The sequence below is a fragment of the Mesorhizobium sp. YL-MeA3-2017 genome, assembly GCF_030814575.1.
Classification (GTDB): Bacteria; Pseudomonadota; Alphaproteobacteria; order Rhizobiales; family Rhizobiaceae; genus Mesorhizobium; species Mesorhizobium terrae.
On sequence record NZ_JAUSVH010000001.1, the window covers coordinates 1,995,212 to 2,049,025 of the forward strand.

57 protein-coding genes (2 of these 57 only partly in view) are annotated in these 53,814 nt (G+C 63.3%); 20 read left to right on the plus strand and 37 right to left on the minus strand.

The features are described from left to right. Together QFZ88_RS09270 and QFZ88_RS09275 are read left to right on the plus strand one after the other, a co-directional pair. A protein-coding gene (locus QFZ88_RS09270; protein ID WP_024927101.1) for a GMC family oxidoreductase crosses the window boundary here: on the plus strand, positions 1 to 1,161 show its 3' portion. 468 nt of this gene lie to the left of the window's left edge; 1,161 of the gene's 1,629 nt are visible here — the last part of the coding sequence; its start codon lies off the left edge, out of view; its stop codon occupies positions 1,159 to 1,161. A 13-nt stretch (positions 1,162 to 1,174) separates the two neighbouring features. Next, complete coding sequence (locus QFZ88_RS09275) at positions 1,175 to 1,492, plus strand: Dabb family protein (RefSeq protein ID WP_024927102.1); 318 nt, start codon at positions 1,175 to 1,177, stop codon at positions 1,490 to 1,492. A gap of 35 nt (positions 1,493 to 1,527) precedes the next feature. Here QFZ88_RS09275 and QFZ88_RS09280 read toward each other — a convergent pair whose 3' ends face one another. The 10 genes from QFZ88_RS09280 to QFZ88_RS09325 all read right to left on the minus strand — a co-directional run bounded on the left by QFZ88_RS09280 (position 1,528) and on the right by QFZ88_RS09325 (position 13,547). Next, on the minus strand, positions 1,528 to 2,373 hold the full coding sequence (locus QFZ88_RS09280) for an EamA family transporter (protein ID WP_024927103.1): 846 nt from the start codon (positions 2,371 to 2,373) through the stop codon (positions 1,528 to 1,530). 332 nt (positions 2,374 to 2,705) lie between these two features. Then, positions 2,706 to 3,770, minus strand: a complete 1,065-nt coding sequence (locus tag QFZ88_RS09285; protein WP_024927255.1) for an ABC transporter ATP-binding protein — start codon at positions 3,768 to 3,770, stop codon at positions 2,706 to 2,708. Between the two features lie 21 nt (positions 3,771 to 3,791). Continuing rightward, positions 3,792 to 4,583, minus strand: coding sequence for an ABC transporter permease (locus tag QFZ88_RS09290; RefSeq protein WP_024926897.1), 792 nt, complete (start codon positions 4,581 to 4,583; stop codon positions 3,792 to 3,794). Further along, a complete protein-coding gene (locus tag QFZ88_RS09295) occupies positions 4,580 to 5,491 on the minus strand; it encodes an ABC transporter permease (protein WP_024926898.1) in 912 nt (303 codons plus the stop codon). Before QFZ88_RS09295 ends, QFZ88_RS09290 begins: the two co-directional genes overlap by 4 nt. Positions 5,492 to 5,555: 64 nt before the next feature. Next, the gene (locus QFZ88_RS09300; protein ID WP_024926899.1) at positions 5,556 to 6,662 is read right to left on the minus strand and encodes an ABC transporter substrate-binding protein; all 1,107 of its coding nucleotides are present in this window, start codon (positions 6,660 to 6,662) and stop codon (positions 5,556 to 5,558) included. Between the two features lie 256 nt (positions 6,663 to 6,918). Next, the gene (locus tag QFZ88_RS09305; RefSeq protein WP_024926900.1) at positions 6,919 to 8,091 is read right to left on the minus strand and encodes an iron-containing alcohol dehydrogenase; all 1,173 of its coding nucleotides are present in this window, start codon (positions 8,089 to 8,091) and stop codon (positions 6,919 to 6,921) included. A 27-nt stretch (positions 8,092 to 8,118) separates the two neighbouring features. Next, positions 8,119 to 9,507 (minus strand): aldehyde dehydrogenase family protein, encoded by a 1,389-nt coding sequence (locus QFZ88_RS09310; protein ID WP_024926901.1) that lies wholly within the window; start codon positions 9,505 to 9,507, stop codon positions 8,119 to 8,121. Between the two features lie 184 nt (positions 9,508 to 9,691). Beyond that, positions 9,692 to 11,062 (minus strand): glutamine synthetase family protein, encoded by a 1,371-nt coding sequence (locus QFZ88_RS09315; RefSeq protein WP_024926902.1) that lies wholly within the window; start codon positions 11,060 to 11,062, stop codon positions 9,692 to 9,694. Between the two features lie 94 nt (positions 11,063 to 11,156). Next, positions 11,157 to 12,704: an amino acid permease gene (locus QFZ88_RS09320; RefSeq protein ID WP_024926903.1), complete on the minus strand. Its 1,548-nt coding sequence runs from the start codon at positions 12,702 to 12,704 to the stop codon at positions 11,157 to 11,159. Between the two features lie 24 nt (positions 12,705 to 12,728). Next, positions 12,729 to 13,547, minus strand: a complete 819-nt coding sequence (locus QFZ88_RS09325; RefSeq protein ID WP_024926904.1) for an N-formylglutamate amidohydrolase — start codon at positions 13,545 to 13,547, stop codon at positions 12,729 to 12,731. A 109-nt stretch (positions 13,548 to 13,656) separates the two neighbouring features. On the opposite strand from QFZ88_RS09325, the gene QFZ88_RS09330 reads away from it, so the two are divergent. Beyond that, entirely contained in the window at positions 13,657 to 14,514 is an 858-nt protein-coding gene (locus QFZ88_RS09330; RefSeq protein WP_051504803.1) for a MurR/RpiR family transcriptional regulator, read from the plus strand. Positions 14,515 to 14,524: 10 nt separating this feature from the next. On the opposite strand, the gene QFZ88_RS09335 is transcribed toward QFZ88_RS09330, so the two are convergent. The 8 genes from QFZ88_RS09335 to QFZ88_RS09370 form a co-directional block, all read right to left on the minus strand. Next, positions 14,525 to 14,929 (minus strand): GtrA family protein, encoded by a 405-nt coding sequence (locus tag QFZ88_RS09335; RefSeq protein ID WP_024926906.1) that lies wholly within the window; start codon positions 14,927 to 14,929, stop codon positions 14,525 to 14,527. After that, positions 14,926 to 15,747 carry a ChbG/HpnK family deacetylase gene (locus tag QFZ88_RS09340; protein ID WP_024926907.1) on the minus strand — a complete coding sequence of 274 codons (822 nt, stop codon included), beginning with the start codon at positions 15,745 to 15,747 and terminating at the stop codon, positions 14,926 to 14,928. Before QFZ88_RS09340 ends, QFZ88_RS09335 begins: the two co-directional genes overlap by 4 nt. Beyond that, complete coding sequence (locus QFZ88_RS09345; protein ID WP_024926908.1) at positions 15,744 to 16,715, minus strand: glycosyltransferase family 2 protein; 972 nt, start codon at positions 16,713 to 16,715, stop codon at positions 15,744 to 15,746. The genes QFZ88_RS09340 and QFZ88_RS09345 overlap by 4 nt, the downstream gene beginning before the upstream one ends. Next, positions 16,708 to 17,874, minus strand: coding sequence for a glycosyltransferase family 87 protein (locus QFZ88_RS09350; protein WP_024926909.1), 1,167 nt, complete (start codon positions 17,872 to 17,874; stop codon positions 16,708 to 16,710). The genes QFZ88_RS09345 and QFZ88_RS09350 overlap by 8 nt, the downstream gene beginning before the upstream one ends. 174 nt (positions 17,875 to 18,048) lie before the next feature. Beyond that, positions 18,049 to 19,086: a zinc-binding dehydrogenase gene (locus QFZ88_RS09355; protein WP_024926910.1), complete on the minus strand. Its 1,038-nt coding sequence runs from the start codon at positions 19,084 to 19,086 to the stop codon at positions 18,049 to 18,051. Between the two features lie 25 nt (positions 19,087 to 19,111). Continuing rightward, positions 19,112 to 20,080: an NADPH:quinone oxidoreductase family protein gene (locus QFZ88_RS09360; RefSeq protein WP_024926911.1), complete on the minus strand. Its 969-nt coding sequence runs from the start codon at positions 20,078 to 20,080 to the stop codon at positions 19,112 to 19,114. Between the two features lie 40 nt (positions 20,081 to 20,120). Then, positions 20,121 to 21,362: an acyl-CoA dehydrogenase family protein gene (locus tag QFZ88_RS09365; protein WP_024926912.1), complete on the minus strand. Its 1,242-nt coding sequence runs from the start codon at positions 21,360 to 21,362 to the stop codon at positions 20,121 to 20,123. After that, positions 21,362 to 22,042: a TetR/AcrR family transcriptional regulator gene (locus QFZ88_RS09370; RefSeq protein WP_081766981.1), complete on the minus strand. Its 681-nt coding sequence runs from the start codon at positions 22,040 to 22,042 to the stop codon at positions 21,362 to 21,364. The genes QFZ88_RS09365 and QFZ88_RS09370 overlap by 1 nt, the downstream gene beginning before the upstream one ends. A gap of 130 nt (positions 22,043 to 22,172) precedes the next feature. Between QFZ88_RS09370 and QFZ88_RS09375 the strand changes: the two genes are divergently transcribed. From QFZ88_RS09375 to QFZ88_RS09400, 6 genes are all read left to right on the plus strand, one after another. After that, positions 22,173 to 22,988, plus strand: a complete 816-nt coding sequence (locus QFZ88_RS09375; RefSeq protein ID WP_024926914.1) for an SDR family oxidoreductase — start codon at positions 22,173 to 22,175, stop codon at positions 22,986 to 22,988. A gap of 21 nt (positions 22,989 to 23,009) precedes the next feature. Then, on the plus strand, positions 23,010 to 23,495 hold the full coding sequence (locus tag QFZ88_RS09380) for a MaoC family dehydratase (RefSeq protein ID WP_210270980.1): 486 nt from the start codon (positions 23,010 to 23,012) through the stop codon (positions 23,493 to 23,495). Further along, a complete protein-coding gene (locus QFZ88_RS09385; RefSeq protein WP_024926916.1) occupies positions 23,492 to 24,523 on the plus strand; it encodes a phosphotransferase family protein in 1,032 nt (343 codons plus the stop codon). Before QFZ88_RS09380 ends, QFZ88_RS09385 begins: the two co-directional genes overlap by 4 nt. Positions 24,524 to 24,525: 2 nt before the next feature. Further along, a complete protein-coding gene (locus QFZ88_RS09390; RefSeq protein ID WP_024926917.1) occupies positions 24,526 to 25,302 on the plus strand; it encodes an SDR family NAD(P)-dependent oxidoreductase in 777 nt (258 codons plus the stop codon). Between the two features lie 100 nt (positions 25,303 to 25,402). Beyond that, complete coding sequence (locus QFZ88_RS09395) at positions 25,403 to 26,050, plus strand: TetR/AcrR family transcriptional regulator (RefSeq protein WP_024926918.1); 648 nt, start codon at positions 25,403 to 25,405, stop codon at positions 26,048 to 26,050. A 344-nt stretch (positions 26,051 to 26,394) separates the two neighbouring features. Continuing rightward, positions 26,395 to 26,631 (plus strand): hypothetical protein, encoded by a 237-nt coding sequence (locus QFZ88_RS09400; protein ID WP_024926919.1) that lies wholly within the window; start codon positions 26,395 to 26,397, stop codon positions 26,629 to 26,631. 142 nt (positions 26,632 to 26,773) lie between these two features. Here the strand turns inward: QFZ88_RS09400 and QFZ88_RS09405 are convergent, their stop codons facing one another. The 7 genes from QFZ88_RS09405 to QFZ88_RS09435 all read right to left on the minus strand — a co-directional run bounded on the left by QFZ88_RS09405 (position 26,774) and on the right by QFZ88_RS09435 (position 33,442). Beyond that, positions 26,774 to 26,974 (minus strand): hypothetical protein, encoded by a 201-nt coding sequence (locus QFZ88_RS09405; RefSeq protein ID WP_024926920.1) that lies wholly within the window; start codon positions 26,972 to 26,974, stop codon positions 26,774 to 26,776. Between the two features lie 69 nt (positions 26,975 to 27,043). Continuing rightward, positions 27,044 to 27,616, minus strand: coding sequence for a sarcosine oxidase subunit gamma (locus tag QFZ88_RS09410; protein ID WP_024926921.1), 573 nt, complete (start codon positions 27,614 to 27,616; stop codon positions 27,044 to 27,046). Continuing rightward, the gene (locus QFZ88_RS09415) at positions 27,609 to 30,599 is read right to left on the minus strand and encodes a sarcosine oxidase subunit alpha (protein ID WP_024927254.1); all 2,991 of its coding nucleotides are present in this window, start codon (positions 30,597 to 30,599) and stop codon (positions 27,609 to 27,611) included. The genes QFZ88_RS09410 and QFZ88_RS09415 overlap by 8 nt, the downstream gene beginning before the upstream one ends. Continuing rightward, a complete protein-coding gene (locus QFZ88_RS09420; RefSeq protein ID WP_024926217.1) occupies positions 30,596 to 30,892 on the minus strand; it encodes a sarcosine oxidase subunit delta in 297 nt (98 codons plus the stop codon). Before QFZ88_RS09420 ends, QFZ88_RS09415 begins: the two co-directional genes overlap by 4 nt. 10 nt (positions 30,893 to 30,902) lie before the next feature. Further along, positions 30,903 to 31,328 (minus strand): hypothetical protein, encoded by a 426-nt coding sequence (locus QFZ88_RS09425; RefSeq protein WP_036255084.1) that lies wholly within the window; start codon positions 31,326 to 31,328, stop codon positions 30,903 to 30,905. Further along, complete coding sequence (locus QFZ88_RS09430) at positions 31,328 to 32,581, minus strand: sarcosine oxidase subunit beta (protein WP_024926219.1); 1,254 nt, start codon at positions 32,579 to 32,581, stop codon at positions 31,328 to 31,330. The genes QFZ88_RS09425 and QFZ88_RS09430 overlap by 1 nt, the downstream gene beginning before the upstream one ends. Positions 32,582 to 32,743: 162 nt before the next feature. Next, the gene (locus QFZ88_RS09435; protein ID WP_036265094.1) at positions 32,744 to 33,442 is read right to left on the minus strand and encodes a hypothetical protein; all 699 of its coding nucleotides are present in this window, start codon (positions 33,440 to 33,442) and stop codon (positions 32,744 to 32,746) included. 173 nt (positions 33,443 to 33,615) lie between these two features. Here QFZ88_RS09435 and QFZ88_RS09440 point away from each other — a divergent pair, with 173 nt between their 5' ends. The 6 genes from QFZ88_RS09440 (at position 33,616) to QFZ88_RS09465 (ending at position 38,478) form a co-directional block, all read left to right on the plus strand. Then, complete coding sequence (locus QFZ88_RS09440; RefSeq protein WP_024926221.1) at positions 33,616 to 34,374, plus strand: SDR family oxidoreductase; 759 nt, start codon at positions 33,616 to 33,618, stop codon at positions 34,372 to 34,374. 179 nt (positions 34,375 to 34,553) lie between these two features. Further along, positions 34,554 to 34,943, plus strand: a complete 390-nt coding sequence (locus QFZ88_RS09445; RefSeq protein ID WP_024926222.1) for a hypothetical protein — start codon at positions 34,554 to 34,556, stop codon at positions 34,941 to 34,943. Between the two features lie 89 nt (positions 34,944 to 35,032). Continuing rightward, complete coding sequence (locus QFZ88_RS09450; protein WP_024926223.1) at positions 35,033 to 36,388, plus strand: PepSY-associated TM helix domain-containing protein; 1,356 nt, start codon at positions 35,033 to 35,035, stop codon at positions 36,386 to 36,388. Positions 36,389 to 36,580: 192 nt separating this feature from the next. Then, entirely contained in the window at positions 36,581 to 36,841 is a 261-nt protein-coding gene (rpsU, locus tag QFZ88_RS09455) for a 30S ribosomal protein S21 (protein WP_024926224.1), read from the plus strand. A 169-nt stretch (positions 36,842 to 37,010) separates the two neighbouring features. Next, positions 37,011 to 37,859, plus strand: a complete 849-nt coding sequence (locus tag QFZ88_RS09460) for a tetratricopeptide repeat protein (RefSeq protein WP_024926225.1) — start codon at positions 37,011 to 37,013, stop codon at positions 37,857 to 37,859. Positions 37,860 to 38,007: 148 nt separating this feature from the next. Next, entirely contained in the window at positions 38,008 to 38,478 is a 471-nt protein-coding gene (locus tag QFZ88_RS09465; protein ID WP_024926226.1) for a DUF992 domain-containing protein, read from the plus strand. Positions 38,479 to 38,576: 98 nt separating this feature from the next. Here the strand turns inward: QFZ88_RS09465 and coaBC are convergent, their stop codons facing one another. The 3 genes from coaBC to ubiE are packed head-to-tail and all read right to left on the minus strand — an operon-like array spanning position 38,577 to position 42,198. Further along, complete coding sequence (gene coaBC / locus QFZ88_RS09470) at positions 38,577 to 39,809, minus strand: bifunctional phosphopantothenoylcysteine decarboxylase/phosphopantothenate--cysteine ligase CoaBC (protein ID WP_024926227.1); 1,233 nt, start codon at positions 39,807 to 39,809, stop codon at positions 38,577 to 38,579. Positions 39,810 to 39,833: 24 nt separating this feature from the next. Continuing rightward, positions 39,834 to 41,408, minus strand: coding sequence for a 2-polyprenylphenol 6-hydroxylase (ubiB, locus tag QFZ88_RS09475; RefSeq protein WP_024926228.1), 1,575 nt, complete (start codon positions 41,406 to 41,408; stop codon positions 39,834 to 39,836). Between the two features lie 13 nt (positions 41,409 to 41,421). Next, complete coding sequence (gene ubiE / locus QFZ88_RS09480; RefSeq protein ID WP_036255092.1) at positions 41,422 to 42,198, minus strand: bifunctional demethylmenaquinone methyltransferase/2-methoxy-6-polyprenyl-1,4-benzoquinol methylase UbiE; 777 nt, start codon at positions 42,196 to 42,198, stop codon at positions 41,422 to 41,424. Between the two features lie 112 nt (positions 42,199 to 42,310). Between ubiE and QFZ88_RS09485 the strand changes: the two genes are divergently transcribed. The 3 genes from QFZ88_RS09485 to QFZ88_RS09495 all read left to right on the plus strand — a co-directional run bounded on the left by QFZ88_RS09485 (position 42,311) and on the right by QFZ88_RS09495 (position 44,687). Further along, a complete protein-coding gene (locus QFZ88_RS09485) occupies positions 42,311 to 43,288 on the plus strand; it encodes an adenosine deaminase (RefSeq protein WP_024926230.1) in 978 nt (325 codons plus the stop codon). Between the two features lie 92 nt (positions 43,289 to 43,380). Next, on the plus strand, positions 43,381 to 44,010 hold the full coding sequence (upp, locus tag QFZ88_RS09490; RefSeq protein ID WP_024926231.1) for a uracil phosphoribosyltransferase: 630 nt from the start codon (positions 43,381 to 43,383) through the stop codon (positions 44,008 to 44,010). 122 nt (positions 44,011 to 44,132) lie between these two features. Next, a complete protein-coding gene (locus QFZ88_RS09495; RefSeq protein WP_024926232.1) occupies positions 44,133 to 44,687 on the plus strand; it encodes a retropepsin-like aspartic protease family protein in 555 nt (184 codons plus the stop codon). 11 nt (positions 44,688 to 44,698) lie between these two features. On the opposite strand, the gene deoA is transcribed toward QFZ88_RS09495, so the two are convergent. From deoA to QFZ88_RS09525, 6 genes are read right to left on the minus strand one after another with little or no spacing between them, the layout of a single operon-like run. Beyond that, positions 44,699 to 46,018 (minus strand): thymidine phosphorylase, encoded by a 1,320-nt coding sequence (deoA, locus tag QFZ88_RS09500; protein ID WP_024926233.1) that lies wholly within the window; start codon positions 46,016 to 46,018, stop codon positions 44,699 to 44,701. 6 nt (positions 46,019 to 46,024) lie between these two features. After that, positions 46,025 to 46,831: a purine-nucleoside phosphorylase gene (locus tag QFZ88_RS09505; RefSeq protein WP_024926234.1), complete on the minus strand. Its 807-nt coding sequence runs from the start codon at positions 46,829 to 46,831 to the stop codon at positions 46,025 to 46,027. Continuing rightward, entirely contained in the window at positions 46,828 to 47,220 is a 393-nt protein-coding gene (gene cdd, locus QFZ88_RS09510; RefSeq protein WP_024926235.1) for a cytidine deaminase, read from the minus strand. The genes QFZ88_RS09505 and cdd overlap by 4 nt, the downstream gene beginning before the upstream one ends. Before the next feature lie 3 nt (positions 47,221 to 47,223). Next, positions 47,224 to 48,195, minus strand: a complete 972-nt coding sequence (locus QFZ88_RS09515; RefSeq protein WP_024926236.1) for an ABC transporter permease — start codon at positions 48,193 to 48,195, stop codon at positions 47,224 to 47,226. Position 48,196: 1 nt separating this feature from the next. Further along, positions 48,197 to 49,336: an ABC transporter permease gene (locus QFZ88_RS09520; RefSeq protein WP_024926237.1), complete on the minus strand. Its 1,140-nt coding sequence runs from the start codon at positions 49,334 to 49,336 to the stop codon at positions 48,197 to 48,199. Next, the gene (locus QFZ88_RS09525) at positions 49,333 to 50,865 is read right to left on the minus strand and encodes an ABC transporter ATP-binding protein (RefSeq protein ID WP_024927253.1); all 1,533 of its coding nucleotides are present in this window, start codon (positions 50,863 to 50,865) and stop codon (positions 49,333 to 49,335) included. The genes QFZ88_RS09520 and QFZ88_RS09525 overlap by 4 nt, the downstream gene beginning before the upstream one ends. 200 nt (positions 50,866 to 51,065) lie before the next feature. Between QFZ88_RS09525 and QFZ88_RS09530 the strand changes: the two genes are divergently transcribed. Beyond that, on the plus strand, positions 51,066 to 51,269 hold the full coding sequence (locus tag QFZ88_RS09530; protein WP_024927252.1) for a SlyX family protein: 204 nt from the start codon (positions 51,066 to 51,068) through the stop codon (positions 51,267 to 51,269). Between the two features lie 32 nt (positions 51,270 to 51,301). Beyond that, the gene (locus QFZ88_RS09535) at positions 51,302 to 51,706 is read left to right on the plus strand and encodes a hypothetical protein (RefSeq protein ID WP_024926653.1); all 405 of its coding nucleotides are present in this window, start codon (positions 51,302 to 51,304) and stop codon (positions 51,704 to 51,706) included. Positions 51,707 to 51,723: 17 nt separating this feature from the next. Here the strand turns inward: QFZ88_RS09535 and QFZ88_RS09540 are convergent, their stop codons facing one another. The 3 genes from QFZ88_RS09540 to QFZ88_RS09550 form a co-directional block, all read right to left on the minus strand. Next, a complete protein-coding gene (locus QFZ88_RS09540; RefSeq protein ID WP_024926652.1) occupies positions 51,724 to 52,116 on the minus strand; it encodes a VOC family protein in 393 nt (130 codons plus the stop codon). Between the two features lie 94 nt (positions 52,117 to 52,210). After that, entirely contained in the window at positions 52,211 to 52,666 is a 456-nt protein-coding gene (locus QFZ88_RS09545; RefSeq protein ID WP_024926651.1) for a GNAT family N-acetyltransferase, read from the minus strand. Positions 52,667 to 52,847: 181 nt separating this feature from the next. Then, positions 52,848 to 53,814: the 3' portion of a BMP family lipoprotein gene (locus tag QFZ88_RS09550; protein WP_024926650.1), read on the minus strand. The gene runs 23 nt beyond the window's last position; only the last 967 of its 990 coding nucleotides appear in the window; the start codon falls outside the window, past its right edge; the stop codon is at positions 52,848 to 52,850.

Sequence of the window (53,814 nt, forward strand, 5' to 3'; positions counted from 1 at the left end):
TTCCGCGCCGCGCAGGAAATGGGCATCCCGTTCAATCCCGACTTCAACGGCGCCGCGCAGGATGGTGTCGGCTACTACCAGCTGACCCAGAAGGATGCGCGCCGCTCCTCCGCCTCGGTCGCCTATCTGAAGCCGATCCGCGACCGCAAGAACCTCACCGTGCGCACCGACGTTTTGGTGACGCGCATCGTTCTGGAAGGCAGCCGCGCCGTTGGCGTCGAGGTGGTCGACAAGCCCGGCGGCCAACCGCAGATCCTGCGGGCTGAGCGCGAGGTGATCGTGTCTTCTGGCGCCATCGGTTCGCCGAAACTGCTGATGCAATCGGGCATCGGCCCGGCCGACCATCTGAAATCGGTCGGCGTCACGCCGCTACACGACCTGCCCGGCGTCGGCTCCAACATGCAGGACCACCTCGATCTCTTCGTGATCGCCGAATGTACCGGCGATCACACCTATGACAATTACGCCAAATTCCACCGCACCCTCTGGGCCGGATTGCAATATGTGCTGTTGAAGAAGGGACCCGTCGCCTCCAGCCTCTTCGAGACAGGCGGCTTCTGGTATGCCGACCCGACCGCGTCCCATCCCGACATCCAGTTCCATCTCGGCCTGGGATCCGGCATCGAGGCCGGCGTGGAGAAGCTGAACAATCCGGGTGTGACGCTGAATTCCGCTTTCCTGCGCCCACGCTCGCGCGGCACGGTGAGACTGGGCAGCGCCGACCCGGCCGCCATGCCGCTGATCGACCCCAACTATTGGGCCGACCCGTACGATCGCGAGATGTCGATCAAGGGCCTGCGGCTTGCCCGCGAAATCATGCGCCAGAACGCGCTGAAGCCCTATGTGCTGCGGGAGGTTCTGCCAGGCCCATCACTCGCCAGCGACGACGAACTTGCCGACTATGCCTGCCGTGCGGCCAAGACCGATCATCATCCGGTCGGCACCTGCCGCATGGGCCATGATGCGATGGCGGTGGTGACACCGGAACTGAAAGTGCGCGGCATCGAGGGGTTGCGCGTCTGCGACGCCTCGATCATGCCGCGCGTGCCTTCTTCCAACACCAATGCACCGACCATCATGGTTGGTGAAAAAGGCGGCGACATCATCCTCGGCCGTGAGCCGCTGCCGCCGGCCGTCTTTGCCGGCAACCGCGCGGCGTGAAGGAAAAACAGCCATGATCCGCCACTGCGTCTTCGTGAAATTCCGTGCCGACGTATCGACGACGGAGCGCGCCGCGATCCATGCCGACCTGTCGGCTTTGCGCGGCCTGATCGATGGCATGGGCGCCGTGCATTTCAGCGCCAATGTCAGTCCGGAGCCTTTCGCGCGCGGCTTCACGCATGGCTTCACCATCGACTTCGGCGATGCCGCCGCCCGCGACGCCTATCTGGTGCATGAGGCGCACCAGAAAGCCGGCGCGAGGCTGGTCGCCGCGCTCGACGGCGGCACGGACGGGCTGATGGTGTTCGATCTGGAGACTGCCGGCGCCTGAGCCTGCAGATGTTCAGAGCGGTCCGGATCGGCGCACTAGCCCATGCGCAGCGCGATGACGCCGGCCACGATGGACAAGGCCGCGGCGCCGCGCCAGGCCGTCATCTTTTCGCCGAGCGCGAAGACCGAGATCATCATGGCGAACAGGATCGAGCTTTCGCGCAATGACGCCACCGAGGCGATCGGCGCCTTGGTCATCGCCCACATGACGATCCAGTAGGCCGTGCCGCTCAGACAGCCGGTGATGATGCCCGCCTTCCAGTCGCGCGCCATCGCCGGCAGCGATTGCCGCCCGCGCACCAGAAGGCACAGGATCAGCGACCAGATGCCGTCGCAGAGGAACAGATAGACGGCATAGCTCGACGCGGTCGCGGCAAGGCGCGCGCCACTGCCGTCGGACAGCGTGTAGCTGGCGATGAACACCGACGTCGCCAGCGCGAAACCGACCGCGCGCAGATTGAGCTTTTCCAGATGCGCGCCGCCGCGGAAGGACATCAGCAGCGTGCCGCCACAGAGCAGCACGATGCCGACGATCGACAAAGTGCCCGGGATTTCCGAAACAACGAAGATGCCACCAATGGCCGCCAGCAAGGGCGCGGTACCGCGCGCCAGCGGGTAGGTCTGGGCCAGATCGCCGGCCTTGTAGGCGCCGATCAGGCAGAGTTTGTAGCCCATGTGGAAGAGCGTCGAGGCGAAGATCCAGGGCCAGACCTCGGCCCGAGGAAATTCGACGAAGGGCACCGCCACCAGCGCCATCGACGCCATGCCAAGCGTCAGCACCGTCACCGACAGGAAGCGGTCGAGATGAACCTTGACCATGGCGTTCCAGGTGGCATGCATGGCGGCGGCGGACAGCACCGCCAGGAAGACCAGAAGGCTCATTGCGTGTCGTGATCGGCCGTGAAAATGGTGCCCACTTCGAAGAACCGATTTGCCGGCAATCTGTTACCCGGCTTAGGTTCATTGAAGGCATAACCCGCCGCGAGAGGCCGGGCAATGGGCAGGCAAGGCCTGGATTCTTGGACCAGGAACCCGCCGATGGCGATCCGTCGCTTCCCACCATCGATTGAGATAAAGGCGAAACACGGCGCGTAAAGCTACGCCTGCCCTGCGCAGGCTCTGGGCGCGTGGCATTCAAAACAGCCAAACAATTGGTCTTTGCGCCGTGCGCACCGCCCCATCCCACTAAGGATGGAAGCGGCGGCGTTTCAGCCCTAGTGCAGAACCAGCACGTCGCCGGAGGAGAATGAAATCTCGGCCTTGTCGCCGACATTCGGCGGCGGCGTCGAGGAATTGTTGAAGGTGTCGAGCGAAATCTTGGACTGGCCGATGCCAACCCGCACCCGGATCACCGAGCCCAGGAAATGCACGTCGGAGATTTCGCCGGTGAGCTTGGCGTCGTTGCCGGGACGTTCGCCGAGCGCGATCGCCTCGGGGCGCAGCGCCAGCGACAGCGTGTCACCGGTCTTGGAACCGTTCAACTTACCTTTAAGCCCGATTTCCTCGGCATTGATGCGCACCCGGCCGGAACCGGCATCGCTGACCACGCCTTCCAGCACATTGAGGGTACCGACGAAATTGGCGACGAATTTGGTGGCCGGACGGTTGTAGATCTCGAAGGGCGCGCCGACCTGCTCGGCCTTGCCGCCATACATGACCGCGATGCGGTCGGAGATCGACAGCGCTTCTTCCTGGTCATGCGTGACGAAGATGGTGGTGATGCCGAGCTCTTTTTGAATGGCGCGGATTTCGTCGCGCAGCGACACGCGCACCTTGGCGTCGAGTGCCGACAGCGGCTCGTCGAGCAGAAGCAGTTTCGGCTTCGGCGCCAATGCACGAGCAAGCGCCACGCGCTGCTGCTGGCCGCCGGAAAGCTGGTAGGGATAGCGGTCGCCGAGTTGCGGCAGCTTGATCAGGTCGAGCATTTCGGCGACGCGCTTGTCGCTGTCAGCCTTCGGTATGCCGGCGACCTTGAGACCGAAGGCGACGTTCTGCGCCACGGTAAGATTCGGGAACAGCGCATAGGCCTGGAACACCATGCCGACATTGCGCTGGTTCGGCTTCAGCCGGGTGACATCCTTGCCGCCGACGATGATCTGGCCGGCCGTCGGCTCCTCGAAGCCGGCGACCATGCGCAGCACCGTCGTCTTGCCGCAGCCCGAAGGCCCGAGGAACGAGACAAACTCGCCGCGTGCGATATCGAGGTTGAAGTCCTCGACCACGGTGGTGGCGCCGAAGGCTTTCTTCACATGCTGGATGGAAAGGAACGGATCAGCCATGGGTTCAGGACTTTCTCGGGCTCAATTCGGGCGATTCGCCGATTTCGGCGCGAAACGGGACAGAACCTGGATGACCGACATGCAGCCCCAGGTGATGACGAAGGCGATGATGGCAAGCGCCGCCGGCTCATAGGCGCGGTTGGCGCCGATGTTCTGAAGATACGGGCCGAAGGCCGGACGGTTGAGCAGGCTGGCCATGGTGAACTCACCGATGACGATGGCGAAGGTCAGGAATGCGCCCGACAGCACCGCGATCAGCACGTTGGGCAGGATGACGCGGCCGATGATGGTGGTCCAGCCGGCGCCGAGGATCTGCGCCGCCTCGGTCAGCGTGCGCACGTCGATGGTCCTGAGGCCGGTGTCGACGGCGCGGTACATATAGGGCAGCGCCAGCGTCGCATAGCCGATGACCAGAAGCGCGTTGGTGCCCATGTCGCTCGACAGGAACGGCAGCGGCGAGTTCGAGCCATACATGCGGATGTAGCCGAAGACGATGACGATGGCCGGGATGACCAGCGGCAGAAGTGTCACGAACTCGACGACCGGCCGGAGCTGCGGCAGGCGTAGCCTGATCCAGTAGGCGGTTGGCACGACCAGCAGCACACCGAGGATGATGGTGAAGACCGCGGCTAGCACCGAGAAGGTGAACGTTGCCTGGAAGCGCTCGTCGCCCAGAACCACCTTGTAGGCGTCGAAGGAATAGGTGCCGCGCCGCATACGCATGGAGAATTCCATGGTCGCGATCAGCGGAATGAAGAAATAGGCGGCGCCGAGGATAAAAGTGACCCAGGCCCAGAATCTGCCCGACTTCATTTCAGCCACCTTTCCGAACGGGTCCGGAACCAGATGTAGAAGACATTGGCGAGGCCCGTGATGAAGATCATGCCGAAAGCGATGGCATAGCCGAGATGTGGATTGTGCAGCACGTCGCCACGGATCTGCGCATAGAGCAGGATCGGCACGATATTGAGCGACGAACCGGTCAGCGCATAGGCGGTGGCAATGGCGCCGAAGGCATTGGCGAAGAGCAGGATCACGGTGCCGAGGAAGCTCGGCCAGATCACCGGGATCACCACCATGCGCCAGTACTGCCACTGCGTGGCACCCAAGGTCGCGGCAGCCTCGCCCCATTCCTTCTTCAGGCCATCGATGGCCGGCGTGATGATGACCACCATCAGCGGAATCTGGAAATAGAGATAGGTGAGCGTCAGGCCCCAGAAGGACAGGACGTTGAAGCCGTGCTGGTAGGGGTCGAAGCCAAGCGCGCGCAGGAAAACGGTGACAAGGCCGAGCCGGCCGAGCGTCGCCAGGAAGGCAAAGGCCAACGGCACGCCGGCGAACTGCGAGGCCACGCCGGAAAAGGTGAGCGTTGCCGAGCGCGTCCAGTTGGGCAGGCCGCCGCGCACGATGGCGATCGCGATGGCAAGGCCGATAAACGCCCCGAGAAGCGCCGAGGCAACGGAAACCTTGATGGAGATCAGATAGGCGGCGACGATGGACGGTTGCGCCAGCTCGATGATGTTTTCCAGCGTGACGGCACCGTCACTGTTCTGGAACGCGCCGAGGATGAGATACAGCGTCGGCAGGATCAGGAACATCAGCGCGAAGATGATGAACGGCGCCACGCCCAACCATTGCGTGGGCAGCCGCATGGCCCGCGCCTGTGCTGGCGGTACGATCTTTCCGGCAGCAGCCGGTCCTGAAAGACTGATATCGGTCATGCCGGCCTGTCTTCGTTAGATAAAGTCCGGGCGGCGTGGAGCCGCCCGGACAATTGTCGTGAACTTACTTGACGTTGGCGCCGACCATCGAATCCCAGTTCTTGGTGATCGCTTCCTTCGACACCTTCTGCTCGTCGAGCGTCGGGAACGCGGCTTTTTCATAGGCAGCGGCCGGCGGCATCTTCGCGAGCAGCTCCTTCGGAATCGCGCCCTTCTTGGCGAGATCGTTGAAGCGGATCGGGTGGCAGTAGCCCTTCAGCCAGCCGAGCTGACCTTCGTCGGAATAGAGATACTCCATCCAGAGCTTGGCTGCGTTCGGGTGCGGCGCGTAGGCGCTGATCGCCTGAACGTAGACGCCGGCGACGACACCGGTCTTCGGCACGACGACCTCAACCGGAGGATTGTCCTTCAGCGTGTCGCGACCGGCGAGCGCATTGTAGTCCCAGTTGATCAGGATCGGCGTCTGGCCCTGGGCGAGCGTTGCCGGCTTGCCGATCACCGGAACGAAATTGCCGGCGGCATTGAGCTTCTTGAAGTATTCGAGGCCGGCCTTGCCAGCGGCTTCACCAGCAGCGGCGCCGCCCGACAGACCCGAGGCATAGACAGCCTGGATGGCCTGGTTGGACGCACGCGGGTCACCGGCAAGCGCGATCGAGTTGGCGTATTCCGGCTTCAAGAGATCGGCCCAGTCGGTCGGGGCGTTCTTGACCAGGTCCTTGTTCACCATGAACGAGAGAACGCCGTAATAGTCGCCGTACCAGAAGCCGTCGGCATCCTTGGCGCTGTCGGGGATCGAATCCCAGGTCGAGACCTTGTAGGGCTGGATCAGGCCGTCGGCCTTGGCGGACGGGCCGAAGGAGAGACCAACGTCGATGACGTCGGGAGCCTGCGGGCCCTTGTTGTCCTTGTTGGCCTTGATCGCCTCGATCTCGTCGCCCGAACCGGCGTCGGGATTGAGTTCGTTGATCTTGATTTCCGGGTACTTCTTCTTGAAGCCATCGATGACGGCGCCGTAGCCGCACCAGTCATGCGGCAGCGCGATCGTGGTGAGCTGGCCTTCCTTCTTGGCCGCAGCTGCCAGCTCGTCCAGCGACGAGGCCGAAGCGAAAGCGGAAGAGGCCATCAGGGCGACTGCCGTAAGGGAAAGCACTTTTCCCGTGAATCTGAACATTTTTCTCTCCGTTGAACTGACGCCGAGGGACGCCTGCGATGCGGTATCCCCGTTATATGACAGTCCGATGAAGGCGGACCGCCCCGCGCCCCGAAAGGCACGGAAAGTTAACTACTTTTGCCGGACACCCGCAATCGGGTGCCCGTTCGTTTTCCGGCTAAACTTTCTGGCGCCTCCTCCCAGCCCTTTCGTTCCCCTTGCTTTTTTTATTTTTCGCAAGTTCGCGAAAGACAGTCGCACCTGCCTCGCGCGTCTCTTATACCGTTCCCGACAAAGAGTTTTCCAAGAGCGACAGCGCCGCTTTCTTAGTCAGCTTCACCGGATTGCCGCCGGCAGTCGGATCGACGATTGCCATGTCGGCGATCAGGCCCTTGCGCTTCTTGTCCATGTCGAGGTCCTTGATGAGGCCGCCGAGCGTGTGCGGAACCTTCAGTTCCTTGCGCAGCTTGGTGATCGCCTTGGCGAAACCGTCGAAGCCGCCCTTGATGCCGCAATAGGCTGCGAGGCGCTCGATCTTGCCCTCGATGACGTCGCGGTTGAAGGCCAGCACATAAGGCATGAACACGGCATTGGTCATGCCGTGATGGGTGTCATAGAGGCCGCCGATCGGATGCGACAGCGAGTGGATGGCGCCGAGCCCCTTCTGGAAGGCGGTGGCGCCCATCGCAGCGGCGCTCATCATATGCGCGCGGGCGGTCAGGTCCTTGCCGTTGGCATAGGCTTTGGGCAGGTTCTCGAACACCAGCCGTACGCCTTCGACCGCGATGCCGTCGGCCATCGGGTGATAGCCCGGCGCGCAATAAGCTTCGAGGCAGTGCGCCAGCGCGTCCATGCCGGTACCGGCGGTGATGAATTGCGGCATGCCGACCGACAGCGCGGGATCGGCGATGACGATGGCGGGAAGGATCTTCGGATGGAAGATGACCTTCTTGGTGTGCGTCGCCTCGTGGGTCAGCACGCTGGCGCGGCCAACCTCCGAGCCGGTGCCGGCGGTCGTCGGAACGGCGACGATCGGGGCGATGGCGTTGCTGTCGGCGCGCGTCCACCAGTCGCCGATATCCTCGAAATCCCAGACCGGGCGGGTCTGGCCGGCCTGGAAGGCGATCAGCTTGCCGAGATCGAGCGCCGAGCCGCCGCCGAAGGCGATGACGCCGTCATGCTTGCCCTTCTTGAAGACGGCGATGCCAGCGGTGAGGTTCGATTCCACCGGGTTCGGGCGGACATCGGAAAAGACGCCGTAGGGGATCTTCGCATCGTCGAGGATTTTCAACGTCGAGGCCACCACCGGCAGCTTTGCGAGACCGGGATCAGTGACGAACAACGGACGCTTGATGCCAGTCGCGGCCAGCGCGTCCGGCAATTCGGAAATGCGGCCGGCGCCGAAGCGGATGGTGGTCGGGTAGTTCCATTTGGAGACGAGCTTGGACATGCAGTTTTCCTTGGAATGGGCGGCTAACTAGATCTTCTCGCGCAGGTGATACGACTTCGGCCGGGTCAGATTGTCGTAGCCGATCTGCGAAAGCGCCGCGCCCTTGCCGGTGTCCTTGACGCCGGTCCAGACAAGCGCGGGATCGAGGTAATCGCAGCGGTTCATGAACACGGTGCCGGTCTCGACGCGGTCGCCGATGGCCACGGCGCGCTCGGTGTCGGCGGTCCAGATCGAGGCGGTGAGGCCATAGGGGCTGTCGTTCATAAGGGCGACCGCCTCCTCGTCGTTGCGCACCTTCATGATGCCGACGATCGGGCCAAAGCTCTCCTCGCGCATGACCGACATCTGGTGGTCGACATTGGTCAGCACCTCGGCCGGCAGATAGGGCGAACCAGCCTTGTCGGCCGCGTCCCTGGTGTTCATGTGAGCCGTCGCGCCCTTGCGCAGCGCTTCGGCCTTCTGCTCGCGAATGAAGTCGGCAAAACGCGCCTGCGCCATCGGGCCCATCGTCGTTGCCTGGTCGAGCGGATTGCCGAGAACATAGCTCTTCGTCTCGGCGATGAAGCCCTCGACGAAATCGTCATAGATCTTCTCGTGCACGTAGACGCGCTCGATGCCGCAGCAGCACTGGCCGGAATTGAAGAAGGCACCTTCGACGAGATTGGCCACCGCATGGTCGAGCTTGGCGTCGGGCAACACATAGGCGGGATCCTTGCCGCCGAGTTCGAGACCCAGCGTCATGAAGGTGCCGGCCGCGGCCTTTTCGATGGCGCGACCACCGGCGACCGAGCCGGTGAAGTTAACGTGGTCGATCTTGCCCGAGCCGAGCAGCTTTTCCGTCTGGGCGTGGTTGAGCACCATGTTCTGGAAGACATGTTTCGGCAGGCCGGCCGCCTCGAAGGCCTTGGCGAAGCGCTCGCCGACCAGCAGCGTCTGCGCGGCGTGCTTGAGGATGACGGTCGAGCCCGCGATCAGCGCCGGCACGATGGTGTTGACGGACGTGAGGTACGGGTAGTTCCACGGCGCGATCACCATGACCACGCCGAGCGGGTCCTTCTTCACATAGCGGCGGAAACCGTCCTTCGGATTGGAGGCTGGCACCGGCGCCAGTGCGCGCTCGGCGATCTCGACCATGTATTGCGTGCGTTCCTTGACGCCGCCGAATTCGCCGCCGTAGCGCACCGGACGCCCCATCTGCCATGCCAGTTCCGGAACGATCTCGTCGCTCATGGCAACCAGCGCTTCCAGCATCTTCAGCATGTATTTGGCGCGCTCGGCGACGGGCACCTTCGCCCAGTCGGCCTGCGCCGCGCGGGCGCGCTCAACGGCGGCGTTAACCGCCTGATCGCTGGCGATCGGCCGTTCGACATAGATCGAGCCATCGATGGGGGAAGTAAGCTTTACGGTTTCAGTCATGCTTCGTTTTTCCTCATTGCGCGTCCTAGCCCGCCATCTCGGCAAAGGCCGGTCCGCTAACGTCTTGTCGTGGCGCGGGCGAAAGGGCAGACCGAACCCTGTTCGCCCTGCCCCGTCTCACCAACTTCGCCTTGCGATATCCGGTCACCGCGCCCTCCCACAAGAGGGAAGGCCGGCTCCCTCCTCAATATCGCTCGAACCCCCGGTGCAGTTCCCAATCGGTGATGCGTCGGTCGTATTCGAACTGCTCCCAGCGCGCCGTGTGCACGTAATGGTCGATGACGTCCTCGCCGAAAGCGGCCTTGAGCATCTTTGACTTGGCCATGGTCTCGGTCGCCTCGCGCAGCGTCTTCGGTATCTCCGGCAGGCGCGAAGCCTGGTAGGCATCACCCACGAACGGCTTCTGTAGTTCCAACTTCTCGTCGATGCCGGCAAGACCGGCGGCGATCAGCGCCGCGAAGGCGAGATAGGGGTTCAGGTCGGCGCCGCCGATGCGGCATTCCATGCGGATGCCCTTGGTGCCCTCGCCGCACAGGCGGAAGCCCGCCGTGCGGTTGTCTTCCGACCACATGATCTTGGTCGGTGCGAAGGTACCAGACTGGAAGCGCTTGTAGGAATTGATGTAGGGCGCCAGGAACCAGGTGAATTCCTTGGCATATTTGAGCTGGCCCGCGGACCATTGCTGGCCGAGGCTGGACAGCGTCCACGGGCCCTTTTTGTCGAAGAACAGCGGCGTCTTGCCGTCGGCGCTCCACAGCGAATTGTGGATATGGCTGGAATTACCGGCCAGGCCGTAATTGTACTTGGCCATGAAGGTGATCGCCTTGCCTTCGGAATCGGCGATCTCCTTGGCGCCGTTCTTGAGGATAACGTGGCGGTCGGCCATCTCCAGCGCTTCGGCGTAGCGCACATTGATCTCTTCCTGGCCCGGGCCCCACTCGCCCTTGGAATTCTCGATCGGAATGCCGGCGGCCTGCATCTCGTTGCGCAGGCGGCGCATGATGCCTTCTTCCTTGGTGGTGATGCCGATCTGGTAGTCGCCGATATAGGGCGACGCGGTCTCGATGCCTTGCCAGTGCTTCTTGCGGGCGGCGTCATAGCCTTCGCTGAACAGGTAGAATTCGAGTTCGGAGGCGAAATAGCCGATATAGCCGCGTTCGGTCAGCCGCTTGACCTGCTTGCGCAGGATGGCGCGCGGCGAATGGGCGAGGTCTTCATGGCTGTGGTGGTCGAGCAGGTCGCACAGCACCAACGCGGTCTTTTCGAGCCACGGCACCTGCCGCAGCGTTGCGAGGTCCGGCTTCATGACGAAGTCGCCATAACCCTTCGACCAGCTCGCCGCCTTGTAGCCGGGCACCGGCTCCATATCGATGTCGTCCGCCAGCAGATAGTTGCAGCCATGCGTCTCGTCATGCGCGGACTCGACGAAATACTGAGCCAGGAAACGCTTGCCGACGAGGCGACCCTGCATGTCGACGGCACAGGCGAGAACGGTGTCGATCTCCCCTGCCTGCACCGCCTTCTTCAACTGATCGAACGAAAGGTTGCCTGCCATTCTTAGAGCACTCCGGTTTTCATTTTTTAGGAACGGATTTGATGGAAGGGCGACCATGGCCGGCGACCGCCGGCCATGGTCGTGTTTTTGGGACTTAGTGGCCGCCAGCCGTCTCGCCGACGGCGCGTTCCGCGGCGGCGATCTCGGCGGCACGCTTGGCCACCTCGTCACCGATCGGCGGACCCTGGAAGCGGCGGCGCTCGATACCAAACCAGAGCACCACCAACAGGATGAGCAAGCCGATGGCGTAGTTGATCAGGATGTCGAAGGGCGGCTGGATGCCGGCATACATCAGGATCAGAACACCGAGCACGGTGATGCCGGCGAACGGCTTGGACCAGACGCCTAGACGGAAAGGCCCGAATTCGGTCCAGGTTTTACCTTCCGCCAGGAAGCCCGCTGCTACCGGCATCGCGTAGGACACGTAGAGGAACAGCGCACAACCTGCCGCGAGCGCCGCGAACGCCGGCGAGTAGAGTGTCGCCGCAACCGAAAGCACCGCACCCAGCCAAATAGCCGGTACGGGCGTACGCCATGTCGGGCTGACCGACTTCCACATCGAGGAGCCCGGCAGGCCGCCGTCGCGCGCGAAAGCGAAAATCATGCGCGAAGTGGAAGTGAGACCGGCCAGCGCGCAGATGTAGTTGGCCAGCACGATTGCAATGGCGATGATGTCCTTCAACCAGCCTGGTGCCGGCAAATTATTGAACAGATTGAACCATGCGTTGGCGCCGTCCTTGGCTGTAGCCGCGAGATCCGGGCTCGCAAGGATGAACGAAACCGCCATCACGAAGCCGAAGACCAGCGACCACAACACGGAATGAATCATGCCGCGCGGAACGGCAACGCGCGCGTTGTGGGTCTCTTCCGAAGTATGTGCGGAAGCGTCGAAACCGGTGATCGTATAGAGCGGATAGAGTAGGCCAATCAGGAAGGCGACCAGCGCCGTTCTTGCCTCCGGCACATAGCCGCCACCCGCTTCGCCAGTGTTGTTGACGAAGGTGGTCAGCCGCGAGAAGTCCCAACTCGCGCCCCAGATTAGGAACATAGCTGTAAGAACCACGGCGACGACCAAGATCAGATAACCGGAGAAATCCGTCAGCGCCGTCGTGATTCTGATGCCGAAATGGTTGAAGAGGGCTTGGGTCAGGGTGATCAGCGCGACACCGATTACCTGCTCCTGATAACCCCATTGCGACACGTCGTGGCCGAACACACCGGCCCATACTAGGTCCCTGAACAACAGGAAAACACCGACATTGACCGATGCGACGACGAAAATGAGGCCAAGTAGATTGATCCAGGCCGTTGCCCAACCCCAGCCTCGACCTCCTAGGATCGACGACCAGTGATAGAGGCCGCCCGCAGTTGGATAGGCCGAGCCAATTTGACCAAGCGACGCGGCAACAACCAACGCGAACAAGCCGCCGATAACCCAACCGATGGTAGCCTCAAAGCCAGCCCCGGTAGCCATCGCTAGCGGAAAAGACGTGATGCCACCCGCCAAAATGCAGATAATCGAGAAGGAGATCGCGAAATTTGAAAAGCCACTCATGCGACGCGCCAATTCTTGCGCGTAGCCCATAGAATGGAGGACCTTCACGTCCTCACTATTGTGTTCGACATTACCAGGCGCTGCCATGAGAGTGTTCCCTTTTTTATACCTTCAGATGGTGCCTTCAATCGAGTGGAGCGGCCGGAACGGCGGCGGCTTTGGCAGCCGCGCCGGCTCAAGACCGGTAAAGATGCCCGCCAGTCGTTCTCCCCATTTTTTCTGTCCGGCTTTGTCCCGGATCTCATCGTTGCGAATTTCAATCATTGCGCACAACAGGCCACGCGAGCGCGCGTGCCGCTCCAGGGTGAAGTAGACCCGGTCGGCAGGCGAGTAAGGCTGGTTGGCGCCAACGGTGAAGCCACCCTGCTGTTGCAGGGCGGCAATCAGCGGGGCCGACAACCGGGCGTCATCGTCATGAATGATGCCGATGTGCCAAGGGCGGTCGACACCCTTGTAAACGGGCGTGAACGAATGCACGGAGACCAGCCGCGTCTCCAGTCCGCGTGCCGCGCGCGTCTCGATCAGCCTGTCGATCGTTTCGTGGAACGGTTTCCAGCAACGGTCGATACGTGCCTGCCGGTCTGCGGCGGACAGGCCTTCATTGCCGGGGATGGCAGTTGTCTCGCTGACGGGCGAGATCAGGTCCGGCGCATCGAGCGGGCGGTTGCAGTCGAGCACCAGGCGCGAAATGCAGGTCTCGACCAGCGGCGCGCCAAGCCGTTCGCTCAATATCTGCGCCACCGGCAGGGCGCCGGGGTCCCAGGCAATGTGGCGGGTGAGCTCTGGGGCCGCGAGGCCGAGCGTTCCATATTCGGCGGGCAGGAAGTTGGAGGCGTGGTCGCAGGTAAAGACATAGGCGCCGTTTCCGTCCGGGTTCGTCACCCTCACGGAATCCGCCGTCGCAAGCTTTCCCCGGCTTGTCGTCTCCATCGATCCGCCGTCCCCTGGGAGCGTATCGTATGTTACGTATTTTGTGTCATTGCGCTCCCATGGATGATTTCATACAGTTTGCCGAACTTTGTCAAACGCCTTTTCCGAAATGCTTGGGGGTGCCGGGTTGGAAACGCAGACGACAACCACTTCCATCGCCGAACTGATCGCCGACCGCATCGACGCGATGCCAGCGGGCGAGCGCAGGGCGGCGCAAACGCTGGTCGCCAACTACCCGGTGATCGGCTTGAAGACCGTGGCCGACTTCTCCCAGCAGGCGGGCGTTTCGTCTCCCACCATCCTGCGTTTCGTCGCCCGCCTCGGCTTCCAGAACTACCCGGAATTCCAGTCGGCGCTGCAGGACGAACTCGCCGCGCAATTGCAGTCGCCGGCCTCGCGCGCCGCCACGGCGCCGAGCCGCAGCGATGCCGCCTCGCCGATGATCGAGGCGACGCTCGACAATCTGCGCGAGACATTCCGCCACCTCTCGGACCGGCAATTGAACGAGATCGCCGAGAAGATGGCCGACCACCGCGGCCACATGTTCCTGATCGGCGGCCGTTTCACCGACCCGCTGGCGCGCTACATGGCCGCCCACCTCGCCATCATCCGTCCCAACGTCTTCCACCTCGTCGGCCAGGAAAGCATGTGGCGCGACCGGCTGATCGACATGGGCAAGCGCGACGTACTGGTCATCTTCGACATCCGCCGCTACCAGGACAGCCTCATCCGCTTCGCCGAGAAGGCGCATCAGCGCGGCGTGCAGATCGTGCTTTTCACCGACCAGTGGCTGTCGCCCATCGCGCGTTTCGCCCGCCATGTGATTGCCGGGCGCACAGCAGTCCCCTCGCCCTGGGATTCGTCGGCGGCGCTGTTCGTGGTGGCCGAAACACTGATCGGCGCCGTTACCCGCCAGATGGAACCGGAAAGCGCCAGGCGCATCCGCGAAATGGAAGGGCTGCGCTAGCGCCAACCCCTCACCGGACCAACCGCCCTTCGATCGACCAGCGCGCCGCCAGGAAGTTAAGGACGGCAGCGACCACGATGCCGGCAATCTTGGCCGGCCACACACCGGTCCAGCCGGCGAGTGCGGCGATGAACAAGCTGGACACGCCGAGCGAGATCAATGCGCCCAGCGAGACAAAACGGAAAACCGAACGGCCAAGCGGGATCGAACGGTCGCGTTCGAACGACCAGAAGCGGTTGGCCGTGAAGGAGAAAGCGACGGCAACGAGCCAGGCCCCGACATTGGCGGCCAGCGGCGGCACGGCAACCCACAGCAGGGCAGAGAAGGCTGCGAGGTCGATGACCGTATTCGCCACGCCGACCACGGCGAAGCGCCCCATCTTGCTGCCAAGCGTGCGGCCAGGATCGTCGCTCATCGAGTGCCGCCTTGGATGCTGACGCCAGCTGCGTCAAGCATGGTGCCGAATTCTTCCGAAGCCAGGAAGTCGTATTCGGCCCGCCGCACCGCCTGCATCGGGTCGCGTGTGGCCAGAATGGCATCGACATGGCCCGGATGGCACATGAACACGCCCCCTTCCGGCAAACCTTCGACAGCGCGGCGCACGGTCGGCGCGAAATCCGACGGCCGGCGCCAGTCATAGATGCCTGCGAGCGGCTTCATCGCGGAAAATCCGGCTGCTTGCATCGATCGGTCGAACCCGCGCGCCAGCGCCGCGATGGTGGCCACCTTGAGTGCCGTCACGCCGACGCCCCGCGACAAAACGGGCGCGCCGCGCAACATCGGCCTTTGAGAGCCGGCGAAACGCATCTTCAGCCAATCCCGCACCACAGGCAGGAAATGCACATGTTGATGTCCGTCGATGGAATCGGGCTCACGGCCGAGCGCCTCGACGAAACGACGATGCTGCGCGTCGAGCTCAGTGTGGATGTCGATGGTGCCGAAGCGCCGACGCTTGAGCGGCGACGCCAGTTCGCCGAGTGAGGGCAATTGCCCTTGCGGCGCAAGGCCCGAAGGCGCCGTCAGCGCCGGCTGGTCGGTCAGCGTGAGATGCAGGCCGATCGCGGCACGGCCGACGAACGGCTTGATCCTTTCGGCGGCCTGTTCCCATTCCGGGAAGCCGGTCATGCAGCTCGTACCGGTCAATCGTCCGCGCCCGATCAGGTCAAGGATCGCGTCCGACACGCCGGGCGATAGGCCGTAGTCGTCGGCGATCAGGCGGATAGAGCGGGTCATGCGTCCGGCTTCTGCTCACCCGCGCCGCTGACGATATCGCGCACGATGTAGACAGGACGGTCCTTGCTCTCGCTGAGCGCCACCCAGACATATTCGCCGATCAGGCCGAGCAGGGCGAGGTTGAAACCGCCGAGCACGACAATGGCGACAAGCAGGGAAGGATAACCGGGCACGGCGATGCCGTAGAAAAACACTTCAAAGAAGACCTTGAGGCCGTAGATGCCGCCAGCCAGCGCAACCGCAAGACCCGACAGGCTGAGGATGCGCAGCGGCAGCACCGAGAAGGAGGCAAAGCCTTCCATCGAAAAGGCCAACAGGTTGAGCCGGCTCCATTTGCTCGTGCCGCTGACGCGCTGCCCCGGCGTGTAGGTCACCGCCTTGTGCCGGAACCCCGCCCAGGCATAGAGCCCCTTGTTGAAACGCCGCTTGTCGCGAAGCTTAGTCAACGCGCGCGCCACCGTCCCGCGCATGACGCGGAAGTCGCCGGCATTTTCAGGAATATCGAAGCGCTGGCTCGAATTGATCAGACTGTAGAACAGCTTGGCCGACTGGCTGCGCTTCCAGCTCGCACCTTCGCGATTGGTGCGGGCATAGACCACGTCGACGTCCGGGTTCTCGACCAGTTCGCCGATCAACTTCAGGCTCACCTCCAGCGAGTGCTGCAGGTCGGCATCCATGATCAAAACCATGTCGCCGCATGTCCTGTCGAGACCGGCCAGCACGGCCACTTCCTTGCCGAAATTGCGGCTGAGCCGGACGATTTCCCATTCGCCGCCCAGTGCCTCGGCAAAGCGCGCGGCGCTGTCGTCGACGCTGCCGTCATCGATCAGGATCTTGCGCGTGGCGAAACCGAAGCGACGGGAAACCTCGGTCTCCAGTTCCAACAAAAGCCGGGCGAAACCTTCCGCCGAGGCCGCCTCGTTCCAGAACGGCGTGACAATGTCGAGCGTGGGCTGGCGCTCAGGCATGCGCTTGTGCTCCGATCCGTTTGAACCTGCCATGCGCAACCGACCAGAACCACCACAATACCGGCAGGACGATCACGGTCATGGCGATGGGCCGGAACCAGAGCCGCAGGGCCTCGTGAAGATGCGAATTGATGCCCGTCAGCCCCGTCGCGAACAAGGCGATGGCGAGCACGGAGGGCAGAATGCCACCCTCCTCATTGTCCCACATCACCGCCAGTGCCATGCCAGCCGGCATCGCTAACACGGCGAAGGTGTTATACTCGACGCGCGGGTTGAGCAGGCTCATGTAGAACGCGGCGGTCAGGAAAATGGCGAGGCCCGCCAGGCGCCGGTCGAGATTGCGATCGTACCACAGCACCAGCCCGAGCGTCGGCAGCGCCACGGCAATCCGCACCAGTGTCGCTGCCTCGCTGGAGATCGGCATGCCTAAGGCGGTGAACGGCGCGGTGAAATCGGCCGTTTCGAAAACGACGGCCTTGTCGACCGACATCGAGGTCATCAGCGTGGCGAAATCACGATAAAGCTGGGTGACATAGTCAGCCGGGGCAAAGGCGTAGGGGATAGCCAGCACAAAAAGCAGCAACGCTAACAGCACCGGGATCAGCCGCAGCCGCAGCGCTCCGACAAGGAGCAAAACGATGATGGCGGTCGGCTTGGCAATCACTGCCACCGTCGCCCACAGGAAGGTTTCGACACGTCGGCCTTCGAGCGCCGACAGAACCAGCAGCCAGCAGGCACCCGCGAGCAGGATGGTCGCCTGGCCGTTGCGCAAGGCTCCGGCCGTGATCGGCACCGCCAGGAAAAGTGCATAGGACAACATCCAGAGCCGGTTGGCCGGATCGATCGTGCGGACCTGCCGCCACGCGGCATAGGTCAGAACAGCAAAGCCAACTATCCGCCACAAGCCGTCGCCGACCACGGGGCCAAGCTTCGTGAACGGCACATAGAGCACCGCGAAGGCCGGTGAATAGAGATAGCCCATGGCGATATCGAGATTGTAGAGCGGCTTGCCGTCGAGGAACAACTCGCTGGCCGTGCGGTAGCTGCGCATCACGGACCGATGGTCTGGCGCCATGCCGGATATAATAAGGATCGCCGCGAACCCGCCAAGCCAAAGTGCCAGGCCGCCCCAATCCCAAGCCTGTCTAGATTTTGCCATTGCCCAACATTGCCCAATGCCGGCGGCTTCCGATGAACCTGAGCCGCCTTTTATCAGGGCGCGGGCATATCATGGCCAAGGCTGTTCGGTACAGCCCGCGAACCGGGAACGCTCCACGACGAGCGTCTTTTCGGGTCCGGTGTCTATGGGCCCAACATTGCGCGGGAATTGCGATCAGGGCCGGATGAAGACCTTGCCGTTGGGTTTGGCCAGTTCTTCGGGTAGGCGCGCCATCGCCTCGGCCAGCGGCACCACCGCCGTGACGTCAGTGGACCAGCGGCCGTCGGCAAAGCGCCTCTGCGCCTCAAGCGCCGCCGGGCCGCGGCGATCCTTGTTGCGACGCATCCAGTCGGTCAGCCAGAAACCCTCGACATGCTTCTGCTGGAAGATGAGCTGGCCGGGCTCGCGGATCATCGTGTCAGACGGGTCGAGCCGGCCATAGATGATCCAGCGCGAGCGCTTGGGCATGGCGTCGAACACCAGCGAAGCCAGCGGACCGGTGACCGCGTCGAGAAAGATGCGAGGCTGTTCGACCTTCATCACCTCGCGCAGCGTCTGCACGAAATCCGGCGCCTTCTCGTTGAGCACATGGGCGGCCCCCAGTTCCTTCAGCAGCGGGATCTGGTCGTCGCGACGCACGGTCACGATCGGATGATAGCCGTCCTCCTTGGCCAGGCCGATGATCAGTTTGCAGAGTTGGCTGGCGCCGGCTGTCATCACGAAGGCCTTGTGCCCCTCGTCCTTGACGATGCCGTACATGGCAATGGCGGTCAGCGGGTTGACGATCATCGCGGCCGCATCCTCGTCGCGGACCGCATCGATCAGCGGAATGCAGGCGAGCGCCTCGGCCAGAGCATAGTCGGCCCAGGCGCCCCAATTGGTCAGGCCCGTGGCGAAGGCAATGCGCTTGCCAACAAGGCTCTGCGCATAGGCATCGTCGCCGGCGGCGACCACCGTGCCAACCCCTTCGAAGCCGGCCGGCTGCCCCTGCACGCGCGGTTGGCCATAGAGGCCCTTCACGAACATCACGTCGGACGGGTTGATCGAAGCCAGGCTCACCTTGATGAGCACCTGCGTTGCTTCAGGCACCGGCACGCCGATCACGCCCGGACGCACATAAGGCTCCATGGCTTCCAGTGCGCTTCCGCTCGGCTGTCGGGCGTAGCCGTCGCCGACCAGGAGTAGCGCCTTCATTTCGGATGCAATGGTCATCGCAATGCTCCTTGCCCAGGGGTGGTTAGGGTTTGAGGATCAACTTGCCGGACGCGCCGCGCCCCAGCACGCGTTTCAGAACGCTGGCCGCATCGGCCAGCGGGTAGACGCCCTCGATTACCGGCTTGACCTTTCCGGCGAGATACCAATCGACCAGTTCGCGCATGTTGCCGGCATAGGTCTGCGGCTCGCGAACGGTGAAATCGCCCCAATAAACACCGACGACGGAGAAACCTTTCACCAGTGTCAGGTTGACCGCCAGTTTCGGGATGGTGCCCGACGCGAAGCCGATGACGAGCAGCCGTCCGTTCCAGCCCATGGCGCGCGCCAGTGCCTCGAAGGCATCGCCGCCAACCGGATCGAAGCCGACATCGACGCCCTTGCCGCCGGTGATTTCCTTGAGCGCGTCCTTCAAATTGTCGTAGCCGAGCACGATGTCGGCGCCGGCCTCGGCGGCGATGCGCTGCTTTTGCGGCGACGAGGCGACACCGATGACCTTGGCGCCCATCGCCTTGCCGATCTGCACGGCGGCAACGCCGGTGGCACCGGCCGCACCCAGAACGCACAGCGTTTCGCCTTGTTCGAGCTGGCCGCGCTGCTTGAGCGCATGATGGGATGTGCCATAGCCGCAAATCAGCGCACAGGCGTCCGCCGCGCTCATCGCATCCGGCAGCTTCATCGCCATCGTCTCGGGAAACGCGACCTTCTCCGCATAGCCGCCGATGACGGTCAGCGCGGCGACCCGGTCGCCGACTTTGATGCTTTGCACTTTCGAACCGGCCGCGATCACCCGCCCGGCCACTTCCATGCCCGGCACGAACGGCACCGGAGGCTTCATCTGATAGAGGCCCTGGACCAGCAGGCCATCGGGATAGTTGACGCCGATCGCCTCGGCGGCGATCACCACGCCATCGCCTTTCGCTTCCGGCTCCGGCCAATCGCCATAGGCGAGCTGATCGAGCGGCGCGAAGGCACGAGCGATGACGGCTTTCATGTCTCTCCTCCCGGATCGAGCATTTTGCCCTGAACGGACCTTACAGCTTTTCCTGCGTGTATTTCTTCAGTTCCTCGCGCGCCACCTGGCGGCGATGCACCGCGTCGGGCCCATCGGCGAGTCTCAGCGTGCGCAGGTGCGTCCAGGCTCGCGCCAGCGGCGTATCCTGGCTGATGCCTTGCGCGCCGTGCATCTGCACGGCCTCGTCGACCACCTTCAGCGCCACGCGCGGCGCCACAACCTTGATCTGGCTGATCCATGGAGCTGCCGCGCGCGCGTCGCCCCGGTCGATCATCCAGGCTGCCTTGAGGCAGAGCAGCCTGGCCATCTCGATCTCCATGCGGCACTCGGCGATGATGTCGAAATTGGCGCCGAGCCTGGCCAGCGGCTGGCCGAACGCTTCACGCCGCACCGAGCGGCGCGACAGCAATTCCAGCGCCATCTCGGCCTGACCGATGGCGCGCATGCAGTGATGGATGCGGCCGGGGCCAAGCCGGCCCTGCGCGATCTCGAAGCCCCTGCCCTCGCCCAAGATCATGTTCGTGGCCGGCACGCGGACATTGTCGAAGCGCAGATGCATATGCCCATGCGGCGCATCGTCATCGCCATAGACCTGCATGGCGCGAATTTTGGTGACGCCTTTCGTATCCGCCGGCACCAGGATCATCGAGTGCTGCTTGTGCTTCGGCTCGCCGGCGCCGCCGGTTTTCACCATGACGATATAGATCGCGCAGCGCGGATCGCCGGCGCCGGAAGCCCACCATTTCTCGCCATTCAGCACATAGTCGCCGCCGTCGCGCCCGCAACGCATGGAAATGTTGGTCGCGTCCGAGGAGGCCACATCCGGCTCGGTCATCAGATAGGCCGAGCGAATTTTGCCTTCGAGCAAGGGACCCAGCCACGCCTTCTTGTGTTCGGCCGAACCGTAGCGTTCCAGCACCTCCATGTTGCCGGTGTCGGGCGCCGAGCAGTTGAAGGTCTCCGCACCCAGATGCGCCTTGCCCATCTCCTCGGCCAGATAGGCATATTCGACCGTGGTCAGCCCGTAGCCGCGATCGGAGCCGGTCAACCAGAAGTTCCACAGGCCGCGCTCACGCGCCTTGGCCTTGAGCCCTTCGAGGATTTCGGTCTGACGTTTCGAATAGGCCCAGCGGTCACCGGCCTTGCCGACCTCCGCCAGGAACTCCTCGTCGAGCGGCATCACCTCGTCGCGCACCATGGCAGCGACCTGGGCGTGGATCGGCTTCAGCTTTTCGGTCATGCCGAGATTCATGTCGGCCATCACAGGTTCCCTTCCCCGACGCCCAGTCCACGCGCGGTGAAATGGACGACCTGCGCCACGATCGCCTCGATGTCATCCTTGGTTTCGCCGGGGCGCGGCGTGTACCAGAACAGCGGAGAATTGAGCGACACGAACATGAGCTGTTCGGTGATGCCGGGATCGTCGAAGCGCATGGCGCCCGCCTGGCGCGCCGCCACGATCACCTGCCGGAAGATCGCGCCATAGTCGTTGCGAACCTGCATCAGCCGCGCGAATTCCTCGCGTTGCTCCGGCGTGGTCGCACCGCGCAGATAAAGCTCGACGCCTTCCCACACCACGCGCTGATAGCTGCGTGTCACGATCATCTGGCGCGTATGGATCGTCGCCATATGCCGCCATTGTTCCACCGCCGTGCCGGCAAGGCGGCGCGCCGGCTCGATCGCGGCATAGTTCATCGCCATGCCGGTGCGAAACACGTCCGCGAACAGATCGCCCTTGGATGGATAGTGATGATAGATGCGGCCCTTGGTCGAGCCGAGGCTGCGGGCGACATCGTCGATGGAGCTGGCAGCATAGCCCCGCGCCATGAAACAGGCGGCAGCAGCGTCGAGGATCGCGGCGCGGGAGCCGTCGGCGGCGATGGTGCCACCGACGGCTCCGGCCTCCTCTTCCCGCTCCGCCAAGTGCGGTCTCGCTGCCATTGCCCCTCGATTTGCCGGCTTTACAACATGCGAAGTTCAACATACTACTCGGTATGTTGTCAATCCGAATGCCGATTTTCGATACTCATAGAAGCATCGGCGACGAGCGGACTGATTGTAGGGAGGGCCGATGAGCTACCTCGACGACATGTTCTCGGTAACCGGCAAGATCGCCCTGGTCACCGGCGCCGCCACCGGCATTGGCCGCATGGCCGCCACCGCGCTCGTTCGCGCCGGCGCCACCGTCATGATCGCCTCGCGCAAGGGCGAAGATTGCACCAAGGTCGCCGATGAGCTGAATGCAGTTGGCGCACTCGGCAAAGCAGAGGGTTTTGCCGGCGATGTCTCCTCCGAAGCCGGTATTGCCGCCCTTGTCGAAGCGGTCAAGGCACGCACCGATCGGCTGCACATATTGATCAACAATGCCGGCATTTCCTGGGGCGCACCGCTGGAGACCTTCCCGTATCATGCCTGGGCCAAGGTGTTCGGCGTCAACGTGACGGCGGTGTTCCAGCTGACACGCGACCTGCTGCCGCTGCTTGAGAAGGCCGCCTCCGATGCCGATCCGGCGCGCGTCATCAATCTGGGCTCGGTGATGGGCACGCAACCGCTGGCCGATGACGCCTATTCCTACACCGCCTCCAAGGCCGCCGTTCACCACCTCACCCGCACGCTGGCTATCGAGCTGGCGGCGCGGCGCATCACCGTCAACGCCTTTGCGCCAGGCCCCTTCCAGAGCCGCATGACGGCGTTCGCCACCGGCACCGAGGAGAAGGCGAAACATGTCGGTGGCCATGTTCCCATCGGTCGCATCGGCGAGCCGGATGACATTGGCGGCGCCACGCTCTATTTGTGCAGCCGGGCTGGCAGCTATGTCACCGGCGCGATCCTGCCGATCGATGGCGGACAATCGGTGCAGCACGGCCTGACCCTATTCAAGGAATGACGGCCGCGCCGCCACCAGGAGATGCCCGTGCAACCCATCAGTCTCGAAACATTGCTCGCCAGCGTCGGCAAGGAAGTCGGCCTTTCGCCCTGGCGCGTCGTCACCCAGACGATGATCGACCAGTTCGCCGACGCCACCGACGACCATCAGTTCATCCATTGCGATCCCGCGCGGGCCGCGGCCGAAGCCCCCTTCGGCGGCACCATCGCGCACGGCTTCCTCACCCTGTCGCTGCTGTCGGCGATGACATTCGAGACCTTGCCCCCGCTGGCCAAAGGCAAGATGGGCGTCAACCATGGCTTCGACGAGCTCCGCTTCCTGGCCCCGGTCAAGACCGGCGCGCGCATCCGCACCCGCTTCGTGCTGGCCGAAGTGAAGGCGCGCCCGTCGGGCTGGGTGCAGGCCTCCCATGACGTCACCATCGAGATCGAAGGCTCGCTGAAGCCGGCATTGACCGCGCGCTGGCTGACACTCACCTTCGTGGAACCCGAAACGCAGGACGCATGACCGATCCGAACACGCTCGATCCCGCCCTTCTGGCTCCTTATCTGGAGCGCGAAGTTCCAGGCTTTTCAGGGCTGGGAGCGATCGAGAAGTTCAAGTCCGGCCAGTCCAACCCGACCTATCTGTTGACCGCGAAAAGCGGCCGCTACGTGCTGCGCGCCAAGCCGCCGGGACAGTTGCTGAAATCGGCGCATCAGGTCGACCGCGAATTCCGCGTCATGAAGGCCCTTGCCGGGACCGGCGTGCCGGTGCCGCAGATGTTGCATCTCTCGGACGAGAATTCGCCGATCGGGCGCATGTTCTATCTGATGGCCTTCGTCGACGGACGCATCTTCTGGGACCCGGCTTTGCCGGAAGCATCCAGCAGTGAGCGAGCGGCGGTCTACGACGCGATGAACGCGACACTGGCAATCCTGCACGATGTCGACGTCGAGGCCGTCGGCCTCGGCGATTACGGCCGGCCCGGCAACTATTTCGAGCGCCAGCTCGCACGCTGGACCAGCCAGTACCGCGCTTCCGAAACCGAAACCAATGGCGAGATGGACGCGCTGATCGCCTGGCTGGAGGCGAACCAGCCCGCCGATGACGGCCGGCTCTCGCTTGTGCATGGCGACTACCGGCTGGACAATATGATCTTCGCCAAGGACCAGGCTGAGGTGATTGCGCTGCTCGACTGGGAGCTGTCGACGCTCGGCCACCCCTTCGCCGACATCGCCTATCAGTGCATGCAATGGCGCCTGCCGCACCAGTCCGGCTTCAAAGGCCTTGGCGGCATCGACCGCGCGGCAGTCGGCCTGCCTTCGGAAGAAGACTATGTCGCCGCCTATTGCCGTCGGCGCGGACTCGGCGGCATCGCCAACTGGACCTTCCTGCTTGCCTTCTCCTTCTTCCGGCTCGCGGCGATCTGTCAGGGTGTCTACAAGCGCGCGCTGGACGGCAATGCCTCCAATCCTGCCAAGGCCAAGGTCTATGCCGACGCCGTGAAACTGCTGACGCATCTGGCAGCGCGACTGATCGAAGGAGAGAAGTGATCATGGGCCGTTTCGATGGTGCTGCCGTGCTGATCACCGGCGCCACCGGTGGGCTTGGCCAGGGGGCAGCCAAAGGCTTCGCGGCCGAGGGCGCCAAGCTGATCCTGTCTGATATCGATAGGGCCGCGCTGGAACGCTTTGCCGCGACGCTCGGCACGGAGACGGCCACGCTTGCCGGCAATATTGCCGACGAAGACCTTTCCGAAGCGCTGGTGAAACTGGCCGTCGACCGCTTCGGCCGGCTGGACATCGCCGTCAACAATGCCGGCATCGCCCAGAGCTTCGTGCGCCTGCCGCAGGTTCCCTCCGACGAGGCGCGCCGCATCCTCGAGATCGACCTGCTCGGCGTCTTCTACGCGATGAAACATCAGCTGCCGCAGATGGAACGGCAATTCAAGGCTCGCGGCAAGGGTGGCACGGTCGTCAACATCGCCTCAGTAGCCGGACTGGTCGGTGCGCCGAAACTGTCCGTCTATGCCGCAGCCAAACACGGCGTGGTCGGCCTGACCAAATCGGCAGCGGCGGAATATGCCACCAAAGGCGTGCGTGTGAACGCGATCTGCCCGGCCCACACCCGCACGAAGATGGTCGACGATTTCGTCAAGATCTCAGGCGCCCCGCAGGATCTGGCGCTGTCGGAACTGACACGCGGCGTACCGATGAAGCGGGTGGGCGAAGTCCCGGAGATCGTCGAAGCGATGCTGTTCGCGGCCGATCCCAAAAATACCTTTATGACGGGCCACACGCTCGCCGTCGACGGTGGCGTCGGCGCGATTTGAGAAAGACCCCGGCCGGTAATTCCCCAACGATAACTTGCGGATGACCGTACTGAGTATATACTGAAAAAGAGGGGAAATGGGAGCGAGAAAGGCAACAGGATTGCCGCAAACTGCGCAAACACGTCGCGAACAACAAAAAGCGACCTTGCGATCCGAACTTGTGGCCGCAGCCCATAAGCTGGTGCAGCAAGAAGGCTATGAAGGCCTGACCATCCGCAAGCTGGCCAAGATGGTCGGCTATGCGCCGATGTCGGTCTATTCCTATTTCGCTGACAAGCAGGACATCCTGTTCGCGCTCGCCGAAGACGCTTTCCAGACGCTGGCCAAGCGCATCGAGCAGAACGCGCCCGACGATCCGATGGATGCGCTGCGCGCGGTGATGACCGAATATGCCGCCTTTGGCCTCGGCAACCCCAACGAATACCGCACCGTCTTCATGACCGAGAAGGTGAAGCCGCCGGCCGGCCGTACATTCGAGGAAATGGAGAACAACAATCCGGCGATGGCCGTGCTGATCAGCCGTGTCGAGGCCTGCGTTGCTGCTGGCCGGCTGAAGGGCGACCCGCATGCCATCGCAACCATGCTTTGGGCTGTCGGCCACGGCACCATCTCGCTGCTGGTGACCCACCCCTTCTACCCGTTTGGCGACCATCAGGCATTCGTGAAGCGCATGTGCGACTTCAGTCTCGCCGCACTGAGCAGCGATGAAGTCAAAGCGTTAAGCGACCAGCCGGCCAAGCCCTGCTGAGACAGGAAGCAGGCAGCAACGCCAAGCCGGCTGCCGGAGAAATCCGCAAACTGCCCGTTTCCGCGTCTGTTTTTTGACGCATCGGCGTTAGTCGCCGGAAATTGCCGCCCTGCGACAAACCGAGCCCGCCGACACGATTTTGACGAGCGCCATTTTTTACCCAGCCCTTTCAATGTGTTGAAGCCAGGCAAGCCGGCAAGGTTGGTTCGCGCCAGAAGTCGCGTCCAAAAAATTTTCCGTACGCGTACGATTTTTCATTGAAATCCCGCTGAGAGGGGCATACATGGACGATGCAACGTACATGTACGGAAATAGAAATTCAGATATTGAACCGGAGAAAGTCGATGAAAACGACAGCTCTTGCCCTCGCCACCCTCGTTGCCCTGTCGGGTACCGCCTTCGCTGGCCAGGCCACCACCAAGCAGATCAAGGCTCCCGCCACCCACGCCGAAACCACCGTGAAGGGCAAGCTCGACTATGCCACCACCGGCTCGGTCGACAAGGCAGGCTCGAAGGCTGGCACCGCCGGCCCGCGCCTCGGCATCGACGTCAGCCCGTGGGTCATGCCGATCTCCCAGTAAGGTTCCCCCAACCGTCTGGTTGAGAACGGCAAACAAAAAGGGCGGCTGATTAAACCAGCCGCCCTTTTTGCATGTCGAAAACCGTAGGCACGCGCCGTTGACGACCGCCGCAGCCTTGCGCCAACCATGGCGTCATCAGGTGCTATGTCTTCTTGCGCCTCGGCGCGCCCGAGATCGACGTCGATATCACCGAGATGGGATCGCTGGCCGGAAACGTATCCTCCAACCCCTCCTCGAGTTTTTCCTCGCGGTTGGGCTCGCTGCGCCGACGTTTCTCGAACGAGCGCACCGCCGCCGTCTTCTTCGGCTTCCCGGATGTTGCGGATTTCGACGGATCGGCCATGGGCAACTCCCTCTATCCAAAGCCCATGACGGGCTCTGGGGACAGAACGGCGCCGCCCGGCAATGGTTCCTATGCTGCCGCGTCGCGTGCTGCCTCGGACAGGAAAGTGAAAACATAATCCGAGAAGGAGCGCCAGCACTCGACGCGGAAGGTTTCTTCGGCCGTGCGGTAAAGCACGATCTCGACCTTGCCGAGGATGGTACGGGAACATGCGCCGACCGGGAATGCAGCGAGCGACAGGTCCTGTGGGCAGCCGGCGTTCAGCGTCGCCTCGGCGCCCGGACCGGCGACCGCGATCGCCACATTGCGGTGCGAGACGCCGACCGCGGAATGCAACTGCTTGACCTTGGCGCAATCGGCCAGCGGATCAGCCCCGGTCTCGTCGATGACCAGCCATTCGTCCGGCCCGAGCCACAGCGCGAAGCGGCCATCCTTGGCGGCAGAGGTCTTTGGCTTCTTCGGCAATGTCAGCCCGAGCGCCTTGGACAGCGCCGCCAGCGAGGCTTCCGGCGCGCGCAGCGAGATGCGTTCGGCCGGCTCCAGCGCAGTCAGCGTGACGTGGGCCGCCGAGGCATTGCGGCCGGCAAGTGCCGGATGCCGTTCGGCCAGAGCGGTTGTGGTTTTCTGGGCAGCCTTAGCCATTGAGGCGTTCCCCCTTCTCGTCGAAGAACACCATACCGGTGACTTCGACTTCAATCACACGGTCGGGCATCGGCACATAGAGCGTTTCGCCCATGCGATCGCGCCCGCCGGCGACAAGCGCCAGTGCGATCGAGCGTCCGCAATTCTGCGACCAGTAGCTCGAGGTGACGTGACCCAGCATCTTCATCGGCACAGGCTGGTTCGGATTGTCGACGATCTGCGCGCCCTCTTCCAAAACCACTTTCGGATCCTTGGTCTTGAGGCCGACAAGCTGCTTGCGGCCCTTGGCAACGAGGTCTGGCCGCATCATACCGCGAATGCCGACGAAATCGGCCTTCTTCTTGCCGACCGCCCAGTCGAGGCCGGCGTCGTTCGGCGTCACGGTCCCGTCGGTGTCCTGGCCGACGATGATGTAACCCTTCTCGGCGCGCAGCACATGCATGGCCTCGGTGCCATAGGCCGAGGCGCCGTGCTTCTGGCCTTCGGCCCACAACGCTTCCCAAACCGCCTGGCCGTAATCGGCCGGCACGTTGACCTCGAAGCCGCGGTCGCCGGTGAACGACATACGGAACAGCCGGGTCGGCACGCCGCAGATCTTGCCTTCGCGCACCGACATATGCGGCAGCGCCTCGTCCGACATATCGATGCCTTCGACCAGCGGAGCGATGATGTCGCGCGACTTCGGCCCCTGCACCGCGATGACCGCCCATTGCTCGGAAATCGAGGTCAGCCAGACATTGAGATGCGGGAATTCGGTCTGGAGGTAGTCCTCCATCATGTTCATGACGCGAGCGGCACCGCCGGTGGTCGTCGTCACATGGAAGCGGTCCGGCGCCAAGCGCCCGACGACACCGTCGTCATAGATGAAACCGTCCTCGCGCAGCATGATGCCATAGCGGCAGCGGCCTGGCTCCAGCTTCTCCCACGGATTGGTGTAGAGCAGCTCCATGAATTTCGCCGCGTCCGGCCCGACCACTTCGATCTTGCCGAGCGTCGAAGCATCGAACAGGCCGGCGGTCTTGCGCACGGTCACGCATTCGCGGTCGACGGCGGCATGCATGTCCTCGCCGGCGCGCGGGAAATACCAGGCACGTTTCCACTGGCCGACATCCTCGAACACAGCGCCGTGCTTCTCGGCCCAGCCATGCATCGGCGTGCGCCGTGTCGGGTCGAACAGCGGCCCGCGCGCGTGGTTGACGATGGCGCCGAAAGTCACCGGCGTATAAGGCGCGCGGAACGTGGTCAGGCCGACCTCGGGGATCGGCTTACCCAGCATGTCGGCGGCGATCGCCAGACCATGCATGTTGGAAGTCTTGCCCTGGTCTGTGGCCATGCCGTTGGTGGTGAAACGCTTGACATGCTCGATCGAGCGCATGCCTTCGCGCACCGCTTGGCGGATGTCCTTGGCGGTAACGTCGTTCTGGAAGTCGACGAAGGCCTTCACCGTGGTGTCCGGGCCGGCGCCGGGCGCCGAGCCGAGCATGCCGCGCGACCATGTCTCTCCAACCTCGACCTTGGGTTTCGCTGCCTTGGCGGCCTTGCCGCCCGCTTCCTTCGCGGCCTTGACGCCGGCTGCGTAACCCTCGTCCACCGAGGCGGCCAGGCCGTCGGTGCCGTTGCAGGCACCGACCGACACGCAATCCTGCGCATAGGTGCCGGGCACGAAACGCTTGTCCTCGTTGAAGGCGACCTTGCCGCGCGACTGCGAGAAAAGATGCACCGACGGTGTCCAGCCCGCCGACATCAGCAGCGCGTCGATGGCGATGGCGCGCTCGCCGCCGCCATTCTTCGGCTGCACGGTCATCGACGAAACGCGCAGCTTGCCGCCGACGCGCACGACGGCACGGCCGTCGTGGATCTCGATGCCAGCCGCCCGCGCCTGGTCGATCAAGGCGCCAGACGGGTTATCGCGCAGGTCGACGATGGCGGCAACATTAACGCCGGCCTTCTTCAGGTCGATCGCCGCCGCATAGGCGGAATCGTTGGCGGTGTAGACGCCGACATTACGGCCCACCGCAACGCCGTAGTGATTGAGATAGGTGCGCGCGGCGGAAGCCAGCATCACGCCCGGACGGTCATTGTCGGCGAACACCATGTGCCGCTCGATCGCGCCGGTGGCGAGCACGACACGCTTGGCGCGCATCTGCCACAGCCGCTCGCGCGGCAGGTCGTGACCAGGATTGGCGAGATGGTCGCCGGCGCGTTCCACCAAGCCGACGAAATTCTGCGCGTAATAGCCGAAGGCGGTCGTGCGCGACAGAACCCGCACATTGTCCATGGCCTTCAGCCGGGCGACGGCGCCCTGGGCCCAGGCCCAGCCGGCCTGACCTTCGATACGCGCGCCGCTTTCGAAGCGCAGCGCACCGCCGAATTCCGCCTGTTCGTCGGCAACGATGACCCGCGCGCCCGTCTCGGCCGCAGCCAAGGCGGCGGCAAGGCCCGCCGCGCCGCCGCCCAGCACCAGCACGTCGCAATGTGCGAAGCGGGACGCGTAGTGGTCGGGATCCGGCTGGTCCGGCGCCACGCCGAGGCCGGCGGCGGAACGGATATTCGGCTCGTAGAAATTCTTCCAGGCCGACTTCGGCCACATGAAGGTCTTGTAGTAGAAGCCGGCCGAGAACATGGGCGAGGCAAGGTTGTTGACCGCGCCGACGTCGAAGGACAATGACGGCCAACGGTTCTGCGACTTGGCGACAAGCCCGTCATAGAGTTCCTGCACGGTGGCGCGCACATTGGGTGTCTTGCGCGCGCCGTCGCGGGCGATCTCGACCAGCGCATTCGGCTCTTCCGCGCCCGCGGACAGGAAACCGCGCGGGCGATGATATTTGAACGAGCGGCCGACTAGATGAACGCCATTGGCCAAAAGCGCCGAGGCCAGCGTATCGCCCTCGACGCCGGTGAAAGCCTTGCCGTCGAAGGTGAAGCGGGCGGTCTTGGCCGGCGTTAGGCGGCCGGCATTGCTGATGCGGAAAGCGCCGCTCATTTGGAAACTCCGGGCAGTTTCGAAGGCTTCGGCTCGCCGGCCTTGTAGGTCATCACGAACTTGTCGGTGACGGTGTCGCGCACCGCGTTGAAGAAGCGCGCGCAGCCATACACATGCCGCCAGCGCTCATAGATGATGCCCTTGGTGTTCGAGCGGATGAAGAAGAACTTCTCGAAATCGTCGTCGCTGACGGCGGCGATGTCGGACGATCGCGCGATATGCGCTTCGCCGGCGTTACGGAATTCGAGTTCCGGACGCTCTTCCTCGCAATAGGGGCAGCGGATGAGAAGCATTGTCTGTTTCCTATAATTCACCGTCGCCGATGCGCGCGCCTTGCGGCTGGTCGCAAAGCCGTTGTCCGAGCGCTTCGAAGGGCGCCACGCGCTTGATCAGTGTTTCTACCGAATCCATCGGCTGGAAGAGGTCGCGGTTTGCCATGTTCAACAGGGTGACCTGAAAGGGGTCCGTGGAGATGATGACGGTGCGCAGTGCTGGCGTGTCATCCCCGTCGTGTTCCCGCTTTTCCACGAAACTAACGGTCTTACGACCACCGCTCCAGACACAGGCGAGAAAACCGGACGGCACCGAAAACGGCCAGTCATCCTCGTGAGCGACGCGATTGATCTCCTGCAGCCGAACCTCGCTGGCTTGCGGAAGGTGGAACATCCCCTTCTCGCCGGTCAACACGAAGGGCGCAGCCACAGCCATCGTCGCCGCCAGCGTCTGCATCAGTGCGCGACGGCGGCGGCCGCCGCCTCGTCGATCAGGCGGCCGGTGCGGAACCGTTCGATGGTGAAAGGCGCGTTGATGGGATGCGGCTCGTCGCGCGCGATGGTGTGCGCAAAGACGTGCCCCGAACCCGGCGTCGCCTTGAAACCGCCCGTACCCCAGCCGCAATTGACATAGAGCCCCTTGACCGGCGTCTTGGCCAGGATCGGCGAGCGATCCGGCGTGACGTCGACGATGCCGCCCCAGGACCGCAGCATCTTCATGCGCGTGAACATGGGGAACATCTCGCAGATGGCATCCAGCGTATGGGTGAGGATGTGCAGGCCTCCGGTCTGCGAATAGGAGACATACTGGTCGGTGCCGGCGCCGATCACCAGTTCGCCCTTGTCGGACTGCGAGATATAGGCATGCACCGTATTGGACATGACCACGCAGGGGAAAACCGGCTTGACCGGTTCCGACACCAGCGCCTGCAGCGGGTAGCTTTCCAGCGGCATGCGCACGTCGGCCATCTGCATGATGACCGAGGAATGGCCAGCTGCGACGACGCCAACCTTGCGCGCGCCGATGAAGCCTTTCGAGGTATCGACGCCGGTTACCGCGCCGTCGGCGCCACGCCGGATGCCGGTAACCTCGCAATTCTGGATGATGTCGACGCCGCGCGCCGCCGCGCCACGGGCATAACCCCAGGCGACTGCATCGTGACGGGCGGTGCCGCCCCGGCGCTGCAGGGTGGCGCCCACCACCGGATAGCGCGCGTTGCGCGAAATGTTGAGCGGCGGGCAGTAGGCCTTCGCCTCTTCCGGCGTCAGCCATTCATTGTCGATACCGTTCAGGCGGTTGGCATGGACGTGGCGCTTCAGTACCTGGACGTCGTGCACGTTGTGCGCCAGCATCATCACGCCGCGCGCCGAATACATGACGTTGTAGTTGAGGTCCTGTGACAGGCCGTCCCACAGCTTCACGGCATGGTCGTAGATGCCGGCGCTCTCGTCATAGAGATAGTTGGAGCGGATGATGGTGGTGTTGCGGCCAGTGTTGCCGCCGCCGAGCCAGCCCTTTTCCAGCACCGCGATGTTGGTCAGGCCATGTTCCTTGGCCAGATAATAGGCAGTGGCCAACCCATGCCCGCCGGCACCGACGATGATGATGTCATAGCTCTTTTTCGGCTCCGGCGAGGGCCATTGCTCCTCCCAGCCCTTGTGGCCGCGCATGGCCTCGCGGGCGATGGCGAATACCGAATATTTTTTCACGTTACCTAGCCTCGCGTATGGGCAATCGGGCGTCCGACGCGCGAGGTGTATCACTAGCGAAACATGGCTGCCATCCCAGCGCTGTTTGCGACGGCAATTGCCGTTTTGTGCCGTGCCTTCACTCGAAAATCCAACACGAACGATGCAAGAGACATGACTACTTCAGTCTTTTAGCCTGGATTTCTCAACTCGCCCGAATTCGGCGTCGATAGGTATCGCGTGGTGTTGAAACGCTCGCGAAATCAGATCACTTAGTTCGGGCTCACCGGCTTCCAAGACAATCTCGGCGAACTTTTCATCTATGATCTTGCGCGGTCTCAAGGCGATACCTGCCGCAAGTAAACGGACCCCTGGATCTGAGTGGTTTGCCAACCCTCGAACTTGAGCCTCCGACACAGGCATAGACCATCTGATGACTTTGCTGATTTCAGTATAAATCGAGTCAGGCCGCTGCAATGCCGCATTTTTGATCGCTGCTGAAAATTGTTTGGAACCAGCCAAGCGAACAAACTCAACCATACGCCATCGGACACCACTGTCGGGGTCTTCGAGATGCTGAAGTAGCTTTCCCAAAACCTCACCATCTTCTGGCGTAGTACAAGCAGTTAGAGCCCCAATCGCATAAAAGCGAATGCCTGAATTGGAACAATCCAGAAGCGCAGCTATTTCCTGCGTCAGCGCCCTCACCTTCCAACCAAGTTCATTGGCTAGAAAAGCGCCTCGCCGCAGCACCTCCTCAGACGGCGAAGTAATCAAGGGCCGAAGGTTCGCAATCGGAAATCCGTCGTAGAATTGGCCGTAGACATCCCAGATTAATTTGCTCACGTCCTCGAACTCGGGTTCGAGCAACCTCTCGATCATTTTTTGGGGAGTCATTTGAAAAGGGTGGCGCGTCCACCCGCATGTTTTCAGAGGTTTTCGATAACCTGACTTTCATTCGGCAGCAAGGGGCATCAGATCCGGCGCGTTTCGGGTGGTTCGCCTTCCATCGATCTGCGAGCAAGCGCCATCCACTTCTGGAAAGGACCAAGCATATGCTCGCATTGACCAACAAGGTCGCCATCGTCACCGGCGCGTCTTCAGGCATCGGCCGCGCCACCGCGCTGCTCTTTGCCCGCGAAGGCGCCAAGCTCATCGTCGCCGGCCGCCGGCAGGCCGAGCTCGATGCGCTCGTCGCCGAAATCGCCGAGGAAGGTGGCGAGGCCGTCGCCCTTGCCGGCGACGTCAATGACGAAACCCATGCCAAGGCTCTGGTTGAACTGGCGCAGGCCCGCTTCGGCGGACTGGATGTCGCCTTCAACAATGCCGGCGCCGTCGGCCCGATGGGCCCGGTATCCGATATGCCGCGCAAAACCTGGGAAGACGTCCTCGACACCAATCTGACCAGTGCCTTCCTCGCCGCCAAGCATCAGATCCCCGCGCTGCTGGCGCGTGGTGGCGGCTCGCTGATCTTCACCTCGAGTTTTGTCGGCGTCACCGCCGGCATGCCAGGCATGGCCGCCTACGCCGCCGCCAAGGCCGGCCTGGTCGGCCTGACCCAGGTGCTCGCCGCCGAATACGGACGCGAAGGCATCCGCGTGAATGCATTGCTGCCGGGCGGTACCGACACGCCGGCGGCGACCTTCAAGACCGCCGATGAACGTGCTTTCGTCGAGGGGTTGCATGCGCTGAAGCGCATCGCCCGCCCCGAAGAGATCGCCCGCTCGGCGCTTTATCTCGCTTCGGACGCATCGTCCTTCACCACCGGCACGGCTTTGTTCGCCGACGGCGGCGTCTCCATCAACCGCACCTGAGCTCCAATCGATCTCAATTTCCCTGAATTCATCCCTTCTCCGGCCAATGCTGGAGAAGGGGTGAGACTTCGAGATATTTTCGCCGGACAAGAGAGGCCATGCACCCAGCCCGTGCCAGCTACAGCCTGTCGCGGTGACAGGCGCGGCGTCTCCCGCTATTCACCTCGTCCATGGAGGAGATGAGGGGCGCTCTGAAAGACAGGCTGACGCGGAACATCGTTGCCGCGCTCTTCGTCTATTTCATCGTCATCCAGGCATTGGTCTCCGGCTTTTCCTCCGGGGCGATGGCGGCGGCGTTCGACGATGCCGGCTTTGTCATCTGCGCGCCGTCGGGCGATGCACCGCCAAACCCATCCAATACCCACCAGAAGAACCTTTGTCCCTGTGGAAGCCTGTGCCAGATATCGGCGGGGCTGATCGCGGTCCCCACGACCACACCGGCATCGCTGCTTGCGCCGCCGCCAGCATATCGCGATCTCCACTTCAATGTCCCGAATGAAGACGGCCGTCTGCCTTCCGTTCGCGACCTTGCGTTCGACGCCCGGGGACCGCCCGCACCCTTTCACTGACGAGAACCAACGACAGTTCCGCGGTCGCCGCGTCTTTTGACGTGCCGGTGCGGGACCGTCGAACCATTCCTCCATTTCGGTGAAAGACCATGACTGATCTTGCTCTCAGGCAGGCGGCGCGTCCGGCCAGCCCTACCAATGCATCCGACCTCTACCGCGCTGTTTGGCGCTGGCATTTCTATGCGGGGCTGCTTGTGCTGCCCTTTTTGATCACGCTCGCCGTCACCGGCGCGCTCTATCTCTTCCGCGATGAGATCGATGCCCTCGTCCACGCCGATCTGAAGCGTGTCGAGGTCGCCGCGACCACGGCGACCCCGTCGGCGATGATCGAAGCCGCCATCGCGCGCGTTCCGGGCACAGCGGTGAAATTCACGACACCGGCCACCCCAACCTCATCGGCCGAGATAACCGTGAAGAAGACCGACGGCGAAAAGCTGGCGGTCTATGTGAACCCTTATTCGGGCGCGGTGCTTGGTACCTTGCCGGACAAGGGCACGATCATGACCTTCGTCCGCGATCTTCACAGCTTGAGCTTTTTCGGAACCATCGGCCGGACCGCCATCGAGATAGCGGGCGGCTGGGCAATCCTCCTTGTGGCGACCGGCATCTATCTGTGGTGGCCTCGCAAGGGCCGCGGCGGCGTGGTCAGCGTACGCGGCGCACCCAGCCAGCGCATCTTCTGGCGCGACCTCCATGCCGTGACCGGCATTTTCGTCGGCGCGGTAATCCTGTTCCTCGCCATCACCGGCATGCCTTGGTCCGTCTTCTGGGGAGACAAGGTGAACGAGTGGGCCAATGGCAGCAATTTCGGCTACCCCACCGGCCTGAGGGTCAATGTGCCAATGTCCGACGAGCACATGAACCATCTCGGCCAGACCAGCTGGTCGCTCCAGCAGGCGGAAGTCCCGCTATCCTCGGTGTCCGGAACCGCTGCTATCTCCGTCGACCAAGCGATGAAGACCTTCGATCGGCTTGGGCTGGCGCCAGGCTACGCCGTCAACATCCCGACGACCGCCGAAGGCGTCTATACCGGCTCCGTCTACCCCGACGATCTCGACAAGCAGCGCGTTGTCCACCTCGACCAGTATAGCGGCAAGCCATTGATCGATTTGAGCTATGCCGATTACGGGCCGGGCGCGAAGGCAATGGAATGGGGCATCAATGTGCATCTCGGCCAGCAATATGGCGCCCTCAATCAATATGTGCTGCTTGCCGCCTGCATCGCCATCGTGATTTTGGCGGTCAGCGCGGCCATCATGTGGTGGAAACGCCGGCCGATAGGGCGGCTCGGCGTTCCGCCGCTGCCCGGCGACCGCAGGAAGCTCGCCGGCGTCGTCACCATCCTCGCCATTGGCGGCGCCATCTATCCGCTTGTCGGCGCATCGCTGATTTTCGTTCTCATCTTCGACATGATCCTAACGAGGCGGTGGCGCGCGGTCGGATAACAGGATAAGAAGAGGAACGGCTTTCCGTGTGTCCGGCGTGGCGCACGGAAAGCACCAAGTTTTCCGCTTGAACTGTGGACATTCCATCCCGATTCTGCTATCAGCCGCCAGAATTCGCGGTGGAAGCCGCTGCGGAAGCTTAGGGCTATTGCCGATAGCCCAATGATTTCAAATTGAAAGACAGGATCGCCCGTGCAGGTACTCGTCCGCGACAACAACGTTGATCAGGCGCTTCGCGCGCTCAAGAAGAAAATGCAGCGCGAAGGCATCTTCCGTGAAATGAAGATGCGCGGTCACTATGAGAAGCCGTCCGAGAAGCGTGCTCGCGAGAAGGCCGAGGCCGTGCGCCGCGCCCGCAAGCTGGCCCGTAAGCGCGCTCAGCGCGAAGGCCTGTTGCCCTCGACCCCGCGTCCGGCTCCTGCTGGCGCCGGTGCAGCGCGCGCTCCGCGCTGATCCTGCCAAGTTTTCGTCCTTTTCGAAGGATAGCCAAGGTGGCGCGATGGAAATCGCCGCCACCTTTTTGTTTGACGCAAGCCGGTATTTGTATACGCAGGACTGCGGGATAGGGGCCGGTGCGATGATCCGGAATGCCGGGCGTCGGATATTGAGGATACGGCAGCCGATGCATGTTTTGACCGCAGAGCGTGGAAACTCCGTGAACAGGCTCGTTCTGACAGCAGCCTTGCTGTCGGGCCTGGCGCTCGCGGGATGCCAGTCGACCCCGACCGGCGAGCTCGGCTCCATCGACCAGGCGCAGGGATCGAGCGAGAACATCTCCTCGCTGTCGTCAGTCGTCGACCGCAACCCGCGCGACCCGGAAGCCTATAATGTGCGTGGCTCGGCGCTCGGCCGCGGCGGCAAATACCAGGCCGCGCTGAAGGACTTCGACACGGCGATCCAGCTGAAGCCCGATTTCTACCAGGCCTATTCAAACCGCGCGCTGATCTACCGTTTCATCGGCGACCAGCAGAAGGCGCTTGCCGACTACAATCGTGCCATCCAGATCAACGCGAACTACGACGCCGCCTATATCGGCCGCGGCAACCTCTACCGCAAGGCCAACCGCACGCAGGACGCCTTCAACGATTTCCAGAAGGCGATCCAGCTCGATACCACCGACGCGCGCGCCTATCACAATCGCGGCCTGATCTATCAGACCCAGGGCCAGCACAATCTCGCGATCGAGGATTTCTCGACCGCCATCTCGCTGTCGCCGGACGCTTCCGAGCCCTATAACGGTCGTGGCCTCTCCTACCTGGCGCTCAACCAGGACGACAACGCCTTCGCCGACTTCAACATGGCCATCAAGCTCGACGGCAAGAACGCCGAAGCCTGGACCAACCAGGGCCTGATCTATGAACGGCGCGGCGACAAGGCCAAGGCCGCCAAGTCCTATCGCGAGGCGGCGCGACTGGCGCCAACCTACCAGCCGGCCAAGGACGGCCTCTCCAGAGTGAGCAGCGCCGGCTGAGCCGTTGCTGTTTCACCGTTGCCGATGAGCAACGGCCATCTCCTATTTTGACCACGCTCCGACCTTGCCGCTGTCGCGCCATGGTTTTCTGGAACGCTGCGCGCGCTGGACCGTTATCCGGCATGGAACATTGGAAGGACCCGTCCCCATGAAAAAGCTCGTCATTTCCGCCGCACTGGCAACGCTCGCCTTCGCGGCCCCGGCTCATGCCGGCAAGCTGGAACTCGGCGTCCTCGATTGCGTCATCGATGGCGGTCAGTCCTACATCATCGCCTCGAACAAGGGCGTCACCTGCACCTTCCGCCCCTATAACAGCCGCAAGTCCGAACTCTACACCGGCGTCATCTCGAAACTCGGCGTCGATCTCGGCATGACCCATCAGGGCCAGTTGTCCTGGGCGGTTCTGGCGGCATCGAGCAGCTACGATTCAGGTGCTCTGGCCGGCAAGTATTTCGGCGTCAACGCCGAAGCGAGCGTCGTCACCGGCGGCGGCCTCAACGTTTTGGTCGGCGGCTTCGACAACTCCTACGCGCTGCAGCCGCTCTCGGTACAGGCGCAGACCGGCCTCAATGTCGCTGCCGCCGTGACTTCGCTCGAGCTGCAGCATTCGCTGAAGTAAAAGTTGAGCGCGAGGGTCGGGCGTCTTCGCCCGGCCCGACCATTGCGTGGCAGTCCGCTTGGCTGGAGCCGCGAAACCCGCCCCTCGTGCGGGCGAGGCTAGACGACCGTCGTTTTCAGGCGTTCCGCGATCAGCTCGGCAAGGCGCGCCGCGACGGCTTCCTTGCTGAGTTCCGGCCATTCCTCGACGCCCGATTTCGAGACGATGCGCACCCGGTTGCGGTCGCCGCCCATGACGCCGCCGGGGCCGATGCCACTGTCTTGCGAGACGTCGTTGGCAACAATGAAGTCAGCGCCCTTCTTGCTGAGTTTGGCAGCCGCATTCTTCAAAATATCCTGCGTTTCCGCAGCGAAGCCGACCACCAGATATGGCCGCTTCGCATGGTGGCCCACACCGGCGAGAATGTCGGGGTTCTCCACCATCTGCAGTGCCGGCGGCCCCTCTCCGGCCACCTTCTTGATCTTCTCTTCGGCGGAACCCGCTGTCCGCCAATCCGCCACCGCCGCGACGAAAACCGCCGCATCGGCCGGTAGCAGGCTTTCCACGGCTGCCTGCATCTGCCGCGCTGTCTCGACATGGACCGTTGCCACGCCCGCCGGATCGGCGATGGCGACCGGACCCGAGACCAGATGCACTTCGGCGCCAAGCTTGGCCAGGGCGGCAGCCAGCGAATGCCCCTGCTTGCCGGACGAACGGTTGGCGAGGTAGCGCACCGGATCGATCGGCTCATGCGTCGGCCCGGAGGTGACGATGATCTTCCTGCCGGCCAATGGCTTCGGCCGGCTGTCGAATTGCGCCTCGATTGCCGCCACGATCTCCAGCGGCTCGGCCATGCGGCCCTCGCCGGCTTCGCCGCTTTCAGCCATCTCGCCTTTCGTAGGCCCCACAAAACTGACGCCGTCCTTGACGAGCGTAGCGTGGTTGCGCCGCGTCGCCGGATGCGCCCACATCCTGGGATTCATCGCCGGCGCCATCAGCACCTTCTTGTCGGTGGCGAGCAGAACCGTGGAGGCGAGGTCGTTGGCGTGACCATTGGCAAGCTTGGCCATCAGGTCGGCGGTCGCCGGCGCGACCACGATGAGGTCGGCCTCGCGCGACAGCCGGATATGGCCGACATCGTGCTCATCCTGGCGATCGAACAGATCGGCGAAGACATGGTCGGCCGACAGCGCGCCGACCGAGAGCTGGGTGACGAATTGCTGCGCCGCCGCCGTCATCACGCAGCGCACCGCGGCACCCCGCTCGCGCAGCCGCCGGATCAGGTCCAGCGACTTGTAGGCGGCGATGCCGCCACCGATGACAAGCAGGATGCGTTTTCCGGAAAGGGTCATGCTTTGCTCTCAACAGCAATGCTGTCAGATTAGCTTCCAGGCAATGAAGATCAAGGTCAGCGCGATCACCCAAAGCGCAACGCGGCCCGACCGTGTGTGGCGGGCTTCCGCCTTGCCGATCGCCTTGGCGGTTGCGTCGTCGAACCGCAGGCCATGTTCGGCCATCAGGTCAATCTCGCGCGACAGCCGCTCGGCGCGCGCCGCGAGGTCAGGCGCCTGCCGGGCCAGCGAAACCAGCGCGCCGACGCCTTCGCGCGCATCTTCCAGCATGCCGCGCGGGCCGAGATTGGAGCGGATCCAGTCGCCCACCACCGGCTCGGCGGTCTTCCACATGTTGAAGGCCGGGTCGAGCGTGCGGGCCACGCCTTCCACCACCACCATGGTCTTCTGCAAAAGCACCAGTTCCGGGCGCGTCTGCATGTCGAACAGTTCGGTCACCTCGAACAGCAGCGTCAAGAGCTTCGCCATGGAGATGGTTTCGGCCGGCTGGCCGTGGATCGGTTCGCCGATGGCGCGGATCGCCTGGGCGAAGGCGGCAACGTCGTGCTTGTGCGGCACGTAGCCTGCCTCAAAATGCACTTCCGCGACGCGCAGATAGTTGCGCGTGATGAAGCCGTAGAGGATTTCGGCGAGGAACCGGCGCTCCTTCTTGCCAAGGCGGCCCGCGATACCGAGATCGACCGCCACGATGGTGCCATCGGCTTCCACGAACAAATTGCCCGGATGCATGTCGGCGTGGAAAAAGCCGTCGCGCAGCGTATGGCGCAGGAACGACTGGATCAGATTGGCGGCGATCGCCTTGAGGTCGTGGCCGGCGGCGGCCAGCCCCGCTATGTCGTTCATCTTGACGCCGTCGACCCACTCCATGGTGAGCACGTCGCGGCCGGTGCGCTCCCAGTCGACCGAAGGCACGCGGAAGCCGGGATCGGCCTTGGTGTTCTCGCCGAGTTCGGAAAGCGCAGCACCCTCGAGACGCAGGTCCATTTCGATCTTGGTGGTCTGGGCGAGCGTCTCCGTCACTTCTACGGGGCGCAGGCGCCGCGACGACGGGATGTATTTTTCCTGCAGGCGCGCGGCGAGGAAGTAGCTTTCGAGATCGTGATGGAAGCGCCTGCGCACGCCAGGTCGGATCACCTTGACCGCTACCCTGGTCGGCACCCCTTCCAGCAACGCTTCGGCTTCATGCACCTGCGCGATCGAGGCGGCAGCTACCGGTTCGTCGAAACGTGCATAGAGGTCGGAAAGCGACCGGCCGAGCGAAGACTCGATGGCGGCAATGGCCTGCGATTGCGGGAAGGTTCCCATCTTGTCCTGCAGCAGCGCAAGATCGAGCGCGATGTCGTTGCCGACCACATCCGGCCGCGTGGCCAGGAATTGCCCAAGCTTGACGTAAGACGGCCCGAGGCGGGCCACCGCATGCGCCATGCGATCGCTTCTGCCTTCCCGCAACGCCCGGCGGCGGGTGAACAGCCGCGCCATCCGCCAGCCGAATTTAGGCAGGCCGGAAAGCTGGTCGCCGGGAATCGCCGCGACGACGCCCTCGCGCACCAGCACCCAGCCGGCCCGAACGAGGCGGAATGCAGCGCCGACCGAACTCATGAACGCACCTGCCTCAAAGCTTCCAGCCCGAATGCGCGGCGGCAATGCCGCCGGTATAGTTGCGGAAGCTGACGCGTTCGAAACCGGCCGCGCCGATCATGGCGGCGAAATTCTGCTGATTCGGGAACTTGGCGATGGATTCGACCAGATAGGCGTATGGCTCGCCGTCACCGGTCACGGCCTTGCCGATCTTCGGAATGGCGTTGAACGACCAGCTCTCATAAACCTTGTCGAGCAACGGCATCTCAACCTCGGAGAATTCGAGGCACAGGAACCGCCCGCCGGGCTTCAGCACCCGGAATGCCTCGCCAAGCGCAACTTCGATGCGTGGCACGTTGCGGATGCCGAAGGCGATCGTATAGGCGTCGAAGGAGTTGTCGGCGAAGGGCAGTTCCTCTGCATTGGCTTCGACGAAATCCGTATTCGCCGCCAGCCCGCGCTTTTCCGCCCGCTCACGACCGACGGCCAGCATCGAGCCATTGATGTCGAGCACGGTGGCATGCACCTGACCCTGGCTGGCGTCGATGATGCGGAATGCGATATCGCCGGTGCCGCCCGCCACATCCAGCACCTTCCAGCCCGGCCGCTTCGGTGGATTGAGCCAAGCGACCATGGCGTCCTTCCACAACCGGTGCATGCCGGCCGACATCAGGTCGTTCATCAGGTCGTAGCGCTTGGCGACCTTGTGGAACACCTCGTTGACCAGCGGCTGTTTCTCGCCGCTGCCCACCTGCCTGAAGCCGTAGGAGGTCTCCATGCCACCGGCCGCAGTGGTTCTCTCAACTGACATCTTTTCGATCCGCCATAAAATCGGCCGGACCATAGCCGATCGAGATACGCGACGCTATTGTCAAAGGCGCGGTGTTCGGCCGCGCCGGCCGGCCCGTTCACAGGAATGCCTCATGATCTTGAAAGCCGAATTGCACTGCCATGTCGAAGGGGCGGCGGCGCCCGAACTCGTCATCCAGCAGGCGCGGAAATATGGCAAGGACCCCTCGCCCTTCATCCGCGACGGGTCTTTCGTGTGGCATGACTTCACCTCGTTTCTTGCCGCCTACAACTTCTCCGCCGATCTCTTCCGCACCGAGGAGGATTATGTCCTGCTGGCCGAACATTATCTGACCAGCCTGGCGCGCGACGGCGCCATCTATTCAGAGGTCTTCACCTCGCCCGATCATGCCATCCGCGCCGGCCTGTCGCCCAAGGCTTATACCGACGCGCTCGGCGAAGGCATGGTGCGCGCCAAGGCCAAGACCGGCATCGAAGGGCGCATGATCGTCACCGGCGTGCGCCATGTCGGCGTCGAGGCGATCGAGAAAGCCGCCCGTTTCGCCGCCAAATGCAACCACCCGCTGGTGACCGGTTTCGGTGTTGCCGGCGACGAGCGCATGGGCGACTTCGAGGACTATGTGCGGGCCTTCGAGATCGCGCGCGAGGCCGGCCTTGGCATCACCATCCATGCCGGGGAACTGATGGGCTGGGAAAGCGTGCAGGCGGCTCTCGACCATATCCGCCCCTCCCGCATCGGCCATGGCGTGCGCGCCATCGAAAACCCAGACCTCGTGCGCCGCATCGCCGACGAAGGCGTCGTTCTGGAATGCTGCCCGGGTTCCAACATCGCGCTCAAGGTGTTCGACAGTTTCGCCGAACATCCCTTTCCGGCCCTGAAGGCCGCCGACTGCAAGGTGACGCTGAACTCCGACGACCCGCCCTATTTCTGGACTTCGCTGAAGCGCGAATACGACATCGCGGCCGAGCATTTCGGCATGAACGAAAAGGCGCTGACCGCCGTGACCCGTACCGCGATCGAGGCTGCCTTCGTCGACAAGAAGACCAAAGCCACTCTCATCGCACGGCTGGACAAGGCCGGCGCGCGCTGAACGCCCGCAAAAACTGTGGTTCCAGCAGGCTTGGGCGTTTATCGGCCAAGCCATAGCCGCTAGGGTCTTTTCCAAGCATCGAGGAGAAGACCATGAAGGGCGTAACCGTCGTCGACCATCCGCTTGTCCAGCACAAGCTGACCATCATGCGCAACAAGGATACCTCGACGGCTTCCTTCCGGCGGCTGCTGCGCGAGATCTCGCTGCTGCTCGGCTATGAGGTGACCCGCAATCTCGAACTGACTAAGACGACCATCGAGACCCCGCTCGAGACGATCGAAGCCCCCACGCTGGAAGGCAAGAAACTTGTCTTCGCTTCGGTCCTGCGCGCCGGCAACGGCTTGCTCGAAGGGCTGCTCGATCTGGTGCCGGCGGCGCGCGTCGCCCATATCGGCCTGTATCGCGACCACGAGACGCTGCAGGCGGTGGAGTATTTCTTCAAGGCGCCAAGCGACCTCGCCGACCGCCTCATCATCGTCGTCGACCCGATGCTTGCCACCGCCAATTCGGCGATCGCGGCCATCGACAAGTTGAAGGAGCGCGGCGCCACCAACATCCGCTTCCTGTGCCTGCTTGCCGCGCCCGAGGGCATCGAGCGTTTCACCAGCGCCCATCCGGATGTTCCGGTCTACACCGCCTCCATCGACCGCCAGCTCAACGAGAAGGGCTACATCCTGCCCGGCCTCGGCGATGCCGGCGACCGTATGTTCGGCACCAAATAGGCTGCCTTTACCCTTCGTTTACGCAGCCCAGCGGTTTCAACGCCAAGGCACGCATTCACGGGCCGGCATTAAAGCGTCGAATACCAAGACGGCTTAGGGTGCGCCTCGCATAGGGGCGTTTCATGCTGCGTAAACTGGTCATCCTGGGTATCTTCGCCGGCGGTTCCGCCGCCATACCCAGCATCTTTCAGGCAAACCCGCAGTTGCTCGAGCGGCTGTTGGGAACCGGCTCCAACGCGCCGGTCCAGAACATCTCCTCGCCTGCCGCTCAGGCAACGGCAAACTCCGCGCCGCAACAGCCGCTGGGCCGCAAGGTGCTGATCGAGGCCAATGCGACTGGGCATTTCCTGGCGAGCTTCAAGATCAACGGTCGTCAGGTCGACGCCATGGTCGACACGGGCGCCACATTGGTGGCGCTCAACGCCTCGACGGCGCGCCGCGTCGGCGTCTCCGTCGGCCCGGCCGATTTCAACCATCAGGTCAACACTGCCAACGGCCCGGTCAAGGTGGCGCTGGTTCGCCTCTCCAGCCTGCAGATCGGCAAGATCGCGCTCGACGATGTCGACGCCGTCATCATCGACGACAGGTCGCTCGGAACCAACCTCATCGGCATGAGCTTCCTGAAACGGCTCGACAAATACACGGTCGAGAATGGCGCGCTGATGATGGCGCAATAGCGCCGTCGGCGTCAGGCGCGCGGTGCGATCCTTCGAATGATCGCCTTTTCGCCGGCCGGCTTGGCGGGACCGATCGTATAGGCCGAAATCACTGCGGCGGCGGCTATCTCGGCGTCACCTTGCGAGCGGGCATGGACAAGCGCCAGCGCTTCGCCGATGCGCACTTCGGAACCGACCGGCAGGAGCCGGGTGAGCCCGACCGTGTGGTCGATGCTGTCATGTGGGCGGATGCGGCCGCCGCCCAGGGTCACCACGGCAAGACCGATGTCGCGGGTCGCGATACCGGTGACGAAACCGCTGCGCGGGGCTTTCACCGGGAACTGAACCGGCGCCACGGGCACGTATTTTCCAGGCTTTTCCACGAAATCGGCCGGCCCACCGAGCGCCCTGACCATACGGCCGAACACGGCCGCCGCCCGGCCGCTGGCCAGCGCCTCAGTGGCGCGCTGCATGCCATCCTGATTGGACGAAACGAGACCCGCCGACTGCAGCATTTCCGCGGCCAGCGCCAGCGCCACCGTTTCCAGCCGCTTGTCGCGATAACGGCCGGTCAGGAAATCGACCGCATTCAAGACTTCGACGGCATTGCCGGCGGCGGAAGCGAGCGGCTCGTTCATGCCGGTGATCAGCGCGCTGGTCTTCAGACCCGCGCCATTCGCCACCTCGACCAGGCTGGTGGCCAGCGCCGTCGCATCGCGCGACTTTTCCATGAAGGCGCCGTTGCCGAGCTTCACGTCGAGCACCAGCGATTGCAGGCCGGCCGCCAGTTTCTTCGACAGGATCGAGGCCGTGATCAACGGCACCGACTCCACCGTGGCGGTGACATCGCGAATGCCATAGAGGCGCCGGTCGGCGGGGGCGAGATCGCCGGTCTGGCCAATGATGGCCGCACCCGCCTCGAGTACCGCCTTGCGCAGCAGAGCGACATCTGGCTGACTGATATAGCCAGGGATCGAATCCATCTTGTCCAATGTCCCGCCGGTATGGCCGAGACCGCGTCCCGAGATCATCGGTACATAGGCGCCGCAGGCCGCCACCATCGGCGCCAGCATCAGCGAGACATTGTCGCCAACCCCGCCGGTGGAGTGTTTGTCGGTGACCGGGCCCGGCAGGTCGGACCAGTCGAGCACGTCGCCGGAATCGCGCATGGCGAGCGTCAGCGCCACCGCCTCCTCCCGGCTCATGCCGTTGAAGAAGACGGCCATGGCCAGCGCCGCCGCCTGTCCCTCGCTGACCGAGCCGATGGTGATGCCGGCGACGAAGGCAGCGATTTCGTCAGCCGACAGCCTGAAGCCGTCGCGTTTCTTGCGGATGATTTCCTGAGGCAGCATGAAGGCTCACCCGTCCAGCAAGCCGTCCTGGAACATCTTCTTCAGCACCGTGGCGAGCTTGGCTCCGCCGATCGGCGCCATGTCCTTGGTCTCGGTGTGGGAGAGTTCCGCACCGGTCATGCCGGCGGCCAGATTGGTGATGACCGAGCAGGCCGCCACGCGCAGGCCGAAGAACCGGGCAAGGATCACCTCCGGCACGGTCGACATGCCGACCGCGTTGGCGCCCATGATGCGCGCCATGCGGATTTCCGCCGGCGTCTCGAAGGACGGGCCGGAGAACCACATGTAGACGCCTTTGTGCAAGACAGTGCCGGTCGACTTCGCCGCCCGCTCGATCGCCGCCCGCATGCCAGCATCATAGGCCTCGGTCAGCCCGACGAAACGCCTGTCGGTTGGCTCGCCGAACAGCGGATTGGAGCCGGAGAAATTGATGTGGTCGTCGATCAGCATCACCGATCCGGGCGGCATGTCCGGGTCGACGGAGCCGGCGGCGTTGGTCAAAAGCAACTTCGTCACGCCGATGCCGGCCAGCGTTTCGATGACCGGGCGCATCGCGGCGGCATTGCCATGTTCATAGTAGTGCGCCCGACCGGCCAGCATCAGCACCGGCTTGCCGGCGAAGTGTCCCGCCACCACCGCGCCGGCATGACCGGTCACGCCGCTCTGCGGAAAGCCGGGCAATTCGGCATAAGGAATGCGGATGGCGTCCTTGACCTCATCGACCAGTCCGCCGAGCCCGGAGCCCAGCACGAGCGCGGCACTCGGCACAAGACCGTCCAGCCGCTCGACGAGGCGATCGATCGCGTCCTTCATTTGAGGATGTCGCCCCGGAACCCATAGGGCAGCATCTCGCCCATGGTCACCGTCTCGGCCACGCCGGTCTCGTCGCAGAGATAGAGTTTGGTATCGGGCCGGGTGAATTCGGCGAGCCGCTGGCGGCAACCGCCGCAAGGCGAGCATTTGGCCATGCGTTCGGCGATGACCGCGATCTCGACGATCTTGCCGCCGCCACCCATGATGTAATGGCCCAATGCGGTCGTCTCGGCGCACCAGCCTTCCGGATAGGACGCCACTTCGATGTTGGCGCCGGAAAACACGCGCCCATCCTCGGTGCGCAGCGCTGCACCCACCGGGAATTTCGAATAAGGCGCATAGGCCTTGGCCATGGCCGCCTTGGCGGCGAGGTAGAGGTCATGCGACATCGGTCAGCGTTCCTTCACATAGGGCACGCCGCCGGCGCGCGGCGGGATCGCCTTGCCGATGAAGCCGGCAAGCAGGATCACGGTAAGCACATAAGGCAACGCCTGCATGAACTGCACCGGCACCTTGCCGATGATGGGCAGCGGCGTTCCTTGCAGGCGGATCGCCAACGCGTCGAGGAAGCCGAACAGCAGGCAGGCGAACATGGCGTTGACCGGCCGCCATTTGGCGAAGATCAGCGCGGCAAGCGCGATGTAACCCTTGCCCGCCGTCATGTCCTTCACGAAGCCGCCGCTCTGCACCATCGAAAGATAGACGCCCGCGATGCCGGTCAGGATACCGGTGCAGATGACCGCGCGGTAGCGCAGCCAGGTGACCGAGATGCCGGCGGTGTCGACCGCCGCCGGGTTCTCGCCGACGGCGCGGAGACGCAAGCCGAAGCGGGTGCGAAACAACACCCACCAGGTGAATGGAACCGCCAGGAAGGCGACGTAGACCAGCAACGAGTGGCCGGAGATCAGCTCCGAATAGATCGGTCCGATGATCGGCACGTCGCGCATGGCGTCGGCGCCGGGAAGCGTGATCGCCTCGAACCGTTCGTTCGGCGCCAGAGCCGGCGTGCGGCCGCCCTGCTGGAACCATGCCTGGCCGAGAATAATGGTCGAGCCGGCGGCGACGAAGTTGATCGCGAGGCCGGAGACGATCTGGTTGCCGCGATGGGTGATCGAGGCGAAGCCATGCACCAGGGCCAGCGACACCGAAATCAGGATTGCGATGCCGAGGCCAATCCAGGCCGAGTGGAAGACCGATGCAGCGGCGGCACCTGCGAAAGCGGCGGCCAGCATCTTGCCTTCGAGGCCGATGTCGAAAATGCCTGACCGCTCGGAATAGAGCCCTGCCAGGCAGGCCAGAAGCAAAGGCACCGACAGACGGATGGTGGAGTCCAGCGTCTGGATGACGATGTTGAAGAAATCCATGTCAGGCCCCCTCGCCCTTCACCGCCGCCATGCCGACCGATTTCGGACTGAACGAAGCGAACAGTGTCTGGATATAGGGCCGGAACATGTGCTCCAGCGCGCCGGCGAACAGGATGACGAGACCCTGGATGATGACGATCATGTCGCGGCTGATGGCCGGCATCTCGAAGGAGAGCTCGGCGCCGCCCTGATAGAGCATGCCGAACAGGATCGACGCCAGGATGATACCCACCGGATGCGCGCGCCCCATCAGCGCAACGGCGATGCCGATGAAGCCGGCGCCGCCGGCCAGATCGACATAGACGCTGTGCTGGTCGCCCATGATCGCGTTGATCGACATCATGCCGGCGAGCGCGCCCGAAATCAGCATGGCGATGATTGTCACCCGCACTTCCGAAATGCCGGCATAACGCGCGGCCTTCTGGCTGAAGCCGAAGGTGCGTATCTCGTAGCCGAGCTTCGTTCGCCAGATCAGCAGCCAGACCAGATAGGCCATGACCAGGGCCAGCAGGAAGGAGACGTTGAACGGCGCCGAACGGATCTTGGCGCCGAACAGTTCGATGATCCAGTTCAGCCGGGGCAATTGGGCGCCCGCTTCGAACGTGCGTGTCTTGACCTCCTGCATCGCCTCCGGTTTCAGCACGTCGCGCAACATGTAGATCATCAGGCTCGCCGCGATCATGTTGAACATGATCGTGGTGATGACGATGTGTGAGCCGCGCTTGGCTTGCAGATAGGCCGGGATAAAGGCCCAAGCCGCGCCGAAGAGAGCGGCGCCGGCGATGGCGAACGGGAAAGTGACGAACCAGGGCACGACCCTGTCGAGCGCCAGGCAGACCAGGCCGACACCGAGCCCGGCGACATAGGCCTGGCCTTCGCCACCGATGTTGAACAGGCCGGCATGCATGGCCACCGCAACCGCAAGGCCGGTGAAGATGAAATTGGTGGCGTAGAACAGCGTGTAGGCGATGCCCTGTCCGCGGCCGAACGCCCCCTCCACCAGGATGACCGCGGCGCGCAAGGGATTTTCCCCAACCAGCAACACCACCAGGCCGGCGACGGCAAAGGCGACCGCAAGATTGATGAGCGGGATCAGGCCATAGTCGGCCCAGGCCGGCAGCTTGGCATAAGGTGTGCTCATTCGGCTGCCTCTTTCTGCTCGACACCTGCCATCAGCAGGCCGAGTTCGCCTTCGCTCGCATCCGGTCCGCGCTCGCCGACGACACGGCCGGCGAACATCACAAGGATGCGGTCGGAAAGCGAGCGGATCTCGTCGAGTTCGACCGAGACCAGCAACACCGCCTTGCCCTGATCGCGCATGGCGATCAGCCGCTTGTGGATGAACTCGATGGCGCCGACATCGACGCCGCGCGTCGGCTGGCCAACGATGAGCACCCCGGGATCTTGTTCAATTTCTCGCGCGAGCACGATCTTCTGCTGGTTGCCGCCAGAGAAATTGGCGGTCTTCAAGCGCGCATTGGCGGGCCGGATATCGTATTTCGCGATCTTGTCCTCGGCGTCGGCGACGATGGCGTCGATGTCGAGCAGCGGCCCTTTCACGTAGCGCTTGTCCGCGTGATAGCCGAGGATCGAATTCTCATGCTCCTCGAAGGCCAGCACAAGGCCGACGTGATGCCGGTCCTCCGGCACATGCGCGAGCCCGCGCCGACGCAATTCGGCCGGATCGGCGGCCCCTGTCAGATCGATCGGCTTGCCGTCCAGCGTGACGCTGCCCGAAACCGCCTTGCGGATGCCGGAGATCGCCTCCAGCAACTCAGACTGGCCGTTGCCGGCGACGCCGGCGATGCCGACGATCTCGCCGGCGCGCACGTCAAATGAAACATCGTCAACCATGGTGACGCCGCGTTGGTCCTTCACCACGAGGTTCTTGACCGAAAGCTTGACTTCGCCGGCCTTGGCCTCGCCCTTCTCGACCCGCAGCAACACGCGGCGCCCGACCATCAGCTCGGCCAGTTCCTCGACGGTGGTCTGCTTGGTCACGCGCGTCGCCACCATCGTGCCCTGGCGCATGACGGAAACAGTGTCGGTGATCGCCATGATTTCACGCAGCTTGTGCGTGATCAGCACGATCGTCTTGCCCTGGTCCTTGAGCTGTTTGAGGATGCGGAACAGATGGTCGGCTTCGGCCGGTGTCAGCACGCCCGTCGGCTCATCGAGAATGAGGATTTCGGCACCGCGATAGAGCGCCTTGAGGATTTCGACGCGCTGCTGCAGGCCGACCGGCAGCTCCTCGATGATCGCGTCGGGGTCGACCTCCAGCCCGTATTCATGCTCCAGCCGATCAAGCTCGGCGCGCGCCTTGGCGATCGAGGATTTGAGCAGCGCGTCGCTCTCGGCGCCGAGGATGATGTTTTCCAGCACCGTGAAATTGTCGACCAGCATGAAATGCTGATGCACCATGCCGATACCGGCGGCGATGGCGTCGTTGGAGCTCTTGATCGAAGCCGGCTTGCCGTTGACCCGGATTTCGCCGCTGTCGGCCTGATAGAAGCCGTAGAGGATCGACATCAGCGTGGACTTGCCGGCGCCGTTTTCGCCAACGATGCCATGGATCGTCCCGCGGGCGATCTCGAGATTGATGTCGCGATTGGCGCGCACGGCGCCAAAACTCTTGTTGATGCCGATCAGCTCGATTGCGGCTTCCGCCATGCGATCGTTCCCATAATTTTTTTATCGTTTGGTCAAAATGACTAGCACGGCACCTGTCCCCTGCCAATTGGCCGGCTATGACGCCCACTCTCGACAAATCCCGGCATGCTTGTCAATTTCGAACACGCGCGGCATGCGCCATTGACAGGCGCCGTTGTGCAACTCAAGCCCGCGAGAGCAGGGTCCCCAGGGAAATTGACATGACCGACAACCGATTGATGACGCTGGAGATCCACGTCGCCGAACAGGCCAAGACCATCGAGGAGCTGTCCGGCCAGATCGCGGAGCAGTGGAAGACGATCGAGCGCATCCAGAAGAAGCTCGACGCGCTGACCAGCCGCTTTCTCGCGCTGGAAGAGCAGACGGCGCCGGACGTTCCGGTCACCAAGCCGCCGCACTGGTAGAAGGAGTTTTGGGGGATGAGGGAGGCGCAGCGATGACCGGAGAAGGCGACCGCATTGCGCGGGCCAGTGACTACGTACTTGGCCTGATGAACGAACGGGACCGCGAGCGGGCCGAACGTGACCTCGAAATCGATCCGGCCTTCCGCAATGCCGTCATGCAACTTGCCGAGCGCATGCATCTGTTCGATCGCGCCGGCAGCGACACGGAAAACACCAGCCGCCCCTGGCAGGACATCGCCGCCCATATCGCCGCGCTGCCACAGATGCCGCCGCTCGGCCAGGATCGGGTGGGAAGCGGCAAGCCCGTCATCGACGGCCCGCGCCCGCCGATAGGCATCGGCCTGCAAGCATTGCCCGGCCGGCTGGCCCTATCGGTGGCCGCGGGGCTGATCATCGCCTTTGCGCTTGGCTACCTTGCCGGGCGTTTCGCCGGCTGATCGCCGTCAGGACATCGTCAGCCTTCGCCGGCTTCATCCGCCATGGCCGACGAGCCTGCCGAAGGCTCCCACAATTCGATCGGATTGCCTTCGGGGTCATGGATGCGGGCGAAGCGGCCGACCTCGGAATCCCACTCGCCCCGCGTCTCGACCGCGATGCCGGCGGCCTTTAGGCCGGCGATCAGTCCATCCAGATCGTCGACGCGGAAATTGACCATCCACTGCTGTTCGTCGCGGCCGAAATAGTCCGTGTCCTGAGCGAATGGACTGAACACAGTAAGCCCGGCATCCTGGCGCCATACGGTCTTGGCGATGTCATCGATGCCGAGATGGCGCTCGTACCATTCGGCCAACAGCTTCGGATCTTGGGCGCGAAAGAACACGCCACCAATACCGGTTACCCTCGCCATGCTGTCATCTCCCCTTGCAGCATCCCCAGCCGAGGCACTCTAGCACGCGGCAACGACAGATGAGGCAGTTCGGCGACCGGCTTTTGAGAGCGTGCTAAAGTTTCCGTTTCATCAGCACCAGTGGCTCGCCGTCGATGACCATCCTTTCGGCGACCGTCCAGCCGAGCTTGATGTAGAGCGCCTCGGCGCTATCGGTGTAGAGATAGAACTCGCGGCAGCCGACTGCATGGGCATGGCGTTCGACCGCCGCGATCAGCGTTGTGCCGAGACCTTGTCCGCGATGATTTTCGGCGACGACCAGGCCGGCGAGCCATGGCGACACCTCATGCAGCGGCTCGATCTCCTCGCGCACGAACAGGCACGAGCCGATCGGCTCGCCATCGATCTCGGCGACGAAACCGGCTTCGAAACCATCGCCGTCGATGAGTTTCGCCAGCCCGGCCCGGTCGGCTTCCCGCGAAATCTTGCCGTCGTCAAAGAAAGTAACGTGGCGTAGCTTCACCAGCGCGGCGAGATCGGAATGTCGCATCTTGCGAATGACTGGGGGCATGGCGGTTCTCGTCAGTGTCGGCAAAAGCGCCTCGAATTACCGCCACCCTCTGCCGCCATGGTCGCACAAGGGCAAGGCGCACAGTGCATCGCCGGGATAGACCACGCCGGACCTATCGGTTCTCAAAAAAGAACCGCCGGACTTTCGCCCGGCGGTTCGTCATTCGTCCGTCAAATGCCGATCAGTAAGGGCACTTGTTGTCGCTCGAATAGTCATGCACCTGGATCTTGCCGCCAATGATGTCTTCCTTGGCCTTGTCGGCGGCAGCCTTCATCTCCGGCGTGATGAGAGCCTTGTTGTTGTCGTCCAGGGCGTAGTCGACGCCGCCTTCCTTGAGGCCGAGATTATTGATGCCACCGGTGAACTTGCCATTCTTGGCGTCGGTGAAAGCGCTGTAGACAGCAACGTCGACGCGCTTCAGCATCGAGGTCAGCACCTTGCCGGGCTGCAGGCCGTTCTGGTTGGAATCGACGCCGATGCCGAGCTTGCCCGCATCAGCCGCCGCCTGCAGCACGCCCACGCCCGTGCCACCAGCCGCCGCGTAGATCACGTCGGCGCCCTGATCGATCTGGGTCTTGGCGATTTCGCCGCCCTTGGCCGGGTCGTTCCAGGCAGCCGGCGTGTCGCCGGTCATGTTGTAGATGACATCGGTCGCGCCGTTTGCCTTGGCGCCGCCGACATAGCCGCAGCCGAACTTGCGGATGAGCGGAATGTCCATGCCGCCGATGAAACCGACCTTCTTGGTCTTGGAGGCCATCGCACCGAGCAGGCCGACGATGTAGGAGCCTTCCTGTTCCTTGAACTTCAGCGAGCGCACGTTGGGCAGATCGACCTGATCGTCGATGATGGCGAATTTCAGCTCCGGATATTCCTTGGCCACCTTGGTCAGGGAATCAACCCAGGAGAAGCCGGCCATGACGATCGGGCTGCGACCGTCTTCGGCGAAGCGGCGCAGCGCCTGTTCGCGCTGCGAGGCGTTCGAAACTTCGAATTCCACATAGGAGACGCCGCTCTCCTTCTTGAATTTCTCGGCGCCGTTAAAGGCAGCCTCGTTGAAGGATTTGTCGAACTTGCCGCCGAGGTCGTAAAGCAGCGCCGGCTTGATCTCTTCGGCGACGGCCGGGAAGATCATCGCGGTTGCGGCCAGA

What these genes read in the sequence shown, in the direction of transcription:
- QFZ88_RS09275 (WP_024927102.1), top strand. Translation starts at nt 1,175, where the DNA reads ATGATCCGCCACTGCGTCTTCGTGAAATTCCGTGCCGACGTATCGACG.
- QFZ88_RS09280 (WP_024927103.1), bottom strand. Translation starts at nt 2,373, where the DNA reads ATGAGCCTTCTGGTCTTCCTGGCGGTGCTGTCCGCCGCCGCCATGCAT.
- QFZ88_RS09285 (WP_024927255.1), bottom strand. Translation starts at nt 3,770, where the DNA reads ATGGCTGATCCGTTCCTTTCCATCCAGCATGTGAAGAAAGCCTTCGGC.
- QFZ88_RS09290 (WP_024926897.1), bottom strand. Translation starts at nt 4,583, where the DNA reads ATGAAGTCGGGCAGATTCTGGGCCTGGGTCACTTTTATCCTCGGCGCC.
- QFZ88_RS09295 (WP_024926898.1), bottom strand. Translation starts at nt 5,491, where the DNA reads ATGACCGATATCAGTCTTTCAGGACCGGCTGCTGCCGGAAAGATCGTA.
- QFZ88_RS09300 (WP_024926899.1), bottom strand. Translation starts at nt 6,662, where the DNA reads ATGTTCAGATTCACGGGAAAAGTGCTTTCCCTTACGGCAGTCGCCCTG.
- QFZ88_RS09305 (WP_024926900.1), bottom strand. Translation starts at nt 8,091, where the DNA reads ATGTCCAAGCTCGTCTCCAAATGGAACTACCCGACCACCATCCGCTTC.
- QFZ88_RS09310 (WP_024926901.1), bottom strand. Translation starts at nt 9,507, where the DNA reads ATGACTGAAACCGTAAAGCTTACTTCCCCCATCGATGGCTCGATCTAT.
- QFZ88_RS09315 (WP_024926902.1), bottom strand. Translation starts at nt 11,062, where the DNA reads ATGGCAGGCAACCTTTCGTTCGATCAGTTGAAGAAGGCGGTGCAGGCA.
- QFZ88_RS09320 (WP_024926903.1), bottom strand. Translation starts at nt 12,704, where the DNA reads ATGGCAGCGCCTGGTAATGTCGAACACAATAGTGAGGACGTGAAGGTC.
- QFZ88_RS09325 (WP_024926904.1), bottom strand. Translation starts at nt 13,547, where the DNA reads ATGGAGACGACAAGCCGGGGAAAGCTTGCGACGGCGGATTCCGTGAGG.
- QFZ88_RS09330 (WP_051504803.1), top strand. Translation starts at nt 13,657, where the DNA reads ATGCTTGGGGGTGCCGGGTTGGAAACGCAGACGACAACCACTTCCATC.
- QFZ88_RS09335 (WP_024926906.1), bottom strand. Translation starts at nt 14,929, where the DNA reads ATGAGCGACGATCCTGGCCGCACGCTTGGCAGCAAGATGGGGCGCTTC.
- QFZ88_RS09340 (WP_024926907.1), bottom strand. Translation starts at nt 15,747, where the DNA reads ATGACCCGCTCTATCCGCCTGATCGCCGACGACTACGGCCTATCGCCC.
- QFZ88_RS09345 (WP_024926908.1), bottom strand. Translation starts at nt 16,715, where the DNA reads ATGCCTGAGCGCCAGCCCACGCTCGACATTGTCACGCCGTTCTGGAAC.
- QFZ88_RS09350 (WP_024926909.1), bottom strand. Translation starts at nt 17,874, where the DNA reads ATGGCAAAATCTAGACAGGCTTGGGATTGGGGCGGCCTGGCACTTTGG.
- QFZ88_RS09355 (WP_024926910.1), bottom strand. Translation starts at nt 19,086, where the DNA reads ATGACCATTGCATCCGAAATGAAGGCGCTACTCCTGGTCGGCGACGGC.
- QFZ88_RS09360 (WP_024926911.1), bottom strand. Translation starts at nt 20,080, where the DNA reads ATGAAAGCCGTCATCGCTCGTGCCTTCGCGCCGCTCGATCAGCTCGCC.
- QFZ88_RS09365 (WP_024926912.1), bottom strand. Translation starts at nt 21,362, where the DNA reads ATGGCCGACATGAATCTCGGCATGACCGAAAAGCTGAAGCCGATCCAC.
- QFZ88_RS09370 (WP_081766981.1), bottom strand. Translation starts at nt 22,042, where the DNA reads ATGGCAGCGAGACCGCACTTGGCGGAGCGGGAAGAGGAGGCCGGAGCC.
- QFZ88_RS09375 (WP_024926914.1), top strand. Translation starts at nt 22,173, where the DNA reads ATGAGCTACCTCGACGACATGTTCTCGGTAACCGGCAAGATCGCCCTG.
- QFZ88_RS09380 (WP_210270980.1), top strand. Translation starts at nt 23,010, where the DNA reads ATGCCCGTGCAACCCATCAGTCTCGAAACATTGCTCGCCAGCGTCGGC.
- QFZ88_RS09385 (WP_024926916.1), top strand. Translation starts at nt 23,492, where the DNA reads ATGACCGATCCGAACACGCTCGATCCCGCCCTTCTGGCTCCTTATCTG.
- QFZ88_RS09390 (WP_024926917.1), top strand. Translation starts at nt 24,526, where the DNA reads ATGGGCCGTTTCGATGGTGCTGCCGTGCTGATCACCGGCGCCACCGGT.
- QFZ88_RS09400 (WP_024926919.1), top strand. Translation starts at nt 26,395, where the DNA reads ATGAAAACGACAGCTCTTGCCCTCGCCACCCTCGTTGCCCTGTCGGGT.
- QFZ88_RS09405 (WP_024926920.1), bottom strand. Translation starts at nt 26,974, where the DNA reads ATGGCCGATCCGTCGAAATCCGCAACATCCGGGAAGCCGAAGAAGACG.
- QFZ88_RS09410 (WP_024926921.1), bottom strand. Translation starts at nt 27,616, where the DNA reads ATGGCTAAGGCTGCCCAGAAAACCACAACCGCTCTGGCCGAACGGCAT.
- QFZ88_RS09415 (WP_024927254.1), bottom strand. Translation starts at nt 30,599, where the DNA reads ATGAGCGGCGCTTTCCGCATCAGCAATGCCGGCCGCCTAACGCCGGCC.
- QFZ88_RS09420 (WP_024926217.1), bottom strand. Translation starts at nt 30,892, where the DNA reads ATGCTTCTCATCCGCTGCCCCTATTGCGAGGAAGAGCGTCCGGAACTC.
- QFZ88_RS09425 (WP_036255084.1), bottom strand. Translation starts at nt 31,328, where the DNA reads ATGCAGACGCTGGCGGCGACGATGGCTGTGGCTGCGCCCTTCGTGTTG.
- QFZ88_RS09435 (WP_036265094.1), bottom strand. Translation starts at nt 33,442, where the DNA reads ATGATCGAGAGGTTGCTCGAACCCGAGTTCGAGGACGTGAGCAAATTA.
- QFZ88_RS09440 (WP_024926221.1), top strand. Translation starts at nt 33,616, where the DNA reads ATGCTCGCATTGACCAACAAGGTCGCCATCGTCACCGGCGCGTCTTCA.
- QFZ88_RS09445 (WP_024926222.1), top strand. Translation starts at nt 34,554, where the DNA reads ATGAGGGGCGCTCTGAAAGACAGGCTGACGCGGAACATCGTTGCCGCG.
- QFZ88_RS09450 (WP_024926223.1), top strand. Translation starts at nt 35,033, where the DNA reads ATGACTGATCTTGCTCTCAGGCAGGCGGCGCGTCCGGCCAGCCCTACC.
- QFZ88_RS09460 (WP_024926225.1), top strand. Translation starts at nt 37,011, where the DNA reads ATGCATGTTTTGACCGCAGAGCGTGGAAACTCCGTGAACAGGCTCGTT.
- QFZ88_RS09465 (WP_024926226.1), top strand. Translation starts at nt 38,008, where the DNA reads ATGAAAAAGCTCGTCATTTCCGCCGCACTGGCAACGCTCGCCTTCGCG.
- coaBC (WP_024926227.1), bottom strand. Translation starts at nt 39,809, where the DNA reads ATGACCCTTTCCGGAAAACGCATCCTGCTTGTCATCGGTGGCGGCATC.
- ubiB (WP_024926228.1), bottom strand. Translation starts at nt 41,408, where the DNA reads ATGAGTTCGGTCGGCGCTGCATTCCGCCTCGTTCGGGCCGGCTGGGTG.
- ubiE (WP_036255092.1), bottom strand. Translation starts at nt 42,198, where the DNA reads ATGTCAGTTGAGAGAACCACTGCGGCCGGTGGCATGGAGACCTCCTAC.
- QFZ88_RS09485 (WP_024926230.1), top strand. Translation starts at nt 42,311, where the DNA reads ATGATCTTGAAAGCCGAATTGCACTGCCATGTCGAAGGGGCGGCGGCG.
- upp (WP_024926231.1), top strand. Translation starts at nt 43,381, where the DNA reads ATGAAGGGCGTAACCGTCGTCGACCATCCGCTTGTCCAGCACAAGCTG.
- QFZ88_RS09495 (WP_024926232.1), top strand. Translation starts at nt 44,133, where the DNA reads ATGCTGCGTAAACTGGTCATCCTGGGTATCTTCGCCGGCGGTTCCGCC.
- deoA (WP_024926233.1), bottom strand. Translation starts at nt 46,018, where the DNA reads ATGCTGCCTCAGGAAATCATCCGCAAGAAACGCGACGGCTTCAGGCTG.
- QFZ88_RS09505 (WP_024926234.1), bottom strand. Translation starts at nt 46,831, where the DNA reads ATGAAGGACGCGATCGATCGCCTCGTCGAGCGGCTGGACGGTCTTGTG.
- cdd (WP_024926235.1), bottom strand. Translation starts at nt 47,220, where the DNA reads ATGTCGCATGACCTCTACCTCGCCGCCAAGGCGGCCATGGCCAAGGCC.
- QFZ88_RS09515 (WP_024926236.1), bottom strand. Translation starts at nt 48,195, where the DNA reads ATGGATTTCTTCAACATCGTCATCCAGACGCTGGACTCCACCATCCGT.
- QFZ88_RS09520 (WP_024926237.1), bottom strand. Translation starts at nt 49,336, where the DNA reads ATGAGCACACCTTATGCCAAGCTGCCGGCCTGGGCCGACTATGGCCTG.
- QFZ88_RS09525 (WP_024927253.1), bottom strand. Translation starts at nt 50,865, where the DNA reads ATGGCGGAAGCCGCAATCGAGCTGATCGGCATCAACAAGAGTTTTGGC.
- QFZ88_RS09530 (WP_024927252.1), top strand. Translation starts at nt 51,066, where the DNA reads ATGACCGACAACCGATTGATGACGCTGGAGATCCACGTCGCCGAACAG.
- QFZ88_RS09535 (WP_024926653.1), top strand. Translation starts at nt 51,302, where the DNA reads ATGACCGGAGAAGGCGACCGCATTGCGCGGGCCAGTGACTACGTACTT.
- QFZ88_RS09540 (WP_024926652.1), bottom strand. Translation starts at nt 52,116, where the DNA reads ATGGCGAGGGTAACCGGTATTGGTGGCGTGTTCTTTCGCGCCCAAGAT.
- QFZ88_RS09545 (WP_024926651.1), bottom strand. Translation starts at nt 52,666, where the DNA reads ATGCCCCCAGTCATTCGCAAGATGCGACATTCCGATCTCGCCGCGCTG.